A 57,671-nucleotide genomic window follows, 5' to 3' on the forward strand; every position below is an offset into this window, starting at 1 on the left:
TTTATTATTTCATATCATGGGATTCAGAAGCAAATGATTATTTAAGATAGGAAATTTTAAAGTCCTAGAAATTTTTCTAGGACTTTTACTAAAATCTATGCTTTTTTAAGTTTTCTATTTATAAGTTTCTTTAAGGCATAATATAATTTTGTAAAGGATGAAACTAAAACAAGACCTGTTGCTATAGAACCAGCTAACATTAAGGTGTTACAGCCTAAGGCTAAAGCCTTATTTATATTTCCTTTTAAGGTTTCTAGCATTGTATAAAACATTCCACCACCAGGAACTAGAGGAATAATTCCACAAACTAAAAATACAAGGACAGGAGTTTTTAGTTTTCTAGCTGAAATTTCAGAAAACAATCCTATACAAAGGGCTGCCAAGAAATAGTTAAAACTTTCATTTGCAATTATAAATTCGTTTGAAAAAAGGTAAACAAACCAACCTAATCCCCCACATAAGGAAGCAAAAAAAAGATTTCTTCCTTTTATGTTAAAAATCAAAGCAAAACCTAAAGAACTAAAAAAGGCATATATAGTGTTTAAGATTATTGTATTCATATACTCATACCTCCATAGTGGCTTATTAATATAGATAAAATACTAGCACTTCCAATAGCAATTCCAACAGCTATTAAAAAAGCTTCTATAAATTTTGCACTTCCTGAAACTAAATCACCAGCTATTATATCACGAAGAGAGTTTGTTATAGCAAGTCCAGGAACTAAGGGCATTAGGGCACCTATTATTATTTCATTTAAGTTAGGTGCAATATTAAGTCTTACAGCTACATAAGCTAGTAAAGAGGTTAAGGCACCTGATATTATGTTAATAAAAAAGTTATTGGTTTTTAAAATATTAAAAACATAAGCAAGAAGGCAAAGAACAACTCCTATAAATCCAGATACTATAGAATCTTTTAAATTCCCACCAAAAAAAAGAGTAAAAGCTGAAGCTGAAAGTAAATATCCAAGAATTTTTATTTTTAAGGGATATTCTTTTTCAGAGGAAATTTTATTAAGTTCTTCCTCGGCTTCGTCAATAGAAACTTCATTAAAGGCTACTTCTCTTGAAAGGTTATTTAATTTAGCTATTTTATCTAAATTAATACTTCTACTTTTTATTCTAGTAGTTCTAGAAATAGCATTTTTACAAGTTTTTATAGTTATTATAATGGTTGTAGGAATAACAAAAACATCTACTTTTTCTACACCATAAGCTAAGCATATTCTGCTCATTGTTTCTTCAACTCTATAGGTTTCAGCACCATTTTCTAACATTAAAGTGCCAACTTCTGTTGAGAAATTAATAATTCTATTAAAGTCCATATTTACCTCCAAATTTTATTTAGTTTATGATGAAAAATTTTATAAATAAAATATTTCTTTTCTATTATACTTTGAAGAATACTTTTTTATAAAGAGTTAATTTTAAAAAAAATATAAAATATTTAATTAACAAATAAAGTAAGAGAATTTTATTTTAAAAGTTACTTTAATTATATTTTTGCATAAATTAATATAAGGTATATTACTTTAGAAGAGGATTTTAAATATGGTAATTTTAGATTCAAAGATAGGACATATAAGAGGAAAGAATTCTAAAGATAAGGTTGATTTAATAAGTTACTATCCTTTAAGTGAGGACGGGTTTCAAGAAGAACTTGAAATAAATCTTTATTTACAGGAAGAAAAGAAATTAATAAGCAAAAGATTGCCTTATGGTGGATATAATATGGAGATTTTTTTAGGGGATTTTTTGGGAGAAGGAAAAGATTTTATTTTGATAAAAGGAAAATTTCAAGGCTCTGGAAATGTAGCTATATTATTATTATATGAATATTATAATGGAGAAATAATTTTATTATTAGACCAATGGGATATTGTTAAAAAAGAAAGACCAAGAATAAGATATATTGAAAATTATAAAGTATCTATAATTTATAATAAGGAGGAGAAGTATATTATAGATATTTCTTCTAAGGATAGGGAATACTTAAATCTTATATATGATGAAGAGGGCAGAGTTAAATTAAATTTAAATCCTGCACTTTCTGATATAAATACTTACTATGAAATACAGGAGTTTAGTAGAAATAAATATATTTTTTTAGTAAGGCAAAGTGTAATTGGAATAGTACTTTTAGATGTTTTAGGAATAATTCAAAGTAAAATAGAATTAAATAAAGAAAAAAATTTTATTGTAAAAGATAGAGAATTAGTTACAAAGAAAATATAGGAAAAAAATGGTACAAGCAATTGTAATTTTAAATGGAAAATAGTATAATAAAATCAAAATATTGTATATTTACACTTTTAAGGAGAGGGTTATTAAGGATGAGAATTTGTGAGGAAGTTACGGAAAATAAAAATGGTAACGTTACCGAAAAGGAGAGCAATTTAAAAAATGAAGATTTTATAAGTCAGTTTAAGTTATTTTTAGAAGGAAAAGAATTTTCAGCATATAATTTTATGGGAGCACATTTTGTAAAAGAAAATGGAAAAAGAGGGGTTAGGTTTACAACTTGGGCACCTAAAGCTAGTAAAGTATATATTGTTGGTGACTTTACTAATTGGAAAGTTAAAGAAGAATATTCTATGAAAAAAATAAATGAAAAAGGAATATGGTCTTTATTTATAGAAAAACTAGAAGAAAATTCAAAGTATAAATTTGCTATTTTAAATGAGCTTAGAAATAATATGGTTTATAAAGCTGACCCCTATGCTTTTAAATCAGAATTAAGACCAAATACAGCATCTATATTAATTAAAGAAAAAAAGTTTAAATGGGCTGATAAAAGATGGTTAAATAAAAGAGAAAAAGAAGGTTTAGATAAAAAACCTGTAAATATATATGAGCTACATTTAGGTTCTTGGAGAAGAAAAAATGGAGAGTTTTTAACTTATGAAGAAATAAGTGATTTATTACCAAAATATATAAAGGAAATGGGATACACTCATGTAGAACTTATGCCTATAAATGAACATCCTTTAGATGCCTCATGGGGATATCAAGGAAGTGGATATTATTCTGTAACAAGTAGATATGGAGATTTAAATGGATTTAAAACTCTTGTAAATAAGCTTCACAAAAATAATATAGGAGTATTTTTAGATTGGGTTCCTAGTCACTTTTGTAAAGATGAACATGGATTATACATGTTTGATGGTTCTCCAACTTATGAGTATGAAGCTTCTTGGAAGGCTAATAATAAGGGCTGGGGAACTTGTAATTTTGATTTAGGAAGATTAGAGGTTAAATCTTTTCTATTATCTAATGCAATGTATTTTATAAAAGAATTTCACATAGATGGTTTAAGAGTAGATGCAGTTTCTAATATGCTTTATTTAGATTATGGAAGAAATTATGGAGAGTGGGAAGCTAATATTTATGGAGATAATGGAAATCTTGAGGCAATAGCTTTTTTAAAAGAATTAAATACCATAATAAAGAAAGAAGGAAAGGGAGCTATTACTATAGCAGAGGAGTCTACAGATTGGGAAGGTGTAACAAAGGAAGTTGAAAAAGGAGGATTAGGTTTTACTTATAAATGGAATATGGGATGGATGAATGATACTTTAAGCTATATTAATTTAGACCCTATATATAGAAAATATCATCATAATAAGATTAATTTTTCAATGATGTATAACTATAATGAAAAATTTATTTTGCCAATTTCCCATGATGAAGTTGTACATGGAAAAAAATCTCTTGTAGATAAAATGTGGGGAGATAACTGGAAAAAATATGCTGGGTTAAGATTATATGCTTCTTTTATGATGGGGCATCCTGGGAAAAAGTTGATTTTCATGGGAAGTGAATTTGCTCAATTTGTTGAATGGAGAGAGTGGGAAGAACTTCAATGGAAGGTTATTGATGAGTTTGAAATTCATAAAAAAACTCATAACTTTTTCAAAAGTTTAAATAAGTTTTATTTAGAAAATAAAGCCCTTTGGGAATTAGATTATGATAAAGAGGGCTTTACATGGATTGATGCAGATAATTTTAATCAAAGTGTATTTTCTTTTATAAGAAAAGGAAAAAATAAAAAGGACTTATTGATATTTATATGCAATTTTACACCAGTAGTTTATTATGACTTTAAGATAGGAGTTCCTTTAGAGGGAGAGTATTTTGAAGTTTTTAATACAGATTCTTTAAAGTATGGTGGAGCAGGAAATGTTATGGGTGAAACATATTTAAAAGCTTATAAGGAGGATTTTAAAGAGTTTAAATTTTCAATAAAGGTTAAGGTTCCTCCTTTAGCTTCTTTAGTTTTAAGAGTTAAGTAATATATAAAGGCTACTAATATATTTTAATGGAGTATATATAGTAGCCTTAAATTACATAAAAAGTAATAGAGGTGTATTTTATGTTTGAATATGTAGAGAAAAGTTTTTCTTATGAAAAAAATGATTACTACATAGAGGTATGTCCTTTAACTAATACCATAAGAGTAAGAGCCTTTTTAAAAGATGTAGCTAAAGCTTATTTAGTTGGAGATTTTAATTCTTGGGAAAAAAAAGAGAACTTTAAATTAAATTTTGCTTTAGATAAAAATAGTGGAAAAGTATATTTAGATAAAGAGATTACATTTTTAGAAGGATTAAAGAAGGGAATTTATAATTATGGATATCTTGTAACTAATTTAGGCGGAGAGGAAATACTTATAAAAAACCAAGAAGAAAAGGGAGAATTATTTAATTTTTTTTGGGAGCCTTTTAAAGAGCATTTAGAAATCATATCTTCAAGAGATAGCTTATCTGTTTTTTATCCTGTTGAATTAGTGGTTATTAAAAAATCACTTTTTGGAAATATAAAAATTGAAGAAAATATATTATCTATAGAAGGGAACTTAGAAGGAGTTACTTTAAAAGATGGAATATTAAAATTAGAAAAGAATTTTAATAAGGAAAGTAAGATTTTAATAAAAGCCTTTGACCCTGTAAGCAATATAAGTGCTTATAAAGAAATAGAAATTATAGATGAAAAGGATAAGGGATGTTTTTTTCAGTTTATTAAAGAAGAAAAAGATTACTTTGGAGAGAACTTTAATTGGAATATATGGAGTTTTGGAAGAAATATTGAGGGAAAAGAAATTAAATTAAATATTAAAACCTCTATGGGAGTTGGGGCATTTTTAAATGATGAAAATTTTATATTAAGAAAAAGTCTTTTAGAAAAAGGAAGTATAAATTTATGGGAAGAGCAGAGTATAACCTTTTCTTTAAATAAGGAAAAGAAAAATCTATTTTCTTTATATAAAAATGAAAAATTATTTTTTTCTTTAAAGGAAGTTATAAAGGAGAGCATACCAAAGATAATATTTGCAGTAATGGATAATAATCATACAATAAAGATTTATTTATCTCATAAACCTTTAATAGGAGTAAAATATTATCTTTATAAAAATGGAATAAAAATAGATGAGTCCTTATTTACTATTAAGGTAGAGGAAAAAGAGATTAGCTTAACAAATCTTAAGTTTTATATAGACCCAAGAGATTTATTAGAAGTTAGAGCCTCTAGTATGTTTTTAGGAGGTAAAGTTTTTTTTAGAGACTTTTTAAATAATTATTACTATGTAGGAAAGGATTTAGGAGTAAGATTTAATGAGAAAAATATATCTTTAAAGTTATGGGCGCCTACAGCAAAAAAAGTTGAACTTTTAATCTATAAGGAATATAAAGATTTAAAGGAAAATCCTTTAAGAATTTATGAAATGCATAGAGAATTAGAAAGTGGTACTTATGTAGTTAATATAAAAAGGGAAGAAAATGAAGATAAGTATTATCTTTATAGATTAAGTTTTAATGATTTAGATAAAAACTTTAAGTATATAAATAAGACTACTTATGCAATAGACCCTTATGCAATAGCAGTAGGAATAAATGGAGAAAAGGGATTTTTATTAGATATGTTTAATAAAGATTGTATCCCTTATAATTGGAATAATTATAAAAAATTTGATTTTAAAAATAAAGAGGATGCTATAATTTATGAAATGCATATAAGAGATTTTACAATAGATAAAAGTTCTGGAGTATCAGAAAGATTAAGAGGAAAATTTTTAGGTGCTGTTGAGGAAGGAACTTTTTATCATAGTAAAAAAAGCAATGTAATAGTTAAAACAGGAATAGACCATTTAAAAGAATTAGGAATTACTCATGTTCACCTTTTGCCAGTTTTTGATTTTGCCTCTGTAGATGAAGAAAATTGTGAAAAAGAAGAAAATAGAAATTGGGGATATGACCCTAAAAATTTTAATTGCATAGAAGGAAGTTATAGCATAGATCCGTATAATCCTAAAAAAAGAATAGTAGAGTTTAGGAATATGGTAAAAAAGTTTCATGAAAATAATATAGGGGTAATTTTAGATGTTGTTTATAATCATATGTATAGTACAGAAAATATGGATAATATAGTTCCTATGTATTATTTTAGAAGTGATGAAAAAGGAAAATATACAAATGGTTCTGGTTGTGGCAATGAAATTGCTTCTGAAAGACCTATGGTTAGAAAATATATTTTAGATTCTATAATTCATTGGATTAAAAATTATCATATAGATGGCTTAAGATTTGATTTAATGGAACTTATTGATTTAGAAACTATGAAAGAAATTGTAAAAAAAATTAGGGGATTTAATGAGAATTTATTAATATATGGCGAACCGTGGAAGGGAGGAGAGTCACCTTTAAAAAATGGAACTTTTAAGGGGAGTCAAAAAGGATTAGAGTTTTCTATTTTTAATGATGATTTTAGAAATGCCTTAAGGGGAGATAATAGTCCTTCTAGGGGATATATAAATGGAGAACAGCATAACAAGGAAAAGGCATGGCAAGTAATTGAAGGGATTAAAGGTTCTATAAATACTTTAACCTTTAGTCCTTTAGAGAGTATAAATTATTTAGATTCCCATGATAATTATACATTGTGGGATCAAATATTAAAAAGTCAGTTAGAAAATTTAAAGGGGCAGGATTTTAAAAATCTTAAAGAAAAAACCATACTAGAGAATGAATTTATAAGAGAAGATTTATTAGGAGTTTCTATACTTCTAACTTCAAGAGGGATACCCTTTATTCAAGGAGGAAGTGAATTTTTAAGAAGTAAAGAAGGAGACCATAATAGTTACAAAAGTAGTGATTATATAAATAGCATAAAGTGGAGTGACAAGGAAAAGTATATAGAGGTTTTTAACTATTATAAGAATTTAATAAATTTAAGAAAAAAAATTAGTATTTTAAGAGAAAAAAATCAAGAGGAAATAAGAAAAAATTTAAATGTTTATTTTTATAATGAAGATGATAAAAGTGGAGTTATAATAGCTCATTATAAAAATGATTTGTTAAAGGAAGATTTTAAGGAAATGCTAATAATATATAATGGAACAACAATTGAAGATTATGAGATAAATTTACCTTTAATGAAAGAGAATTTATGGAGTGTTATCCTTAAAGATTATGAGTTTATTAATAAAGAAAAGGCAGATTTAAGCCTAGGAGTAAAATTAAAAGCATACTCTGTAATGATTGCTGTTTCTTAGAATAGGAGTAGGGGAGATTTTAAATTTTCTCCTACTTTTATTTTTATTTAAATAAAGTTTTTGTGAAAATAAGCAATAAATTTATATAGGAAATAAATATTAATAAATAAAATATATTATTTAATATAGTATTTTAATTAAAAGAATATTAATATTAATAATATTTAAGATTATTGACAATTGCTTTAATAAACTTTATAGTTATCTGTGTGAATTTATGCTAATATTTAAAAAATAAATATTATATTTTTAATACATATAGATTTAAAATGGAGATGAAAAATGAAAAAAACTAAATTATCAATTAAGACTATTGTGGCTATAGGAATTGGTTCAGCTGTTTTTATGATATTAGGGCGTTTTGGTTCTTTGCCTACAGGTATTCCTAATACAAATATAGAAACTGCATATGCCTTTTTAGCTTTAATGGCTTTATTATATGGACCTTTAGCTGGATTTTTAATAGGGTTTATAGGACATGCGTTAAAGGATATAGTGTTTTTTGGATCTCCTTGGATAAGCTGGGTTTTTGCTTCAGGAATAGTAGGACTAATAATTGGTTTTGGTTCAAGAATTTTAAAGATAAATCAGGGTGTTTTTAAGTTAAAGCAAATAATTATATTTAATATAATACAAATAATTGCAAATGGAGTGGCATGGTTTTTAGTAGCTCCAACTTTAGATATATTAATTTACTCTGAGCCTGCAAATAAGGTTTATCTACAAGGAGCAATTGGTGGAATTTCTAATATGGTTACTGTTGGCGTTTTAGGAACTATTTTAGTAGCTAACTATGCTAAGACAAGAATAAAAAGAGGTAGCTTAAGAAAAGAATATTAGAAGTTTGAAAGGTTGTGGGAAATATATTTTCAAACAACCTTTTTTTAAAGCTAATTTTAGAAAGCGAAATAGAATTACATTAATAAACTATTTTTAAGGAGATTAATATGGAGAAAAAAGCAATAATAGAGTTTAAGGATTTTACTGCACATTACATAGTTCAGTCAAAACCAACCTTAAATAAAATAAATTTAACTATATATGAAGGAGAGAAGGTTCTTATTGCTGGTCCTTCAGGTTCTGGAAAAAGTACTCTAGCAAATTGTATAAATGGGTTAATACCTTTTTCAACAGATATTGAGATTTCAGGAAGCCTTAAAATAGAAGGAAAAGAAACAAAGAATTTAAGTGTTTTTGAAATTTCTAAAATGGTTGGTACTGTTTTGCAAGACCCAGATAGTCAATTTATTGGATTAACAGTAGCTGAGGATATAGCTTTTAAGTTAGAAAATAGTTGCATCTCTCAAGAAGAAATGAAAAAGAAGGTAGACTATGTTTCAAAAATAGTTGATATAGAAAATAGGTTAGATTTAGCACCTTATAGTCTTTCAGGAGGACAAAAGCAGAGAGTAACCTTATCAGGTACAATAGTAGATGATGTTGATATACTTCTTTTTGATGAGCCTTTAGCAAGTTTAGACCCAGCAGCAGGAAAAGCTTCTATGGAGCTTATAGATAAAATACAAAAGGAAGCTAAGAAAACTATTATAATAATAGAACATAGATTAGAAGAAGTTTTAAGTGGGGGAGTAGATAGAATAATTCTTATGAACGAAGGAGAGATTATTTGTGATACAACTCCAAATAAAATATTAGCTTCTAATAAATTATTAAAGTATGGAATAAGAGAACCTCTATATGTAACTGCCTTAAAGTATAGTGGTTATGACCTTAAGGAAGATATGAATTTAGAGAGCATAGATAAATTAACCCTTAAAGATAAGGGAGAAAAGTTAAGGAAATGGTATAAAAGCTTAAAACATACTGAAAGAGAAAAAAAAGAAGAGGTTTTATTAGAATTTAAGGAGGTAAGTTTTTCTTATAATAAAAGAAAAAATATTTTATCTGATATTAATTTTAAGGTGAATAAAGGTGAAATAGTTAGTATAGTAGGAAAAAATGGTGCAGGTAAATCAACCATATCAAAGCTTATTTGTGGATTTTATAAAGAATCAAAGGGAGATATATTATTTGAAGGAGAAACTTTAAAGGGAAAAACCATTAAAGAAAGAGGAGAAAAGATAGGTATAGTTCTTCAAAATCCTAATCAGATGATATCTAAAACAATGATTTTTGATGAGGTTGCTTTAGGCTTAAGAGTTAGAGGAATAGAAGAAGAGGAAGTTAAAAAGAGAGTTTTAGAAACTTTAAAAATTTGTGGTCTTTACCCATATAGAAACTGGCCTATTTCTGCTTTAAGTTTTGGTCAAAAAAAGAGAGTTACTATAGCAGCAATTTTAGTTTTAAATCCAAAGATGATAATATTAGATGAGCCAACAGCTGGTCAAGATTATAAGCATTATAATGAAATAATGGAGTTTCTTTTAAAGCTTAATAAAAGAGGAGTTACTATAATTTTAATAACTCATGATATGCACCTTATGCTTGAATATACAGATAGAGCTATTGTAATTTCAGAGGGAAAGAAAATAGCAGATAACATATCAGCGGAAATACTTACGGATAAAGAGGTAATAAAAAAAGCAAGTTTAAAAGAAACATCCTTATATGATTTAGCATTAAAGTTTAATATTGAAAATTCTAGGGATTTTGTTTCTAAATTTATTGATTATGATAGGGGGGTAAGAAATTAATGGATGCAATGCTTACTTATATAAGAAAAGATTCTCCTATTGATAAATTAACAGGAGCTACAAAGCTTATATGCTTTATACTTTGGACCTTAACAGCTATGCTTACCTATGACACTAGAGTATTATTAGCTATGCTTATTTTTAGCTTAATAATTTTTAAGGTATCTAAGATAGAATTTAAAGAAGTTTCTTTTATAGTTTATTTTATATTAGTATTTTTACTTTTAAATGATTTAGCAATTTTTATATTTTCACCTTATGAAGGTGTTCATATATACGGAACAAGACATAATATATTTCATATAATAGGACCTTATACTTTAACTTTAGAACAGTTATTTTATGAGTTTAATGTTACTTTAAAATATTTATCTGTAATTCCTATGGCTCTTTTATTTATATTAACAACAAATCCTAGTGAGTTTGCAGCTTCTTTAAATAAAATAGGAATAAGTTATAAAATTTCCTATTCTGTTTCTATAGCTTTAAGATATATACCAGATATTCAAAGAGAATATCATGATATATCCTTTGCACAACAGGCAAGAGGAATTGATATGTCTAGAAAAGAAAAATTATTAAAGAGAATAAAGAATATATCTTCAATCTTAATGCCACTTATTTTTTCAAGTTTAGATAGAATAGAAAATATAAGTACTGCTATGGAACTTAGAGCCTTTGGAAAAAATAAAAAAAGAACTTGGTATAATGAAAGAAAGTTTTCAAAAGGAGATTATCTTGCTATATTTTTAGTTGTTTTAATCTTTATAATATCTTTAAGCTTTACAATTAAAAATGGAAGTAGATTTTATAACCCTTTTATAAAATAAAATATTAAAAATAATTGTGAGAAGTTTTTATACTTCTCACTTTTTTTGAAAAAATTTCTAGCATGGATTTATCTTTAATAAAAATTTATTTTAAAAATTATCTATTTAGAGGGTAAATAGACAATTAAAAAGAAATATTAATAAATTTTAAACAAAGTGTTGAAATTGTTAATAATTATAGGTATATTTGTATGAGAGAAATTTAAACGTAATTTTAAACTTTAAGGAGATTATAAATGTATGAGAGTAGTAAGGAAGAGAAAAAATTAAAGAGAAAATTATTTTTTAAAATTTTTAATTACAATTTTTTAAAAGATAGAAATATAGAATATAGTGAATTTAGATATGGTGATAACAAAAAAGATTATTATAGAGTATATAAAGGCTATGATAAGAGAAAGCCAACAATATTTTTTATATATAGTGGAGGAATATTAGGAGGACCTAAGGGTTGTGCGGCTATAGGCAAGTTTTTTTATAAATATGGTTTTAATGTAGTTATTCCTTCTTATGAATTAGCACCAGAACATAAGTATCCTGTTCAAATAGAAAATATATTCTCTGCTTTAAAGCATTATATAGAAAATAATAATGTAAAAAAAATTGTTGTTATGGGATATTCCTCAGGAGCTCAATTAGCAGCAAATTTAATTTATAATGAAAATATGAGAAGAAAATTTAATATAGATATAAAAATAATAGATTCATTTGTATCTTTAGGAGGGACTTTAGACTTTAGTAAATGTGATTCTAAAGAATATAAAAATTATATAAAAAGATATTTATATAAAAGGGAAGAGATATTTTCTGTTAATCCCATAAATTTAATAAAGGAAAATTCTCCTAAAATTCCAGTTTTATGTGTCCATGGGGAAAAAGATTCCATAGTTAACTTTGAGAATTCTAAGAGATTTATAGAAAAAATAAATAAGTTTAATGGAAAAGGAGAATTTTTAATGTTAAAAGAATATGGACATATTGATTTATTAAATCTTTTTATAGGTTCAGGAAATGAAAAAACAGGAGAAGTAATGAGCTTTATTAATAGATTTTAATTATTAGACCCTAAAATAAGGGTCTTTTTTTTTATAAATTTTTATATTTAAAAGGAATAAAGAAAAATAAAATATTTATGAGAAAGCGCTTTCATATATAAAATATTGAAAAACTTATATATATTAATAAAGTATGTATAATTAATTAAATTTATGTAAATGGAATAAGATTAAAATAATTATAGGATAATTTAGGGTTAAAAAGAATAATTTGTAAAGGGTAAATTTGTACAAAGTATAAATAAAATAGGGTAAATATATAAAAATGAAAATAAAATATTAAAATAAAAAAAACGCATAGAAAGATAACGCTTTCACGGTTTAATATTATCTTGTAAACTCGAATATTAATTTAAATATATTTTGTGAATATTGGTCAATTTCATTTGCTTATTTATTAATTTAATTCTAGTTTATTACATAAATTTAAAGTAAGAATTATTTTTAGGTATTAAGGAGGAATATTAGTATGAAAAAGAAATTTCTTTCTGCTGTTTTAGCAGTACTTACAACGGCTACTTTACTTGCTGGTTGTGGAGGTTCTAGTGAAGGACAAGCATCTGGGGATGCAGGTTCTAAAGGAGACAAATTAAAGGTTGGAATGGTTACTGATGCTGGTACAATAGACGATAAGTCATTTAACCAAGGAACTTGGGAAGGAATACAAAAAGCTGAAAAAGATTTAGGTATAGAAGCTAAGTACTTAAAACCAAGTGGAACAACAGAAGCTGACTATTTAAAAGAAATAGGAAACCTTTATGATGCTGGATATAAGTTTATAGTAACTCCAGGATTTAAATTTGAAACTGCTATATATAAAGGACAAGAAAAATATAAAGATGCTAAATTTGTATTATTAGATGGTGCTCCACATTCAGGTGCTAAGGATGCAAAACCTGAAGTAGGTCCGAATACGGTTTCAATTTTCTTCGCTGAAGAACAAGCAGGATTTATGGCAGGGGTTGCTACTGCATTACAACTTAAAGAAGGACAATTAGGATTTATAGGTGGTATGGAAATTCCTCCAGTACAAAAGTTTAACTGGGGATTCCAACAAGGTGTAGACTTTGCTAATGAAAAATTAGGAACTCATATGACTCTTGAAGCTAAGAATATAATATACCAAGGATCTTTTGATGATTCAGCAGCTGGTGGACAAATAGCAGCTCAAATGTATGATAATGGAGTAAAAGCTATATTCTGTGCTGCAGGTGGCGTTGGTGTAGGTGCTATACAAGAAGCTAAAAACAGAGCTGCTTCAGGAAAAGAAGCTTGGATAATAGGTGTTGACGTTGACCAATATGAAGATGGTATATACGAAGGAGATAAATCTGTAATACTTACTTCAGCTGTTAAGAGAATAGACCATGCATCTTATGACATGATAAAGAGAGAATTAGATGGAACTTTCCCAGGTGGAGAAACTTTATTATATGATGCAAAAAATGATGGTGTAGGCTTACCAGATAAGAATCCAAACTTAAGTGAAGAAACTATGACTGAAGTAAACAAAGTATTTGAACAGTTAAAAAATGGTGAAATAACAGTTTCTAGCGAGCAAGGAGACTTAATAAATTAGTTCAAAATTCAAGGAAGTTTTTATTAAGGAGATGGGCTTCCATCTCCTTTTATTATGCTAATTAATTTTTATATATGTATGGTTTTAAATAAAAAAGAGTTTAAGTATTAAGGAGGATAACTTATGGAATATGTAGTAGAGATGCTTAATATCCGTAAAGAATTTCCTGGTATAGTAGCAAATGATAATATAACATTGCAACTTAGAAAGGGAGAGATACATGCTCTACTAGGTGAAAATGGAGCGGGTAAATCTACTTTAATGGGAATTCTTTTTGGAATGAACCAACCGGATAAGGGTGTTATAAAGGTTAGAGGAAAAGAAGTAAAAATCACTAACCCAAATGTTGCAAATGACCTTGGTATAGGAATGGTTCACCAGCATTTTAAATTAGTTGAAAACTTTACAGTTACACAAAATATAGTTTTAGGTTGTGAGCCTAAAATACTTCTAGGTCTTGGAATGGATTTAAAAAAGGCTGCTAAAAGGATTGAAGACCTTTCAAAGCAATATGGTTTAAATGTAGACCCTTATGCAAAGATTGAAAATATATCTGTAGGTATGCAACAAAGGGTTGAGATTTTAAAAATGCTTTACAGAGATGCAGATGTTCTTATACTAGATGAGCCTACAGCTGTTTTAACACCTCAAGAAATTGATGAGCTTATAAAAATTATGAAAAACCTTATAAATGAAGGAAAATCAATAATTATTATAACTCATAAACTTAAAGAAATAAAAGCAGCTGCTGATAGATGTACAGTTATAAGAAGAGGAAGATATATTGGTACTGTAGATGTAAAAACAACTAGTGAAGCTGAAATGGCTAAGATGATGGTAGGTAGAGAAGTATCTTTTAAAGTAGATAAAAAGCCAGCTAAGCCTGGTGAAGTTGTATTAGATATTAAAAATCTATCTGTTAAAAATAATAAAAAGGTTTTAGGACTAAAAGATTTCTCATTAGATGTTAGAGCAGGAGAAATAGTTGGAATAGCTGGAGTTGAAGGTAATGGACAAAGTGAACTTATAGAAGCTATTACAGGTCTTAGAAAGTGTGAAAATGGAGTTATAAACTTTAGAAATAAAGATATAACGAAAGAAAGCATAAAAAATAGAATTAATTCAGGTATTGCTCACATTCCTGAGGACAGACATAAAAGAGGATTAGTTCTAGATTATACAATAGAAGAAAATATGGTTTTAGAAGTTTATGATAGAAAACCATTCTCTAGTAAAGGATTATTAAATAAAAAAGAAATAAAGAAATATGCAGAAAAAATAATCCAAGAATTTGATGTAAGATCTGGAGAAGGAGGAGCATCTATAGCAAGATCTCTTTCTGGAGGAAACCAACAAAAGGCTATTATAGGGCGTGAGATTGAATTAAATCCAGAACTTTTAATAGCAGCACAGCCTACTAGAGGACTTGATGTAGGTTCTATAGAGTATATTCATAAAAGATTAGTAGAACAAAGAGATAGAGGGAAAGCTGTTCTTTTAGTATCTCTTGAACTAGATGAAATATTAAATGTTTCAGATAGAATTGCAATAATAAATAATGGAGAACTTATAGGAATTGTAAATGCAGATGAAACAAATGAAAACGAGGTAGGTCTTATGATGGCTGGTATAAAAGGAGGAGATAGACATGAAGTTTAAACAGTTTATTATATCTTTAATGGCTATTATATTAGGACTTATTGCAGGTGCTATTTTAATGGCTGTTATGGGTCATAATCCTATAGAGGGATATTCTTTCTTATTAAAAGGTGGACTTATGAATATAGAAAGAATAGGAAATACTCTAGCTACGGCAACTCCTTTAATTTTAACTGGTCTTTCATTAGCTTTTGCTTTTAAAACTGGTTTATTCAATATAGGAGCACCAGGACAAATGCTTATGGGAGGTCTTTTTGCAACAGCAGTAGGTTTAACTGTTAAATTACCATCTCCAATATTAATACCTTTAATGATTATAGCTGGTATTTTAGGTGGTGCTTTATGGGCTCTTATTCCTGGAGTATTAAAGGCAAAATTTAATGTTCATGAAGTTGTTTCAACTATAATGATGAACTGGATAGCTTATTGGATAGTTTATTATGTTGTACCTATGTACTTTAAAGGAGAGTTTTTAGAAACGGAATCTGCACAGCTTCCGGCAGGAGCAACTTTAAGAATACAAGCACTTACAGACCTTTTCCAAGGTTCTTTTATAAATATAGGAATAATAATTGCACTTGTTTCTGTATTTGGAGTTTGGTTTGTATTAAACAAAACAGTTTTAGGATATGAATTAAAAGCAGTTGGATTTAATAGAGATGCTGCAGAATATGCAGGAATTTCAGTAAATAGAAATATATTATTAGCTATGATGATAGCTGGTGGACTTGCAGGACTTGCAGGGGTTGTTCAATACACAGGAAATGCTGTAAGTATGCAAATAGGTGTTATGCCTTCACAAGGATTTGATGGTATAGCAGTAGCTTTACTTGGTGCAAATACGCCAATTGGAGTTTTATTCTCAGCTTTATTCTTTGGACTTTTATACACAGGAAAAGGATTTATGAATGCTATGACAAGCATACCTCCAGAAATAGCAGATACAATAATGGCTACAATAATTTACTTCTCTGCTACAAGTGTAATAATGGAGAGATTATTTAATAAATTTCATAAAAAGAAAAAAGAGAAATTAAATAAAAATCAAGAAACAACTAAAGAAAGGGTGGTGAGCAAATAATGTGGGAAACAATTCAACAAATATTTCCTTATGCAATAGCATTTACTATACCGCTTTTAATAACCGCATTAGGTGCTTTATTTTCTGAACGAAGTGGTGTAGTAAATATAGGACTTGATGGTCTTATGATTGTTGGATCTTTTAGTGGAGCTTTTACAGTTTCAAAGCTTCAAGAAGCTATGCCAGGTAGCTCACTTCCGTTATGGATTGGTTTAGGCGTTGCTGTTGTAGTTGGTATGCTATTTTCTTTATTACATGCTTTTGCAAGTATAAACTTAAATGCAGACCAGGTAATAAGTGGTACAGCTATAAACATGATAGCTGGAGCTTTAACTGTATTCTTAGCTAGAAATATGACAGGTAGTGGTAACATAAGAATTATGCAAGGTTTCGTACCTAAGGATGTTCCTGTATTATCTTCAATACCGATAATTGGTGAATTATTCTTTTCAAAGACCTATGCAACTACATGGTTAGTTATTTTAATACTTGTTGTAAGTACATTCTTATTATATAAAACAAGCTTTGGTTTAAGACTTAGAGCATGTGGTGAGCATCCTCAAGCTGCTGATGCTGCAGGTATAAATGTTTATAAAATGAGATATATTGGTGTTATGATATCAGGAGCATTTTCATCTCTTGGTGGTGCTATAATTCTTGTAACTTATGGTGGAGAATTTACAGGAAGTGTTGCAGGACTTGGATTCTTAGCTTTAGCAGCTTTAATCTTTGGTCAATGGAAGCCATGGGGAGTTTTAGGAGCTACATTCTTCTTCGGATTTGCAACAACTATAGCGAATGTATCTCAAATAGTTCCATCACTTTCAAGCATACCTCCAGTACTACTTAAGATATTCCCATATGTAGTTACTTTAATTGCTTTAATTGTATTCTCTAAGACATCACAAGCACCTAAAGCAGCTGGAGAACCATATCAAAAAGATAAAAGATAATAAATTAAGCCTATTTCTAGATAAAATAAAAAAATCTAGAAATAGGTTTTTTTATTTTAAGTTTAATATTTATTTTAATAATAATTAGAGATAATAAATTTAAAGGAATTTAAAGAAGGTATTAGAAAGATTTATTAGTTTTAATAAATAGAAATTATTAAAGGTTCGCAAAGTTTTAAAAAATATATTTATTTAATATTTTAAAATTAAAAAAATATGTTTTTATTCGTATTATATAATATATTAAAGAGTTTAATATACGTATTTTATATTTTAATCCTACAAAAAAACTTATTAATTTTACTTTTTCGACAAAAATATTCGTAAAACTATTGATAAATATAAAAAATCTGTTAATATATTAAAGGTATTTATAAAAACAAAAGAAGGAAAGAGTGAGATGATGGAAAAGTTCTTTAAACTTAAGGAAAATAATACTGATGTGAAAACAGAGTTTATTGCTGGATTAACTACCTTTATGACAATGGCTTACATACTTATAGTAAATCCATCAATATTATCAGCAGCAGGAATGGATCAAGGAGCTGTTTTTACAGCAACTGCTTTATCAGCAGTAATTGCAACTTTAATAATGGGACTTTATGCTAAGTTACCTTTTGCACAGGCTCCAGGAATGGGATTAAATGCTTTTTTTGCTTATACAATAGTTATACAAATGGGATATTCTTTTGAATTTGCTTTAACTGCAGTTTTATTAGAAGGAATTATATTTATACTTTTAACTATATTTAATGTCCGTGAAGCAATTGTAGATTCAATACCAAAGGGAATAAAGAATGCTATATCAGTTGGTATAGGATTACTTATAGCTTTAATAGGGTTAGAAGGCGCAGGAATAGTAGTACATACAGAGGGAGGAACAATAGTTTCTTTAGGAAATATAGTATCAGGTACAGGACTTTTAGCAATAATAGGACTTTTAATAACAAGTGTTTTAATAGCTAAAAATGTTAAGGGAGCATTATTTATAGGTATGATTATTACTGCTTTAATAGGTATACCTATGGGAATAACTCCTCTACCAACTAAAATAATAAGTATGCCACCTTCAATAGCACCTACTTTCTTTAAATTTGATTTCCATAATATATTTTCTTTAGATATGGTAATTGCTTTATTTACTTTATTATTTATGGATATGTTTGATACTATAGGGACTTTAGTTGGTGTTGCAACAAAGGCTAAAATGTTAGATAAAGATGGTAAAGTTCCTAATATAAAGAAAGCTTTATTTTCTGATGCAGTAGGAACAACACTTGGGGCTTGTTTAGGAACAAGTACAGTAAGTACTTTTGTAGAGAGTGCATCAGGAGTGGCTGAAGGGGGAAGAACAGGATTAACAGCAGTATCTACTGCATTTATGTTTTTCTTAGCTTTATTCTTTGCACCTTTATTTGCTGTTATAACTCCAGCTGTTACAGCATCTGCCTTAGTTTTAGTTGGATTATTTATGATTGAGCCTATAAAGGAAATCAACTTACATGATTTTACAGAGGCAATACCAGCCTTTTTAACAATAATAATGATGCCTTTTGCATATTCAATATCAGATGGTATAGTTTTTGGTGTTATATCATATATAATACTTAAATTATTTACAGGAAAAAGAAAAGAAATAAGTTTAACTACTGTAATTTTAGGATTAGTATTTTTACTTAAATTTTTAATATAATATAAAAAAATAACCTATGAAATTTATTCATAGGTTATTTTTTATAATTAATTATGAAATTTTTTTATATTTGTAGTAAAATGATATAATATAAGATTTTTTATAAGTATATTCATTTTATAAATAAATGGAGGAGACATTATGAAGGTTGGATTAGTTTTATCTGGAGGAGGAGGAAAAGGCGCTTATGAATTAGGTGTTTGGAAAGCTTTAGTACAGTTGAAACTGGACAAGTACATAGAGGTTATTTCTGGTACATCTATAGGTGCCTTTAATGCTGCTTTATTTGCTCAAGGGGATATGGATAATGCTCAAGCACTATGGGACGAAGTTACAATGGAAAAATTACTTCCTATGACAAAAATGGACCTTTTAAAAAAAGGTGTTGTTTTAGCTTTAGGGGTAAAAAGTATTAATTTTGTAAAAAAACATATGTCAGATAGGTTAGAAAATGGAGATTTCCCTAAGGATGGTGCTTATGAAGTAGTAAATAAATTTATAGACATAAACAAGGTTAAAGAATCAGGGAAAATATGTTATGCTGCCTGTACGGAATTACCAGATTGTAAGGTTAAGTATTTTAAGATAAATGATTATGATGAGGATGTAGGAAAAGAAATAATAATGGCTTCTGCTTCTTTGCCATTAATATACGATAGTTCAGAAGTTGAAGGAAAAAAATATTTAGATGGAGGAATGGTTGATAATACACCAATACAACCTGTTTATGGTGAAGGGTGTGATGTTATAATTGTAGTTCATTTATCTAAAGAGGAATTTGTAGATAGAAGTCTTTATCCTAATGCTGAAATTATAGAAATAATTCCTAGAAATTTAGATGATAGCATAATAAATGGAACTTTAAATTTAAATATGGATGCTAAGCGTTTAAGAACAAAACAAGGTTATGAAGATACTATGGACCTTTTAAATCCTATAATTAATTTATCAAGAATTAGGTTTCAAGACGATATGGAGGAAGAAAATCCTATATTATATAAAACCTTTAAGTTTTTTAAAAATTTAAAAAAGAAATTTACTAAAAAACACTATAGTTAAAAACTATAGTGTTTTTTTATTTTATTAATAATAAATATTCTTTAATAAAGATTTTTTAACTTTAAAGAAAGTAAGAGAATTTATGAGTATTTTAAAAAAATAGGAATAAAATAAATAAATAATACCTTTGACTATAGGGTGATTTTCTTATATATTTATAATAAAGCCTAGAATTCCTATAAGAATTAAGGTGATTAATCAATATGGAAATATTTACTTAAAAGTTTTTTGTAAGTAGAATATAAAGAGAGTTTATTATATAGAGTTTTTAAAAATATTTTAAATAGGTCTTTTACAGGAGGAGAGAAGTAATGAGTTTAGATAAAAATTTATTAAATATTATAAAGGATGAAAGCTTAGAGGATTACTTTTTTAAGGCTAATTTTGGATTAGAAAAAGAAAATGTTAGAGTTACAAGAGATGGAAAACTGGCTCTTACAAATCATCCAGAAGCTTTTGGTGATAGAGAAAATAATCCTTATATAAAAACAGATTTTGCTGAAAGTCAGTTAGAGTTAGTAACTCCAATTTGTGAAACCTTAGAGGAGGTTTATAGTTTTATATGTAATTTAAATAAGGTTGTTTCTTTAGAACTTATAAAAAGAGATGAATTTTTATGGCCTCAAAGTAATCCTCCTATATTACCAAAGGAAGAAGGCAATATACCTATTGCTAAATTAAAAAATAGGGAAGAGGAAATTTATAGAGAAAATCTTAGTGAAAAATATGGAAGGAAGAAACAGGTTATAAGTGGAATACATTATAATTTTTCTTTCAAAGAGGAGTTTATAAAAATTTTATTTGAAAAACTTAATAAAGGTGAAAGCTATAGAGAATTTAAAGATGCTTTATATTTAAAGATGGCTAGGAATTTTCAAAAATATCATTGGTTATTAATATACTTAACTGGTGCAAGTCCTGTTTTTCATGAAAGCTACATAGATAATATAAAAAAAGAAGGAGAAAAATTAGGGGAAGATTCTTACTTTATAAAAGGTGATATATCCTTAAGAAATAGTATATATGGATATAAAAATAAAAGGGATTATTATGTGTCTTATAACAGTATAAAAGAATATGCAGAAGATATAGAAAGATTAGTTAGAGATAAGGAAATACAAAATGTAAAAGAATATTATAATCCTATAAGATTAAAATCCTTAGGAGAAGAAGATATGTTAAGTAGTTTACTTAACAAGGGAATAGATTATTTAGAAGTTAGACTTTTAGATTTAGACCCTTTAAGTTTAGAGGGAGTAAATAAAAACACACTTTATATGGTTCATTTGTTTATGATTTACACTTTATTTAAAGAGAATAAAGAAATAACTTATAAGGAGCAAAAAGAGTTTTTTGAAAACCATGATATAGCTGCTTTAAAAGGAAGAAAAGAAAATGTTTGTATTTATGAAAATGAATCTCCTGTTTTATTAAGAGATAAAGGAAAAGAAATTTTAAATGAAATAAATGAAATTTTACTTAATTTATTTCCAAATAATCATGCTTTTAAAGAGGCTTTAGAAAGAGCAATTGAAGAAATTAATAATCCTAATAATACAGTTTCTGAAAAAGTTATAACTTCTATAAAAGAAGAAGGCTATGTTAATTTTCATATGAGATTAGCAAAGGATTATTTAAAGTCTTTTAAAGATAAGGAATTTAATTTAATAGGATATGAAGATTTAGAGTTATCAACACAAATTTTAATTTTAGATGCTCTTAAAAGAGGGATAAAGGTTAAGATTTTAGATAGATTAGAGAATTTTATTTCTCTTTGTAATGGAGAAAAGGTTGAGTATGTAAAGCAAGCAACAAAAACATCAAAGGATTCTTATATAACTGCTTTAATAATGGAAAATAAACTTGTTACAAAAGAAATTTTAAAAGAAAATAATGTAAGGGTTCCAAAGGGAAAGGATTACTATAATATAGAAGAGGCTAAAAAAGATTTTAGGCTTTTTAAGGGAGAGAAGATAGTTATAAAACCTAAGTCAACTAATTTTGGTTTGGGAATTAGTATATTTCCTTTAGAATTTTCGAGAGAAGATTATAATAGGGCAATTGAAATAGCCTTTAAAGAGGATAATTCAATACTTATAGAAGAATTTATGACAGGAAAAGAGTATAGATTTCTTGTAATAGGTAATGAGGTGGTTGGAATTCTTCATAGAGAACCTGCTAATGTAATTGGAGATGGAGAAAGCACTATAGAAGAACTTGTTATTGAAAAAAATAAAGACCCTTTAAGAGGAATAGGATATAAAACTCCTTTAGAAAAGATAAAATTAGGTGAAATAGAGGAAATGTTTTTAAAAAATCAAGGACTTACCTTTAAGTCAATTCCTAAAAAGGGAGAAAAGGTTTATTTAAGAGAAAACTCTAATATAAGTACAGGTGGAGATAGCATAGACTTTACGGATAAAATACATAAAAGCTATAAAGATGTAGCATTAAAGTCAGCTAAGGCTGCTAAGGCACTTATATGTGGAGTTGATATGGTAATAGATAATATTAAAGAAGAAGCAAATTTTAATAATCATGGAATAATAGAACTTAATTTTAATCCTGCAATTCATATTCATTGTTTTCCTTACAAAGGAGAAAATAGGAGAGCAGGGGAAAAAATATTAGATTTATTATTTGATTAATTTTAATATTTAAAATATATTAAAAAATACTAGGCACTAGAGTTTTAATATTAAGTGCCTAGTATTTTTATTTATATTTTATTGCTTTCATAAACTTCTATTATTTCATTAAATAAATCCACATCATCAATAGAATTATATAAATCGCCATCTTTTATATCATATATATATTCTAAAACTAGTTTTTTTCCTGTTAAAACTTCTTTTAAAATTCTAAAGCGTTTATCTATATCTAAAATTTCAACTTCACAAAGAATTTCTATAGGTTCATTTTCTCTAGTTTCATTATTATATTGTTGCTTTATAAAATTATCAAAGACTATAAGATTTATATTTTCCTTATCACAGTAGTTAACTTTCCCAGTTTTATTGCAGCTTAAGCAAGGGTTAAATTCACATTCTCTTATGCATTTTACACACATACATTTAGAGCATAAGAAAATTTTATCTAGAGATTCTTTATATTTTTTCTTAAAGTTTTCACATTCTGTTATAATTTCATTATCCTTAGATTTGTTTAGGAAGGATAAAAAAGATTTTTTCTCTGGAAGACTTTTATAAAGTTTGTCTAATAAATTATTATATTCTTTTAAAATCTTAATATTTTTATAGTAAGCTCTTTCCTTTAAAGTAGAATCTTCACTTAAATCTTCAATATCATCTAAAACAAAAACAAGATCACTATAAAGATTACCATAGGTGTTTTTCTCTTTATCTAAAAATTCCTTTGCATTCATTTAATATACTCCTTTACCATATAATAATTATATATTTATGATATCACAGATTATCAAATAATTATGAATTTAAAATATTAAAATATACAAAATTTAATAATTAATTTATAATGATGATATAAACATATTTAAGGAGGGTAAGAGGGTGAAAAAACATAAGAGGTTTAGGAAACTTTTACTGTTTTTTGTAGCTTTTTTCTTTATAGTTGGATGTTTAAATCTTTCTCCTTTAAAGGAAGTTAAGGCAGATACTTTTGGAATAGAAAATAGCATAGCTAAAAGAGGTTCATCTTCTTCTAGTGGAGGGTCAAGTAGAAGTAGTAGCTCAAGCTCTAAAAGCTCAAGCAAAAGCAGTTCCTATGGTTCAAGCAAAAAATATTCTAAGCCAAGTAATTCTTCAAGTGGGAAAAAGAAGGATTATGGAAATAGTAATTACTCAACCACAGATAAGTATAATAATTCTTCCTCAGGAGGTAATAAAAGTCCTGGAAAAGTAGATGATGAAAGTAGTCAAAATAAAGGAAGTTCAGAAAGTAAAAAGGGAAACAATAATTATTCAACAAGTGATAAGTTTAATAGTAAACCTCCTAAGGACTCAGGGGGAAGTTCAAAAGAGAATAATTCTAATAAAAATAATGAAAGTAGTAGCAGTTCACAAAGTGGAAATAATTCAAAAAAGAACTCTAGTGGAGGATTTAGCTTTTTTGATATGCTTATGTTAAACAACATATTTAATATGCTTGGTAATATGTTTAGTTTTATGTTTATAAGAAGACCATTTATAGGAATTGGAATAATATTATTAATACTATTAGTATTTATTTTAATTAGAAAAAGAAGATAGTTAAAATTAATAATTATGACATGAAATTGTAAAAAAGAGAATGTATAATAAATTTAAATAAATAGTAGTTAAAGGTGGTAATGAAATGGGAATATTCAATAGAATATCAAATATGATAAAATCTAAGGCAAATTCAGCTTTAGATAATATGGAAAATCCAGTTGAATTATTAGATCAAAAGATAAGAGAGATGGAAAAATCTTTTAACGAAGCTAAAAGAGCTTCAGCTCAAATCTTTGGTAATTTAAAAGATACAGAAAAGAAAATGAACCAAGCTAAAGAAGATTCAGCTCAATATGATGCAAAAGTAAAGTTAGCTATGGATAAAGGTAATGAAGAATTAGCTAAGAAGGCTTTAAAGCTTAAATTAGAAAGTGATAAAAAGTATGAATCTTTAAAATCAAGTTATGAAGGACAAAGAGCTAAAGCGGATGTTTTAAAGGCTAAATTAGCTGATTTAGAAAAAGAATTAGATAAGACAAGAAGTTACAGAGATGAAGCTGTAGCTAGAGTTAATAATGCAGAAGCTTCAAAACAAATAAATGAAGTTATTGCAAATGTTCAAAGTAAAAGTAACTCAATAAATATTGATGACATAGAAAGAAGTATTTCAAGAAAAGAAAACTATGCAGCTGGCTTAGAAGAGTTAAAAGGTGAAAGCTTAGATGATGAATTTGCTAAGTTAGAAGAGTTAAGTTTAGATGAAGAACTAAATAAGTATAGAACATCAGATAAAAAAGAAGAAGTTTCAAAAAGTGAACCTTCAAAGGATGAGCTAGACTTAGAATTAGAAAAGTATAAAAATAAAGAATAATTAAAAACTATATTTTAATATGGTAAAATAAAACTTATAAATATTTAGAAAAAAATCCTTTTATGTTTTTATTAGCATAAAAGGATTTTCAAAGGATATTTATAGGTTTTTTTTAATTACATAAATTAAAAGGTTAGAGGTGAATTTAAAATGGACTATAAATTAATTTGTATAGATATGGATGGAACTCTCTTAAAAAAAGACCATACAGTTAGCAAAAGAGATAAAGAAGCTTTAAAAAAAGCTATAGATAAAGGAGTAAATATTGCAATTTCAACAGGACGAGTTTTTCCTTCAGCAAAAATATATGGAAACATAATAGGAATAAATGCACCACTTATTTGTTCAAATGGTTCATATATAAAAGATAAAGATACTGAAGAAGTAATATTTAAGTCTACATTAGATGAAGATACCTATATGAAAATATGTGATATTATAGAAAAGTACGATTTTTTAGCTTATGTAGACTCTACAGAAGGTTTAATATCTGAAACTGAAATACCAAAAGAGGATAGTCATAGGCTTATGAATACTTGGGTAGAAGAAAAAGAGAAGATAAAGTTTTTTAAATATAATACCTTAAAAGAGGCTTATAAGGAACAGGGAGATAAAATATTAAAATTTATAATTATAAAAAAAGAAGATGGGTGTAGTATTGAAGAAGCTAAAGAGGAGTTTGAAAATATAGAAGGAGTTGATTTAGTTTATGCCTCTTGGGGAGGATGTATAGAAATAATGAAAAAGGGAACTTCTAAGGGGAATGCTGTTAAGGTATTAGCTAAAAGATTACAAATTCCTTTAGAGGAGGTAATTTGTATAGGTGATAGTGGAAATGATATATCAATGTTAGAGGTTGCTGGGTTACCTATAGTAATGGGAAATGCACCAGATTTTATAAAAGAATATGGAAAATATATTACAGATAGTAACGAAAATCATGGGGTTGCAAAGGCTATAGAAAAATTTGTTTTAAAATAATTTATGTTTGACATATCTATTTTAAAGTTATTAAATAGGTTTAAGAGATGATTTTTATAAAAAATTATAGAAAGGAAGAATTGAATGTTTAAATTTACTTTTGATGGAAAAGAATATAATTTAACTCATGAAAATTTAATTTATTTTTTTAATGAAGAGGTTAAGAATTTTAATTTAGATAAACTTTTTGAAATATTAGGAGAAAGTGATAAGGTTTTATTTAGTAAAGCATATTATGATGGTCCTTGTGAAGAGTGTAAATTTGGTTTAGAAGAAAAGAGAAAAAGTTTTCCTTTTTTAGAGTTTAATATGTTTATCTATGGTAAAAATGGAGAATATGTTATTAGTAATATAGAAAAGAATTATGAAGGACTTACCTATAATAAGCTTTTAAAGGAGAAGAAGGTAGACAAAAGCTATTTAGTAAATATAAATGTTTGCAAAAATTGTGGAGATTTTGCTGTAGAAGTTGAAGAATTTGAAATTTAGAAAAAGGTATGTATTCTTAAAATGAATACATACCTTTTTATTTTTAGGAAAATTTAATTATATAGAAACAAATTAATTTTATATAGTACATAAATTAAAATCAGTAAAATGTTATAATTTAAACCATATTAGTAATAAATTTCAAAATAAGGAGAGGTTTTATGAAAAATTTAAAGAAAATAAGTTTAGTAGGTATTATGATTTTATCTTTATTTTTAATAGGTTGTGGAAAAATGGAGAAGGAATCGAAAAATGAAATTCCAAAGGAAAAACTTCCAATTGCAACGATTAAAATAGAAAATTATGGAGATATACAAGCAGAATTATATCCCAATAAAGCAGAGAATACTGTAAATAATTTTATAAGTTTAGTAAATAGTGGGTTTTATGATGGGTTAGATATTCATAGAATAGTAAAAGGCTTTGTACTTCAAGGTGGAGATCCTATGGGAAATGGAATGGGAGGTCCTGGTTATAGCATAAAGGGAGAGTTTTCTTCAAATGGAGTTGAAAATGATATAAAACATGAAGAAGGGGTACTTTCTATGGCAAGGTCTAGTGAAAAAGATAGTGCTGGTAGTCAGTTCTTTATTGTTACAAAGGATTCTCCTCATTTAGATGGAGAATACGCAGCCTTTGGAAAGGTTATAAATGGACTAGATGTAGTTCATGAAATAGAAAAATCCTCTGTAGGAGAAAATGATAAGCCTCTTAAAGAAATTAAGATTAAAGAAATAAGAGTAGATACAAAGGGAGTAAATTATAAAGAGCCAAAAAAAATTAAAAATTAAATATTATTTTTTATTAATAAAAAGATAGGTTTTAGTTATTATTTTAACCTATCTTTTTTCTTGGAATAAAAAAAGTCCTGTTGTAAAATTACATATAAATATATGTTTTTTTGGAGGCTTTATGAAAAGGGAAAGAAAGATAATTCATATAGATATGGATGCCTTTTATGCATCTATTGAACAGAGAGAAAATCCTAAATATAAAGGAGTTCCACTTATAGTTGGAGGAGATCCAAATAGAAGAGGTGTAGTTGCCACTTGTTCATATGAAGCTAGAAAATATGGTATTCATTCAGCTATGCCTTCTTTAACAGCCTATAAGCTTTGTCCTAAGGCAGTTTTCATAAAACCTAGAATAGAGTTTTATAAAAAGGTTTCAAAAGAGGTTATGAACATATTAAAGGATTATTCAGATATTATAGAGCCTTTATCTTTAGATGAAGCTTATATAGATGTTACAGAAAGTAAAAAACTTAAGGGTTCAGCAACTTTAATTGCCTTAGAAATTAAGGAGAGAATTTATAAGGAGTTAAATCTTACAGCTTCAGCAGGAGTATCTTACAATAAATTTTTAGCAAAGGTAGCTTCAGACTATAAAAAGCCAAAGGGAATAACTGTAATAACTAAAGAAAATTCTAAGGAGTTTTTAAAAGCTTTGCCTATTGGGAAGTTCTTTGGGGTTGGAAAGGTTACGAAAAATAAATTAAATAATATGGGTGTTTTTAAAGGAGAAGATTTATTAAGGTTTTCAAAGGAAGAACTTATAGAAATCTTTAGTGAGAGAGGAAAACTTTTATATGATTTTGCTAGGGGAATAGATAATAGAGAAGTTAATCCTAATAGAATTAGAAAGTCTATAGGAAAAGAAGTTACCTTAAGGGAGGATATAGAAAATGAAGAAGAAATTTTAGAGGTTTTAGAAGCAGTATCCTTAGAGATAGAAAAAGCCCTTTACTTTACAAATAAAAAAGGAAAAACATTAACTTTAAAGGTAAAATTCAATGATTTTAAAACAATAACTAGAAGTATAACTTTAGAAAAATTTTTTAAAGAAAAGAAGGAAATTTTAAAGTATGCAAAGGAACTTTTAAATTTTGTAGATTTTAGTTCAAGAAAAATTAGGTTACTTGGCATAACAATATCTTATTTAGAAGAGGATATTTTAAAAGAAGAAGAACAGTTAAGTTTTGATGTTTAGACAAAGTATTAACTAGATGAAAACAAATTTCGATATTATAGAAATTCTTTAAATAAATAGTATAATAATATTTATGATTTATAAAAGATATATTAAAATTTCTAGGAAATGGAGAGGAATTAATGAACTACATACTTTTAATAATAGGTTTTATTTTACTTATTAAAGGTGCAGATCTTTTTGTAGATGGGGCTTCAGGAATAGCTAAAAAGTTAGGTGTTCCCTCTGTTATAATTGGATTAACAATTGTATCTTTAGGTACTAGTGCACCAGAGCTTGCAGTTAGTATATCTGCATCTTTAAGTGGCAGTAATGATATTACTATGGGAAATGTTTTAGGGTCTAATTTATTTAATTTATTAGCAGCTTTAGGATGTACAGCTATGGTTGCACCATTAGTAATAAAAAAAGAAACTATTAAAAAAGATTTCTTAGTAAATTTAGTAGCTACACTTATTTTATATGTATTTGCCTTTACTTCTTTTATAGGGACTAAAAACTCTTTATCTAGATTAGAAGGTGGAATACTATTTTTAATGTGTATAGTATATGTATGTTATTTAATATATACTGTTAAGAAAAATAATAAAAAAGAGGAAGAGGTTGCTTTAACAACAGAGGTTGAAAATTTTGAAAAGGAAGAGGAAAAAGCACCTAAAAGTACTCTTAAAAATATAATCTTATCAGTAATTGGAGTAATAGGCATTATACTTGGAGGAAAAATAGTAGTTGATTCAGCATCTAGTATAGCTTTAGGTTTAGGATTAAGTGAAAAGTTAGTAGGACTTACTATTGTTGCAGTAGGCACATCTCTTCCTGAACTTGTAACTTCTTTAGTTGCAGCAAAGAAAGGAGAAAATGACATTGCCCTTGGAAATATTTTAGGTTCTAACACTTTTAATATACTTTTAATCTTAGGCTTATCTTCCTTAATAAGTCCTATAAAAATTGCAGGAAGTTTATCTATAGATTTAATATTCCTTATAATTGTAACTTTAATAATAGGAGCGTTAATATTCTTAAATAAGAAAAAAGAAAAGGTACTAACAAGGTATGAAGGAGCTTTTCTTGTAATTCTTTATATAGGATATATGATATACGTAATAATGAGAAATTAAAAAATAGCTGTCTTTTTAAAAAGACAGCTATTTTTAGTTTAATATTAAAATTTTTAGAATATAAATTTATTAGATGGTTTATTTTAACTAAGTGATAAAAGAGATTGGAATTTTAACATTTAAAAATATATACTTAAATTAATAAAAATTAAAGGAGGAGAAAAATATAGATAATTTAATAAATATATTTAATCAGTATGAAGAAATAGCTATTTTTATAAGTTTATTTATAAGTATAATTATAGCTCTTTTAGGAGTAGTTCCTTCTGTTTTTGTAACAGGAGCTAATATTATATTCTTTGGTCCTGTAAATGGATTTTTAATTTCATTATTAGGAGAAGTTATAGGAGGATTTATAAGTTTTAAAGTTTATAGAAAGGGCTTTAAAAAATTTTTAGGAAGCATTAAGGGAAAGTATGAATTAGTAGATAGAATAATAGATAGTGAAAATCAACATATAGGTCTTTTAATTTTAGAAGGAAGATTAATTCCTTTTATTCCTTCTGGAGTTGTTACCTTTGCAGCTTCAATGAGTAATGTAAATAGTTTTACCTTTATAATAGCTACGTTTTTAGGGAAAATACCTTCTATATTACTAGAAGCTTTAGCAAGCTATGGAGTAATAGTTGCTTCTAAAAAGAATTTCACTTTAGTTATAGGAGTAATAAGTATTATTTTCTTTTATTTAACTATTAAGAATTTAAAAAAGAAAAAAAGTTAAATAGGTAAATTTAATAAATAAAAGCGAAAAAAATGATTTTTTTTTGTAAATAATGGTTTTTTATTATTGATTTAATATGAATTATATGATTTAATTTAAATGAATAAAGTATTAATAAACTGTTAAAGCTTTAAGCTTAATTTAAGGAGTAACATATGATAGAAGCGGTTATTATAGGCTTAATAATAGCAAAATTAAAGGGTTATAGCTTAAAGGAATTTTTTAAAAGTTGGACAATCTATCCTATATTAATTTTTGAAGTTTTATATATAATATTTCAAATAAATATATTTATGGGAAACTATGGTGTTGTAAAGTTAGCACCATATTTTAAATGTATTTATATGTATTTATTTTTAATACCTATCTTCTGGTATAAAGAGTATATAAGTGCTTTTATAGGTGCCTTATTTATATTTTTAGGAACCTTTTTAAATAATACTGTTATTAAAGCAAATGGAGGAAAGATGCCTGCTTTTCCATCTTTAACTTATTTTACAGGATATCTTAAAGGAGATACCTTTTCTAAAATACAAGATATTCATATTTTAGGAGATAGTAATGTTAAGTTAAAATATCTAAGTGATTTTATAGATATAGGTTATAGCATTTTAAGTATAGGAGACATATTCATAAGGGTATTTGTGGTAATTATAATATATGTTACTGTTAAGAAAACAAATGATGAGGTTAAATTTAATAATAGCTTAGCTTAAAGGCTATGCAATTGGAGGAACAAATGTTAAAGGTAACTTTATTAGAGTTATTTATAAGAGGGATACCAGAGGCTTTTTTAATGGTTTTAGCAGCATATTGTTTTGCAAATAAAAAGATAGATAAAAATTCGTATGTATTATCTAGTTTAATAATTTCTTTAGTAGTTTATTTAGTTAGGTTTTTACCAATAAGTTACGGAGTTCATACTATATTAAATGTATTTGTTTTAATATTTTTAATATTTAATATAAATAAGATAGATTTAATAGCTAGTATAAGAAGTTCAATTTTAATTTTAATGATACTATTTCTTTGTGAGGGATTAAATATTGCAATTGTTAAGTTTGTCTTAAATAAAAATTTAGGAGAAGTATTTAAAAATTCAGTAGATAAGGTGATTTTTGGAATACCTTCTACAATAATATTTGCATTTATAGTTTTTTCTTATTATATAGTAGCATTAAAAAAAGGAAAGTTGAGATAAGATGATTGAGAATATATCAAAATTAATAGCTAAAAAAGTTTCCTTAGAATTAAATTATAACTTAGAAAAAGAAGAAATTATTCAGTATGGAACATATGCTTTAATTCAAACTTTAGTATCAATAATTTCAGTTTTTTTATTTGGAATATTATTAAAGGTTTCTCTAGAAGCTTTAGTATTTTTATTTACAGCAAGCATACTTAGAAAGTATTCAGGCGGTGCCCATTCAGAGTCTTCAAATATTTGTACTTTTTTAGGTATAGTAGTTTCTTTAGCTATGGGACTTTTAATAAAAGGAAGATTATTTAAAGATATGCCCTTTGAAATTGTTTTAATAATAGGATTTATTGTTTTTATTTTAGCGTATTACATAATTTATAAGGTGGCTCCTGTAGATACAGAAAATAAACCTATAAAAACTGAGAAAAAAAGAAAACGTATGAAAAAAGGATCTTTAAAGATTTTAAATATATATTTATTTATTGAATTATTAAGTGCAATTTTATATTATTATTTTAATTTTTATGATGTTAAGTTTTTAATGCTTAGTATAATTTTAGGTGTGGCTTGGCAGTGCATGACTTTAACTTACATAGGTGATATATTTTTAAAATCTATAGATTCTTTTATAAATAAAATATTAAGCCTAAGGGGATGAGTTAAATGAAAAAATTAAACAAAAATTTATTAACAGCCTTTGCAGCAGTAACAACAGTTATTGCAACAGTAGCAGCTACTTCAGCTTGCATTTGGTTTACACACCAACCAAAGGAACCAAAATCTTTAAGAGATGAATAAAAAATAATTTTTGTAAATAAGGTCGGTTTTAAGCCGACCTTATTTCGTGATTTTAGTGAGGATAGTATGATTAAATATGTAAGTCAGAATAAGAAGAAAAAAGTTGATGAAATATTATCAATAGTAAAAGTATCTGCTTTATTATTTTCTGCCATAGCTTTTCTTCAATATATTTTTAATATAATAAGTTTCTATGGAAAAATGCCTATATATTATGGGATAGTTCCAGCTGCCTTAATTTCTATTGTTTTACTATCTATAATATATATATTGTGGAGCTTGGCTAATTTGAAAAAGTATAAAAACCACATTAAAAAAATTCAATTTGTTGAAACTTTTTTATTTATTATTATTTTTTTCTTTGCAATATTAGTTTCTGGAGGAAATACAAGTAATAATAAATTTTTGTTTTTATTTATAATAATAACCTCAACTATACAGGGTGGAATGCATAGAGGGTGTACTGTAGCTATAGTATCTTCAGCTATTATTTTAACTATAGACTTAATTTTTGATAAAAGTAGTGATGTAAATATATTTTTTCAAAATGACTTGATTTTAGCAGGAGTTTTTGTTTTAACTGCTTGGACTTTAGGATTTTATGTAAAAACAGAGAAAGACCATATAGAAGAATTACAAACTTTAGTTAATGAGGACGGTTTAACAAAGGTTTTTAATCATAGATATTTTTATGATAAGTTAAGAGAATATATGAATTATAGTCTTTTAAATGAGGAAAAGCTTTCCTTAATATTTTTAGATATAGATTATTTTAAGCATTATAATGATTTATATGGACATCAACAAGGAGATGAAGCTTTAAAGATTATAGGGAAAATACTTAAGGAAAAATGTAGAGAGTCTGATTTAGTAGCTAGATATGGAGGAGAAGAGTTTGCAATGCTTCTTCCAAAGACTTCAGAGGAAGAAGCTACACTTATAGCAGAAGAAATAAGAGAAAGGGTTGAAAAAACTTATTTTAAGGGACAAGAAAATCAGCCCAATGAAAATTTTACTGTATCTGTTGGAATTGGAGTTTTTCCAGATAAAGCAAAGGATGAATTAGATTTAGTAAAATGTGCAGATGATGCTTTATATAGAGCTAAGTTTTTTCATAAGAACAGAGTTGAAACCTATGTATCTGTTTTAGATGAGTTAAAAAGAGATTTAAATGAGGAAGAAAATACCCTTGTAACATCTATAAAAACCTTAATAAGTATAATAAATGCAAAGGATAAATACACCTATAGTCATGTAGAGAGAGTTGTTATTTATAGTAGGCTTATGGCTGAAAAATTAAATTTGTCTGAGAGAGATAAAAAAAATTTAATTTATGGAGCATATATGCATGATATAGGGAAAATTAATATATCTAATGATATATTAATAAAAAAGATGAAGTTAACTTTAGAAGAATGGGAGATATTAAAAGAACATCCTAAAGATGGGGTTGAAATAATAAAGTCTGTAAATTCTTTAAAGGAAGTTGTACCTCTTATTTTATATCATCATGAAAGATATGATGGTTTAGGATATCCTATGGGAATAAAAGGAGAGGAAATACCTTACTTAGCAAGAGTTTTAACAGTTATTGATAGTTTTGATGCTATGACCTCTAATAGACCTTATAATAAGAGAAAGTCTTATGAAGAAGGATTAAAAGAATTAAAAAGGTGTAGTGGTAGTCAGTTTGATGAAGAAATTGTTGATATTTTCATAGAATTAATAAGAGATAACATAAAAGATATTCAAGACTTTTAAAGAGATGTAATTTATTACATCTCTTTTTTATAAAAATAAATAAATTTGATTATTTTATTATTTGATTATATTATAAGCATATAAGCAAAATTAATTATTAATATATGGAGTTTAGAATGAAATTTATAGGAATTAGAACTTTAAAAACAGCTATAGGAACTGTTATAGCTATGTTAATTGCAAAGGAAATTGGCCTTAGCTACTGGGTTTCAGCTGGAATAATAACAATATTGAGTGTACAAAGTACAAAAAGAGAATCTTTTAAAATAGCTATGAAAAGAATAGAATCTTTTATTGTAGCTTTAATAGTATCCTCTATTTTGTTTTTAACTTTAGGTTTTAATCCAATTGTTTTTGGATTATATCTTTTGATATTTATACCACTTACAGTTAAATTAAAAATTACAGATGGAATTGTTGTAAGTTCTGTTTTAGTTACTCATCTTTTAATTGAAAAGTTGGTTAATCTTTATTGGATTACAAATGAATTAGGACTTATGCTAGTTGGAGTTTTAGTTGCTTTAGTTTTAAATAGTTATATGCCAAAAAATGAAGAAAAAATAAAAGAAGATATAGATTATATTTCAGAGAAAATAAAGGAAATATTTATGGATATGGCCTATTCATTAAGAACTCATAGTGTTTCTATAAAGGAACAAAAGCTCTTTGATGAACTTGAGGAGAGAATAAATATTGCTAAAAAAAGAGCAAATGATAATTATAATAATTATTTATTTTCAGATTTTAAATATTATATACATTATATAGATATGAGAGAAGTTCAACTTCAAATTTTAAAGTATATGAGAGAGCATTTTTCAAGAATTTCTAAAACTGTAGAACAGACAGAATTAGTTGCAAACTTTACAGAGGAATTAGCTTCAGTTATAGGAAAAGAGGTTAATATAAATATTTTACTAAACAGATTAGAAAGATTAAAAAGAGAACTTAGTAAACAAGAATTACCAGTTACTAGGGAAGAATTTGAAAATAGAGCAATGCTTTTTCAGTTTCTTAATGATTTAGAACTATTTATAAAAACAAAAAATAAATGTTATATTAGCAAGTAAATATTAATTTTTAAAAAAAGCTTAGATATTCTTTAAACGAATATTAACAAAATTAAAATAGCATAAAATACTTAAATAAGTTAGAATAATCAATATAGATTTATAAATTTAATTGTTAATGGTTAGATTTTGGTTCTTACACTCATTTTAAGGGAGGCATAAAATGAACAAGAAGTACTTTAAAGAGATCTTTATTAACAAAAAAACTTTAATTAATTTAGGGATTAATATCTTTTTATGGATTTCTCTATCTTTTATTTTAGTTTTTTTAGGGGAGTCTTTTCACAGAGGTTCTATTGAAAATGGTAAAAAATTTTTAATAGGGGAAACCAACATATTTATTTTTAACTATTTAATATTTTTAATGTTTACTTCAATAGCTTTCTTCTTTAAGAAAACTAGACTAGTATATGCAATAATAAGCATAGTGTTATTAGGTTTTTATGCAGTAAGTGGTTTAATGGTAAGTTTTAGAGGTACCCCACTTATATGGGCAGATATGTTTTCTTTTAAAGAGGGTTTAGCCATTGCAGGTAACTATTTAAATTTAAGTCTTTTAAAATATGTGATTATAGGGTTTTTTGTTATAATTGTTATATTAGGGGTTTTATGGTTTACAGAAAGATATAAGAGCAGAAATAAGATTTTAAATCCTTATGGATTTATAGTTTTTCCATTGAGCGTTTTATTAGTTAGTTCATTTTTTGTAGTAGCAAAAAATCATATAGATGTTTTAAGGTGGGATATACCAACTTCTTATGCTAAAAATGGATTTATATATTCATTTTTAGATACTGCAGCGGGATTTAAGGTTGAAGAACCTGAAAATTACAATAAAGATGCTATTGATGATATAAAAAATAATATATCTGAAGAAAAAAAATTAGCAAGTAATAGTGAACAAATGGTAACTGCTAAGCCAGCAAGACTTCCAAATATAATAATTGTTCAGTTAGAATCTTTTATGGATTTAGAAAGGATAAATGGATTAACCTTTGAGGAAGATCCAATTCCTACCTTTAGAGAGGTGGCTTCTGAATCAACTCATGGATTTTTAAAGGTTCCAACTTATGGTGGAGGAACAGTTAGAAGTGAATTTGAGGTTTTAACAGGACTTAGTACAGATTATTTACCAGTTGGAGAAATACCTAATAATAATATTTTAAAGAAACAACCAGTTGAAAGTTTAGCTTATATACTTCATGATTATGGATATGATACAAGTGTTATTCATAACTATGAGGGTAACTTCTATAATAGAGATACAGTTTACCCTAACTTAGGTTTTGATAGATATATTTCTATGGAATATATGGACAAGCCAACTAATGAAGAAGGTGAATTTCCAGAGGATGTATTAAATATAAAACCTATAGAAAGTATTTTATCTAGTAGCGATAAGCCACAATTTATTTATAATGTAACAGTTGAAAGTCATGGAGGATATTCTTCTTCAGATTTTGAAGAATATACAGTAGATGGAGATTTAGATAATGAAGAAAGAAATGAGCTACAATTTTACATTAAAAAGTTACAAGGTGTAGATGAATATATAAAGGAGCTTATAGATTACGTTGAAGAATCAGGTGAGCCTACAGTTATTGCAATGTTTGGAGACCACCTTCCATCTTTAAAGGTTATAAATGATGATGAAAGTGTTTTAAAAGAAGGAGATAAATATTTATCAGACTTTTTCATCTGGGATAACATAGGACTTGAAAAGGAAAATGTAAATATGGAAGCTGAGGAGTTTACTACTTATATATTAGACAAGCTTAATATGGTATCTGGAGTAATGCCAAATTTCCATAATTCTTTTAAAAATAGTGAAGACTATAATGAAAAGTTTGAACTTCTTCAATACGATATGTTATTTGGAGATAAGTATATTTTAAGTGATAATAAAGAAAAGTATAAAAAGACTAATATGGATATGGGCTTAGAGAAAGTAACTTTAGATAATTATTATATAGATGGTGATACTTTAGAGGTTAGAGGCAAAAACTTTAACTATAAAAGCAAGATTCTTATAAATGGTAAAATAAAGGAAACTGAGTTTATTGATGAAAATACTTTATCAACAAAGGATATACCATCTAACATGAAGGAAATATCTGTTGGTCAAATTGGAAAGTATGATAAAATTTTAAGTAGTAGTAATTCTATAACTATAAAATAAATAAAATGGGAAGGCTATTTTTGAAATAGCCTTTTTATTTTTTTATATTTTATCTTTTAAGAATAAAATGTAAATGATATACTTAATTTAAGAATTACTAAATTATACTATAATTGTAAGAGGTGGATATTATGAATATAATAAAAAAAGATGGAAGAATTGAGGAATTTAAATTAGAAAAACTATCAATTAGTTTATGTAATGCTGCTAATGATATAGACTTAACTTTAAATAAATCAGATATAGATATAATTGCTAAGGATGTAGAAAATACTTTACTTTTTTTAAGAGGAGAAAATAAAGAAACTTCAAGTTATGAAGTAATAGGAATTTTAATTGAAGCATTAAAAAATGAAAAATTTAGTGAAGTTTTAAAAGCTTATATTACATATAAAAAATAAAATTTTTTTAGTTAATTTATTAAGGGGAAATGGGAGAGAAGAATATTATGATTAAAAAAATAGTTGTAGCATCATGTTTAATATTTACTTTAGGTTTTGTAGGCTGTGGAAATAATACTTTAATAGATCAAGGAAAAGAAGCTATAAAGGAAGGAAATTATGAGGAGGCTACAGCAATTTTTAAAACTGCTAGCGAAGAAGACTCAAAGGATAAGGAAGAGGCTACAAGTCTTTATAATTTAACTTACGATTATGTAGTAGCAACTAAAGCCTATAAGGATTTTAAATTAGATGTTGCTTTAGATAGTTTAAAAAAGGTTGAAGAAAATAAAAACGAAGCTTTAATAAGTGGAGAAGTTAAAAATTTAAAAGATGAAATAAATAAGGATAAAAAGGCTATTGATGATTTTTATTCAGATATGGAAAAGGTTAATGATTTAGAAAATGAAGGTAAGTTTTCAGAAGCTAGAGATATTTTAACTAAATCCATAAAAAATATTTCTTATTTAGGAAATAACGTTAAAGATTTACTAGAAAGTGGTAATTCTAAATTAAAGAGTTTAGATGAAAAAATAGATTTAGAAGAAAATAAAAAAAATGAAGAAAAGCCTAAAGAAAAGCAAGAAGAAAACTTAAGTAGTAAAGCCTTAAATACTGTAGAGAATTTAGGGGTTGTTAAAAAGGACCAATTTTTAAAATTAAAATCTGATGAAGTTTATGACCTTGGTGATGGAAAAGTTGGTTTTATAATAAATAAATATTATCAACCACAGGGAAAACCAGAACCTGCCTTCATATGTCAATACTTAGTAGATAAAGAGAACTGGAAGGTAGTAGAAGTAAAAGATGGTATAAAAAAAGAATTAAATTAAAAATAACCTAGAGAGTTTTCTCTAGGTTATTTTTAATTTAAACTTATGTTCCTTTATGCAGTATTTAAATAAAACCTTTCCTTCTATGTGAGAACCCTTTATTAAGCCAAGGTCTCTTGAATCTAAACTAACATTTCTATTATCACCCATAATAAAAAATTTATCTTCTGGTATTTTAAGTTTAAGAGGATAAGCGTTGGTCATTTTTTCTTTTATATAGGGTTCAAAAAGTTTTTTATTATTTATATAGATAGAAGAGTCCTTAATTTCTATAAGGTCTCCAGGCATACCTACAATTCTTTTTACTAAATAGCTATCATATTTTAAAGGAGAATAGATATTTACTATGTCCTGTCTTTTAGGACTTTGAGAATTATAGGATTTTTTATTTACAATTAATATATCACCATCATGAATGGTGTTTTCCATAGAGGAACCAATAACAATTGCTATGTTAATGTTATTTAAGAAAAATATTAAAATTAAGGATAGCATAATGAAAAAGCCAATTAAGAGATTGAGAATTTTATTTGATATTTTTAATTTGTTATTTAAAAATTTCATAGATAAGAATCCTTTATTAAAATTAATATAGTATAGAATATTTTATTTTAATAGAAATAAGAACTATAATTTACTTTAAGTTGAATTTTTGTAATTCCTTTAATATAATTAATCTAAGTTATATTTATATATGATTTTGGTATCGTTACCGAAATTTAAGGGAGAGATTTTATGAGTAAAAATTTTAATTCTAAAGAGTTTAATGAAAAATTTTATTATGAGGGAGAACTTGGGGTTATATATAGCAAGGAGAAAACAATATTTAGAGTTTGGTCTCCTGAAGCTTTAAGTTTAGAGCTTTTACTTTATAAGGATGGAAATACAGATACCTTAATAGAAACTTTAAAACTTCATAAAAAAGATAAAGGACTTTGGGAAGTTGAAAAGATGGGAGATTTAAATGGTGTTTATTATAAATATCGTATTATAGTAGAAGGCTTTTGTAGAGAATTTGTTGACCCATATGCTAAGGCTTTAGGAGTTAATGGGTATAGAGGAATGGTTATTGACTTAGATAAAACTAATCCTAAAGGGTGGAAAGAGGATAAAAAACCTTATCTTAAAGATTATTTAAGCTCAATTTTATATGAAATGCATATAAGAGATTTTTCAATAGATGAAAGTTCAGGGGTTTCCTTAAAAAATAGAGGAAAATTTTTAGGGGTTGTAGAGAAGGGTACAAGGATTCCTAAGACAGAGGTTAAAACTACTTTAGATCATTTAAAAGAATTAGGTATAACACATGTTCATTTATTACCAGCTTTTGATTTTGCAACTATTGATGAGGAAAATTTAGATAAAGAGCAGTATAATTGGGGATATGACCCTTTAAATTACAATGTGCCTGAAGGGTCATATTCTAGAAATCCATATAAAGGAGAAGTTAGAATTAAGGAATTTAAGGAAATGGTATTTAAGCTTCATAAAGCAGGAATAAGAGTTGTTATGGATGTTGTTTATAATCATACTTACTCTTTAGAAAATTCTAATTTAAATCTATCCTATCCTAAATATTATTATAGGCAAGATGAATTTGGAAATTTTACTAATGGTTCTGGTTGTGGAAATGAATTAGCTTCAGAAAGACTTATGGTAAGAAAGTACATTATAGATTCTATAATGTACTGGGCTAAAGAATATCATATAGATGGTTTTAGATTTGATTTAATGGCTTTACATGATATTGAAACCTTAAAAGAAATAAGAAAAGAGTTAAATAAAATAGACCCTTCAATATTAATATACGGAGAAGGATGGAATGGAGGAGAATCACCTCTTCCTAAAGATAAAGCTTCTTTTAAATGTAATATAAAAGATTTTGATAAAATGCAAATAGGTGCTTTTAGTGATGATATGAGAGATGGAATAAAGGGTCATGTATCAAATTTAAAGGAAGGTGGATTTGTAAACTATGGAGAGAATTTTGAGGAAAGTATTAAGTTTGGTATAGTTGCATCTATTTATCATAAGGATATAGATTATAATAAGGTAAATTATTCAAAAGCTCCTTGGGCTAAGGAACCTTATCAAACAGTAAATTATTGTTCATCTCATGATAATAATACCTTATATGACAAGCTTAAAATTGTTTGTGAAAATGCAACAAGAGAAGAAATTTTAGCTATGAATAAATTAAGTGCAGCTATTTATTTAACTTCTCAAGGAATTCCTTTTATACATTGTGGAGAGGAGTTTTTAAGGAGTAAATTTAATGAAAAGGGAGAAATTATAGAAAATAGTTATAATTCTAATGATTTTGTAAATAAAATTAATTGGAATGATAAAGTAACTAATATTGATTTATTTAAATATTATAAGGGCTTAATAAGTTTAAGAAAAAAATATTCCTTATTTAGATTAAATAGTAGTGAAGAAATAAGGGGGAAAATATTATTTATAGAAGAAGAAATTTGTGAAAATAAAAAAGGAATAGTTGCCTATAGTCTAAAAGATACTATAGATGAATTTATAGTAATTTTTAATAGTGGAGAGAAAAGAGAAGTAAAATTACCTAAGGGAGTTTGGGGAGTTTTAGTAAATAAATTTTTTGCAGGTACTAATATTATTTGTAAGGAAGAAAATGTTTTAAATTTATCAGAAAAGTCTGCATGGATTCTTAAAAAGCTTAATAATTAAAGTTTCTTAATTAAAAATAACTTTTAAATCTTAATTTGTTAATATAAGTTTAATTTAAAGAATTTGTAACAAAAAAACTTTTTTTAAGCTTTATTATAGATAAGAGAGATTAAGAAATTATATAGACATGGAGATGAATTTTGTGAGTAACAGAGTAAAAAAAGGAAGACAGAGTAAGTATTTTAAAAGAAGAGTTGCAGTTCTTTTAATAGGGCTTGTTGTTTTAATTGTTTTAGGTTTTGGAATAAAATCAATATTCTTTAACAAGGACAATAAAGATACTGTAGCTTTAGCTAAGGAGGAAACAAAGAAAGAGGAGCCAAAGGAAACAGATATAATGCCAAATGGAAATATAATTTATGGTGCAGATTCTTATGCAGTTAGTGCCGATGAAGTTGAAAAAATGCTTCAAGGAAAAGCTTCAGATGATAATAAAGAGATATTTTTAACCTTTGATGATGGCCCAAGTGAAAATACAAGAGAAATTTTAAAGATTTTAAAAGAAGAAGGTGTACATGCTACTTTCTTTGATATAGGTTCTGCTTTAAAGGATAATAAAGAAAATCAAGAGCTTTTAAAGCAAGAAATAGAAGAAGGGAATGCTATAGCAAGTCATAGTTTTTCTCATGATTACAAAGTTATATATCCTGGAAATTCCGTTGATGTAAATAAGTTTATGAGTGAATTAAATGAAACTAATGAAATAATGAGAAGTGTTTTAGGAGATAATTTTAATGCTAGAGTTATTAGAATGCCTGGTGGATATATGTCTAGAAGATATTATAAAGACCCTAACTTAAAGGCTTTAGATGAAGCACTTGCAAAAAATAATATAGTCAGTATAGATTGGGATGCTGAAACAGGAGACGCAACAGGTAGACATTATACTATAGATGAGTATGTTCAAAATTCAGCTAAGAATATAGATACCTTAAATCATGTTATTTTATTAATGCATGATGCAGCTGCGAAAAAAGAAACTGTACAAGCTTTACCAGCTATAATTAAATTCTATAAAGACCATGGTTATGCCTTTAAGGTAATAAAAAATACCCCTGTAGATAGTAGTAATTCTCAAAGTGGAGATAATGCTTCTAAAGAACAAAATAATGGTTAAAATAAAGAAAACATATTATTTATTATAATAAAAGGTTTTAATAAATTTTTGTTTAATATAAATAAGAGAGCTAATTTTATGAATTTAGCTCTCTTATTTATTGTAACTTATTTTAAAAGTAAAAAATATAATAATTTAAGAAATGGATTTTGTTAAGGAGAAGAAATGGAAAATATAATTTATTATTATGGATGCGGAAATACATCAAAGGGCTTTAGGCCTCTTTATAATTCTATATTAAAGAAAGTAGAAAATATTTATCTGTTAAATGGAGGAAGCAATATCTTTAAAAATAATTTTTTAAAAGAGTTTATTGAAAAAAATAAATCTTTTTCAAAAATTGAGGTTATTTTAAGTACTATAGATCTTAATGAAATAGAGGGAGTTATCTTAAGAGATAAAGATATAGCTGTCTTTAATGGAAGTCCTATGCACTCTTTTTTCAATTTAGATAAGGATTTTCATGAAGTTAATATAATAGATTTAGATAGATTTTTATTAAAAGATAAAATAGAAGAAAATAGAGGATATTTAGAAAATTTAAATGATAAATTTAAAGGTTATATGGAAAAAGCTAATAGAGAATTTGAAATAGCTTTAAATATTCATGATGTTTGGGAGAGTATTTATTTTCCTTATTTAAATATAGAAAAGGCAAATAAACTAGCAGATGATATTATTTTATTATTGTCTAAAAATGCTATAAAAAAAGAAGGAAAAGGAGATGTAACTGAAAGATATTTAGGTGGTGCTACTCCTTATGGAGCTAAAGATAAAGTACCTAGTATAACTTATGGATTAAAAAGATATTTTTTAAAGGGAAGGGCTGGAACTGGAAAATCCACTTTATTAAAAAAAATAGCTAAGGCTTTTTGTAATTTAGGATATGATATAGAGATTTATAATTGTGGGTTTGACCCAGATAGCAAGGATATGGTTATTTGTAGAGAATTAAACTTTGCAATTTTTGATAGTACAGCACCTCATGAATATTTTCCAAATTCTGAAGAGGATTATGTAATAGATGTTTATGATATATACATTGATGGAGATGTAGATGAAATTCATAAAGAGGAAATAAATAAAGTTTCTTTTGAATATAAAAAGCAAATATCTCTTGGAACTGAATTTTTGAAAAAAGGAGAAGAAGTTAAAAAGAAAATAGATAATATCTATTACAAATATTTTAATTCTAAGGAGGCTTTAAAATATTTAGATAGTTTATTTAAATAAATAAAAAGATGCTCTTCTTAAAATAAGAGAGCATCTTTTTATCATTTTATGCTTTATAATTTTATTATTTTTCCTCTAATAATCTTTGAATTATATGAGTTGCATCCATGTATGAAGCTACAGATTTATCGTAATTTAATCTGTTTATAATTTTAGCAATAAAATCAGATAAATCAACTGCTTTAAACCAAGGTGCAGGTTTTAATTCTTCAGGGATATAAGTTAAATTAGTTGAATAAACACTTTTTATTATTCCTTCTTCAAAGAATTTATTAAATTTTTCTAATCCTTCAGTAAAGAATGCAAAAGTAGTTGCTATGTAGACATTTCTAGCATTTCTTCCTTTAAGTTCTTTAGCAATATCAAGTACAGATTCACCAGAAGCTATCATGTCATCAACTATTAATACATCTTTTCCTGATACTTCTCTTCCCATGTATTCATGTTTTACTATAGGATTTTTACCATTAACTATACGAGAATGGTCTCTTCTTTTATAAAATAAACCAACATCAACTCCTAAAACGCTTGAGTAGTATATAGCTCTATCCATAGCACCAGTATCAGGGCTTATTACAAGTAGTTTTTCTTTATCAAGTTCTAAATCTTTTTCATTATTAATTAAAGCTTTAACTATATCATAAGTTGGGTAGAAGTTTTCAAAGGACATTAGTGGAATAGCATTTTGAACATTAGGGTCGTGAACATCAAAGGTTAAAATTTCATCAACACCTAATCTTTCAAGCTCTTGAAGTGCTAAAGCACAGTCTAAAGATTCTCTTCCTTTACGTCTATGTTGTCTTGATTCGTATAAAAGAGGCATTATTACTGTAATTCTTCTAGCCTTTCCTCTTATTGCAGAAACTGTTCTTTTTATGTCTTGGAAATGCTCATCAGGTCCTTTATGGTTTTCAAAGCCAAACATTTTATATGTACAACTATAGTTACCTATATCACAAAGAATGTATATATCTCTTCCTCTTACAGACTCTGGAATTTTAACTTTACCTTCACCATTTGAGAATCTTATTTCGTCAGTTTTAATTAAGAAAGATTCTTCACAATTTCTTTTCTCCTGTATAAGCTTGTCTATAGCGCTACCAAGTTCTGTGCAACTTTCTAGTGCTATAATACCTAATCCATGATTTTGTTCATTCATTCCTCTATCTCCTTTTTGATGATTATTTAAAATATTTATAATTGTAAATACTAAGATATATTCATTTATATTATATACGAATATTTTACTTTTAAAAATAGCAATTTATCATAAATTTGTACTAAATTTTATAAAAAATATTAAAATTTCTTTATCAGACTATTTAAATTTTTTAGAAATATGAATATTAAGTTAAATTCATTTAAAAATTAAATCATAAGTAATTACTTTTAAAAGTTATTATGTATTAATAATTAAAGTTAAATAGTTGTTAATATTTAAGCCTTAAGATAAAATTAGAATAAATATATAAAAATATAAAAGGAGGAAGCTTCATAAATAAGTTTTGAAGCGTAAGTTATGAGAGATAAAGATTTTGTAGAAAAGGAATTTTCTAAAATAGAAAAAAAACTAAATGAAGAATTTATTGGTCAAAAAACCTTTAATAATGAGTTATGTGATTATTTTAAAGAAAAAATAGAGGAAGATAGTAAAGGTATTTTACTTATAATAGAAGAAAGAGATATATTTAAAAATAGTGTGTTAAAGTATTTTTTTAATGAACTTAATTTTTATAAACTTATTAAAAATAATAAAATTGATGAAATAGATTTAGCAGCATATAAATTTAATTTAGGCTATAATGCCTTTTTAACAGATTTATATGAAAAGTTAAATAATGATTCTCAAGGTGTAGTATTTAAAAACACAGATAAGGCAAGTGAAGAAATTTTAAAGGTTCTTTCAGAAATAAAACCTAATTCTTGTTTAATGTTAAAGGATAATTATGTTATAAAAAATAAATTTTTGGTTGAAGCTAAAAATTTTGATAAAGAGGTTAATAAAAATGTTGTAAATAAAATTATCTGTAATAATAAGTTTTTTATTTTTCTTTATAATAAGGATAAAGATGAGGATGTTCAATACATAAGTAATAAGTTTTTAATAAATAAGGATAAAACTTTATATAGAAGGACTTTAAGTGAAAAGGATAAAAATAAGGTAATAAAGAAGAAACTATTAAAAGAAATAGATAAGGTAAAGGAACAATTTGATATAGATATAATAATAGGTCTTGATGAAAATCAAGAAATTGATGAGAGAGCAGGACTTTGTAATTATATAGAAGATAATTTTAGGGAGAAGGGAAGTTTAAGCTTAGAAGAATACATATCTTATAAAATATGTAAGCCTATAATAAATGTAATTAGAAAAGAGTCTATTGAGGCAAACAGTAGATTACTTATATATGTAGAGGATGATAGTATTTATTGTAAATCTAATGATAAGATTTATAACTTAGGAAATTATACAAATCCAACTTTAGAGGAAGTTAGATATAAGTTAGAGTCAATAATTGGAATGAGGGAACTTAAAGAGTTTATAGATAAGATAGAAAATAACTTTAAGGTGCAAAAAATAAGAGAGAAACTTGGATTAAAAACAACTAAAATCTCTTTGAATATGATATTTGCAGGAAATGCTGGAACAGGAAAAACAAATGCAGCAAGAATAACCTTTGAATATTTATATGCTTTAGGAATGATAAAAGAAAATATATTTAAAGAGGTTAGTAAAGCAGATTTTATAGGGGATGGAATTAATGATACTGCAAGAAGAACAAATGAAATAATAGAATCTGCCTTAGGAGGAGTTTTATTTATAGATGAGGCATATTCTTTATGTAAGGATGAAAATGATAAAACAGGACATGAAATAGTAGATGCACTTTTAAAGGGAATAGAAGATAATAGAGATAATATAACAGTTATTTTAGCAGGATATGAAAAGGATATGGAAAAGTTTTTAAGTTTTAATCAAGGCTTAAAATCAAGATTTCCAAATGTAATAAAATTTGAAGATTATACCCCTTCAGAAATGTATGAAATAGCAGTTAACATTGCAAAATCTAAGGGATATAGAATTGCAAAAAATGCAAAGGCAGGGCTTATTGAATTATTTTCTAAAAATCAAATGGTAGGCAAAAGTGATTTAGGGAATGCAAGATTTGTTAGAAATATTGTAGAAAATGCTATAATGGATGCCTCTAAAAAGTATTTAGTAAATAAGGAAAGAGCTATTGACCTTTTAGAGAAAGATAATTTTAACTTTAAGGTAAGTGCAAAATTTAATTTAGAAGAAAAATTAAAAGAAATAATAGGCCTTGATGAAGTTAAGGACTTTTTAAGAAGTCAGTATAAACTTATTATAGCTCAAGAAAAAAGAAAATCTGTTGGAGTAAACACAAAGATAGAACAAAATTTAAATATGGTTTTTGCAGGGAATCCTGGAACAGGAAAAACTAGTATAGCTAGATTAGTAGCTGAAATGTTAAATAGTATGGGTCTTTTAAAAATTGGACAGTTAATTGAAACTGATAGGTCAAGTTTTGTCTCAGAGATTCAAGGAGAAACTTCAAAGAAAACAGAGGAAAAATTTAAAGAAGCTATAGGTGGTGTTTTATTTATAGATGAAGCTTATACTTTAGCTAATGATTCTATAGGAAGGGAAGCTATAGAAACACTTTTAAAATTAATAGAGGATTATGCAGGAGAGGTAATAGTTATCTTAGCAGGATATGAGGAGGAAATGGAAAACTTTTTTGATGTTAATATAGGTTTAAGGTCAAGATTTCCTCTTTGGACTAAATTTGAAGACTATAATCCTAATGAACTTTTAGAGATGGCAATAAAATTAATAGAATCTAAAGGTTTTAAGCTTTCTAAAAATGCCTATTCAGAGCTTAAGAAAAATTTTGTTGATATATATGAAAATTCAGATGCTCAATCTGGAAATGGAAGAATGGTAAGAAATTATGTAGAACAACTTATAAGAAATCAAAGTATTAGAATTGCAGAAAGTGATATAAGTGTTTATGAAATGAATCTTATAAATACAAAAGATATAAAAGCTATGAATGCAATAAAATATGATAATCACTTTGACTTAGAAAAGAGATTAAATGATTTAATAGGTAATGAGGAACTTAAGGATTTTCTAAGAGGACAATATAAACTAATGAAAATAAGAGAAAAAAGAAAGAAGCTTGGTTTTAAAGTTGATTTAAATAAGTATATGAATATGGTATTTACAGGTGAGAGTGGAACAGGGAAAAAGACTGTTTTAAATATATATTCAGAAATGTTATATAGCATGGGAATAATTAAGGCTAAAAATATAGTTCAAATAGATAAGTATGAATTTATGGCTATGATTAACTCAGGTATGAAAGTAGAAGATATATTAAATAGGCATACTGGGAAAGTGCTTTATATAGATAAGTGGAATACTTTCTATGGAGAAGAAAGATATAATGAGATTGTATCAGACCTTATAAAATTTATAGATAGCAATAGTAATAGAATAATAATTGTCTTAGGTGGAATAAGAGGAAAAATGAAGGAGCTTATTTTAAGTAATGAGGGGTTAAATTATAGATTTCCTCTTTGGATTGACTTTGGCAATTATAATGAAAAAGAATTATATGATATTGCTTTAAGTACTTTAGTTAAAAAGGGCTTTACTTTAGAAGAGGAAGTTAAAAAAACTTTAGAAAACTCTATTGGGGATATGCAAAAGAAATTTGGAGAATTAGCTCTTAAAAATGGACTTATGATAAAGCAGTTTTTAGATAATTTAATAAGGGGGCAAAGTGTTAGACTTTGTGATGAAGGTTTTGATTCAAGTACAATAAATAAAATTACAGTAGAGGATATACAAAAAGGGGTAGAGTTGTTTTTAAAGAAGAACATAACACAGAATTAGGACTATTTTAAGTATAAAAGATAAATATAAAGTAATATAGATAAATAAAACCTAGTATAATATAAAGTTATACTAGGTTTTGTTTATTAGAGTTTTTATGAAATATTAAAGTAATTAAATTTTAATTTTTAATATTTTATAAAGTGATATAATTTTAAAACATAGAGTTAAATTTAATAAAATTTAATTTAAAAAATTAAAATAAAATTAAAAATAGGGAGGAGTTTGAAAAGAGATTTTAATCTATTTTCAATAAATTTATATGGCTAAAAGAAAAAGATTTATAAAATTTATATGCGGTGCTTTGATTAGTACATTAACTATTGGCTTTAGCACTGAAATTTTTGCAAAGGAGCAAAAAAGCGAAGCAGTAGTTACTTTAGGAGCTAATTTAACAGAGGCAGAAAGAGCAGAGATGTTAAAAGCTTTTGGAGTAAAAGAAAATGAAGTTAAAATAATAAATGTAACAAATCAAGATATAAGAGAACAGTTAGGTTTAGATACTAGCAAACCAATACCTAAAAGTAGTCAATCAATCTCTAGTTCTTATGTAGTTGTTAAGGATAAAGGTGGAATAAATGTAATTACAAATAACTTAACAGAAGTAACAGGGAGTATGCTTGCAAATGCACTTCTTACTTCAGGCGTAAATAATGCTGATGTAAAGGCTGATGCACCTTTTAAAGTTACAGGAACAGCAGCTTTAGCAGGAATCTTAAAGGGTTTTGAAGATGCCTCTGGAGAGGAATTAGCTTTGCCAAAAAAGGAAGCTGCAAGAGAAGAAATATCATTAACTAACAATTTAAGTGATGCTAAAACTAAAGATGGAGAAACCTTAGGAAAAGATGAGGCCGCTGTAGTTGTAAATGATATTAAGACAGATGTAATAAAAGATAAACCTAAAAACGATGAGGAAATAGGGAAAATAGTAAATAATGTTACTAATAATTACAATATAATATTAACTCAAGGACAACAGGAGCAGACAATAAAATTTATGTCAAAAATAAATGATTTAGATTATAATTACGCTTCTATGAAAGAGTCTTTAAAGGACATGAATGAAAAGTTAAATAAGGTTTTAGAAGAAACAGGTAGACATTTAGAAGAAAGTGGTCTTATAGAAAAGGCTTTAAATGGTATAAAAAATATTTTAGGAGATATAAAAGACTTTATAGTAAATATGTTTAGTTCAGCTAGTGAGAAGGTTAAAGATGGAATAACTTATGATGAAAATGGAAATATAATTATAAAGACTGGTAAAAATCAAGATGATTTAGAAAATCAAGAAAATATACAAGATAAACCTGAGGATAACTCTGAAAATACTACTAATACTAACAATAATAACAATAATAATAACAATAATAATAACAATTAAAGAATTATCTTAAGAGCCTATGTGATTAAAAATTTTCATATAGGTTCTTTTAATATCCTTATTGTAAACCTTAAATAATTAATTGGTTGACAATAAAGGTTTCATACTATATTATAATATTTGTAAATTTAAAAAATATTTACTTAATATTTATAAAAGGAGAAGAACTAATTTATGCGTATTAAAACAAGAGATTTAACTCTTATACCTATTTTTGCAGCACTTACAGCTATAGGAGCTTTTATAAAAATACCAATTCCTATAGTACCATTTACTTTGCAATATTTTTTCTGTGCCTTAGGTGCAATATTACTTGGAGCTAAAAGAGGAGCACTAGCACAAATAGTATATGTTTTAGTTGGGCTTTTAGGAATCCCTATTTTTACGCAGGGAGGTGGACCTTCTTATATACTTAAACCTACCTTTGGATATTTAATTGGTTTCATATTTGCAGCTTATGTTATAGGAAGGATAAGAGAAAAATTAAAGGTTGTAAATACTAAGAATCTATTTTTTGCAGGAGTTTTAGGGCTTTTAGTAGTTTATTTATTTGGAGTATCTTATATGTATTTAATATATAATTTTTATTTAGGAAGTACTATGAGTGTTATGTCAGCTATAAGCATTGGTGCAATTTCATTTTTACCTAGCGATTTGTTATTAACATTTATAGTTGCTTTAGTTGGCTCTAATTTATATGTAAGACTTAAGGCTTTAGGATATATTTAAAGATTGGGAGAGGATTTTATGAGTTTTATTTTAAAAATGAAGAATAAAGCTATAAATAATATAAAATTAACTAAGGAGGAGGCAATAAAACTTTTTTATAGTGATTTAGATTTACTGCTTAAAGAGGCTAATAATATTAGAAAAGAATTATGTGGAGATACTGTTGAGTTGTGTTCTATAATAAATGGTAAAAGTGGAAGTTGTAATGAAGATTGTGCTTTTTGTGCTCAATCTAATAATAACAATAGCAAAATAGAAGTTTATCCTCTTTTATCCTATGAAAAAATAAAAAGTATAGCTAAGGAAAACTGTAATGAAGGAGTTTATAGATTTTCTATAGTTACTTCTGGAAGAGGGCTTTATGGAAAAGATTTTGAAAAAGTTTTAGATTATTATTTAAGGTTAAATAATGATGTTAATATAAAGCTTTGTGCATCTCATGGAATAATAAATAGAGGAGCCTTAAAAAGATTAAAGGAAGCTAAAGTTAAAAGATATCATCATAATTTAGAGACTTCTAAAGAGTATTTTGAGAATATATGTAAAAGTCATACATATGAAGAAAGAATAAAGACTATAAAAAATGCTAAAGAAGTTGGCTTAGAGGTTTGTTCTGGTGGAATAATAGGTCTTGGTGAAAGTATAGAAGATAGAATTAATTTAGCCCTTACTCTTCGCGAACTTGAAATAAAATCAATTCCAATAAATATTTTAAATCCTATTAAGGGAACAAAGCTTCAGTATGTAGAACCCTTAAGAGAAGAAGAAATTTTAAGAACTATTGCTATTTTTAGATTTATAAATCCTAAAGCTAGAATAAGATTAGCAGGAGGAAGGAATTTTCTTGAAAATTTTGGAGAAAATGCTTTTAAAGCAGGAGCTAATGCTACTATAACAGGAAATTTATTAACTACCTGTGGAAATAAAATAAAAGATGATAAAAAATTAATAGAAGATTCTAATATGAGGGTTCTTTAATTATGAAAAAAGGTGTTTATATATTAGGAACAGATACTAATGTAGGAAAGACTTTTATAAGTGGGTTGCTCTTAAAAGTTTTAATAGAGGAAGGGATAAAGGCAGTTTATTATAAAGCTGTTTTAAGTGGAGCTAAAAAAGAAAAGGAAAAGCTTCTTCCTTTAGATTGCATAGAAGTTATTAAACTTTCAAATATTAAAGAATCTTATGAAAAAATGGTTTCTTATGTGTTAGAAAATCCATATTCACCTCATTTAGCTAGTAAACTTGAAGGGGTTTCTATTAATATGGAAAAGATAAAAGAAGATTATGAAATTTTAAAAAGTAAGTATGATTTTATTCTCTGTGAAGGTAGTGGAGGAGTAGTATGTCCAATAAGTTTATCTGAAAAAAATAGAATAATGCTAGAAGATATAGTAAAGGAATTTAAACTTCCAATTATTTTAGTTTCTAATAGTGGATTAGGTGCTATAAATCAAAGTTTTCTTACAATAAATTATTTAAAAAGCTTAAACTTGAAGGTGTCTTGTATAATACTTAATAATTTTAATGAGAATAATATTATACATAGGGATAATAAGAAAACCATAAAAAAATTAACAGGAATAAACAACATATTTACAGTAGAAAGCATAGAAAATATTGAGAGTTATAGTTTTAAAAATTTAAAGAAATTTATTTTCAAAAATTTAATTTATGAGTAAAAAAGCAGGTAATATATTAAAAAAAATAAGATAGGCTTAATATCTTATTTTCTTTTTTAATATTTTTTTGCAAAAACTGAAATTTATTAATATAAATTTTAAAATGTTTAAAAAATATATATATTTTTAAAAAAATAATATTATTGGAATGAATTTTTAAAATTAATGATAGTAATATAATTATTTTATTATATATATTATAAAAAATATGAATTTAACTTATTTAAAAAAATAAGGTATTATAAATGTGTAAGGAGTTTGTTAAAAAATAAACTAACGATTATATGGTTTAAATTTTGGAGGTGTTTGAATGGGATACAAATTAAATTTAGAAGAAGTAAATAAGCTATTTGATGAGCTTAAGAAAGAGTATATAATTTATGCTCCAAAGAGATTTGAAAAACAAGGGAGATATTCCGATACAGATATTATAAAATATGATGTTATAGATAGAGTTGAGGATATAGTTTATGATGAAAAATCAACTTATCCAGTTAAAGAAGTAATTACTCCTATTTCTCAAACTTTATACTATTTTATAGAAGATGAATTTAGAGAAAGTAGAATGGATAGCCAAAAGAAAATTCTTATTTTTGCTAGACCATGTGATATAAATGCTCAAAGAAGACAAGATACTATATATCTTAAAAATGGTAACTTTGAAGATGTATTCTATAAAAGAATGAGAGATAGAGTTAAGTTTGTTTGTATAGAATGTACAGAAGGATGGGATACATGTTTTTGTACAACAATGAACAGTAACAAAACTGATGATTATAGCTTAGCTGTAAGATTTAATGAGGATAACTTACTTTTCAATGTTAAGGAAGAAGAATTAAATAAATATTTTGAAGGAAAGCAAGAAGCAGACTTTGAACTTCAATTTATTGAAGAAAATGAAGCTAAGGTTGAATTACCTGAAATAGAAAGTGTTGAAGTTTTAAATAAACTTAAAGAGCACAAAATGTGGGAAGAATATAATAAAAGATGTATTCAATGTGGAAGTTGTACAGTTGCTTGTAGTACATGTACATGCTTTACAACAAGAGATGTAGTTCATGATTCAAACCACAATATAGGAGAAAGAAAGAGAGTACAAGCATCTTGTCATGTAGATGGATTTGATGAAATGGCAGGAGGTCATTCATTTAGAAAAACTGCTGGAGACAAAATGAGATATAAAGTTATGCACAAAATTCATGACTATAAAGCTCAATTTGGAGAAGAAAATATGTGTGTAGGTTGTGGTAGATGTACAGACAGATGTCCTGAAAATATATCAATGACAGCATCTATAAACAAGGTTGCAAAGGCAGTAAAAGAAATCAAGGAGGAGATGTAAATGGAAAATGTTTTAACACCTAAAGCATGCGAAATAATAGATATAGTTAAGGAAACTGATAAGGAGTGGACTTTTAGAATTGCTTCTGACATAGTTCCTGAACATGGTCAATTTTTACAATTATCTCTTCCTAAAATAGGAGAAGCACCTATTTCTGTAAGTGGTTTTGGACCAGGATACTTAGACTTTACAATAAGAGCTGTAGGTAAGGTTACAGATGAAATATTTAAGTTAAAAGTAGGAGATAAGATTTCTTTAAGAGGAGCTTATGGAAAAGGATGGCCTGTAGAACAATTTAAGAACAAAAATGTAGTAATTGTTGCTGGAGGAACAGGGGTTGCACCTGTTAGAAGTTTAATAAACAAATTCTATGATGAGCCAGATTATGTTGAAAGCTTAAGCTTAGTATTTGGATTTAAAAATTCAGAGGGAATACTTTTCAAAAATGATTTAGATAGATGGAGTGAAAGATTTAATACTATCTACACTTTAGATAATGATACAAAAGAAGGTTGGGAAACTGGACTTGTAACTGTTCATTTAAATAAGTTACCTTTAGAAGATTTTGGAGACAACTATGAAGTTATTATTGTAGGACCTCCTATAATGATGCATTTTACAGCTTTAGAGTTCTTAAAACTTGGAGTTCCTGAAGATAAAATATGGGTTTCTTTTGAAAGAAAAATGTCTTGTGCAGTTGGTAAATGTGGACATTGTAGAATAAATGAAACATATGTATGCCTTGAAGGTCCTGTTTTTAACTATTCAAAAGCAAAGGATTTACTAGATTAGGAGGAATTATTTATGAATCATGATATAGATATAAAAAAGGTTAGATTAAATTGTTTTCGTCAATCAAAGGTTCCAGGAGAATTCATGTTACAAATGCGTGTTCCTGGAGGAATTGTAGATGCTAAGTACTTATCTCAAGTTCAAGAAATAGCTGAAACTTGGGGAAATGGAACTTTCCACATGGGAATGAGACAAACATTTAGTATTCCAGGAATAAAATATGAAAATATTCCAGAAGTAAATAAATTCATAGAAGGTTACTTACAAGAAGTTGAAGTTGATAGATGTAACTGTGATATGACAGTTGATGAAAATGGATATCCTACAATAGGTGCTAGAAACGTTATGGCATGTATAGGAAATTCACACTGTATAAAAGCTAATGCAGATACTAAGGATATGGCTAATAAAATAGAAAAATTAGTATTCCCTTCACACTACCATATAAAAGTATCAGTAGCTGGTTGTCCTAATGACTGTGCTAAAGCACACTTCCAAGATTTTGGTGTTATAGGACAAGCTAGAATGGAATATCATCCTGAAAGATGTATAGGTTGTGGAGCTTGTGTAAGAGCTTGTGAACACCATGCTACAAGAGTTTTAAGCTTAAATCATAAAGGATTAATAGATAAAGATCCATGTTGTTGTGTAGGTTGTGGAGAATGTGTATTAGCATGTCCTGCAAGTGCTTGGACTAGAAAACCAGAAAAGTTCTATAGATTAGTTATAGGTGGTAGAACAGGTAAGCAAACACCAAGAATGGGTAAAACATTTGTAAACTTTGCAACTGAAGAAGTTGTTCTTGGAATATTTGCAAACTGGCAAAAATTCTCTGCTTGGGCATTAAACTACAAGCCAGAATACTTACATGGTGGTCATTTAATAGACAGAGCTGGATACCACAAGTTTAAAGAAATAATTTTAGACGGAGTAGAATTAAATCCAGAAGCTTTAGTTGCTGATAACATATTCTGGGCAGAAACAGAATATAGATCAAACTTCAACGTTAAGCCTATAAAAATGCATAAGAGCATAGAGTCTACTAGACCAATAAGATAATTTTTAGAGAAGATTTATTATAAATTTTAAAAGAGACAATAGGGTAGGGGTACCTCTATAGATTGCTTTTAAAATTACTTAAATAAAATAAATAAGTTAAATAAAATTACATAGATTATTATATTTAATCTATGTAATTTTTTTCTTACATATTTAAAATTTCAAATATATCACAAGGATAATATTTAATAAAGAGAGAAAATATTAACAAATTGTTAATAAAGCTATATATAATTTAAGGCTTTGTTTTTAGTGAATTTTGATTGAATTAAGATTTAAATTTATAATATTACTTGAAGATAATTACAACAAAATTTATTATAAATTTAAGATAATTTGTCCTAAGAAGTGAAGCATTTTCTCTCTTTCATATCACTTTTTAGGACAGATTTTTGAAAACTTTAAAATTTATAGGAGGTTTTTAAAATGAATAATAAAGTAATAAAATCTTATTGGGGAGTTGAATTAAGCCCAAGATTTATTGATGTTAAAAGTAATAAACTTTGCATAATATTACCTGGTATAGGATACTGTTTAGATAGATCATATTTAGATTACTCTAAGCAATTAGCTAAGGAATTAGGATATGATGTTTTAGAGATTGAATATGGATATCAAATAAATAGAAGTGAATTTAATATAGAAAAAGAATTTAGTATAATGGTTTCTGAATCTTTAGAAGTTATAGACAATGCTATAGATAAAGAATATGAAGAAATTTTAATAATAGGAAAGAGTATAGGAACAAGCGTTCAATATTTCCTAAATAAAGATTTAAGAGAAAGATTTAAAAATATTAAAAACATTTATATAAGTCCTATAGATAAGACTTTAAATGAATTTAATATAGAAGAAAATTCATTAGTTATAACAGGAGATAAAGATCCTTTACTTAGCTTAGAACATAGATTATCAATAGAAAAAAGAGAAGATTTAGAAAGCTTTGTAATAGAAAATGCAAATCATGCTCTTGATATAGAGGGTGAAGTTATGGCTACTGTAGATGCTTTAAAAGAAGCTTTAGAGATAGAAAAAGATTTTATAATAAATAAATAGATTTTATAAATAAGAATAAGGTTATTTCTTAGAAAGATAGCTTTATTCTTTTTTTTTTTATAAAATATTACATGAATTTTATCACTTAAATTAAAGGCTCTAGTAAATTTTATTACTAGAGCTTTATTATGTATATTATTTATTTTTTGATACTTCTTCTATAGAAATAAGGCTAACATTTCTTTTTTCAAATTCATCAACTACTTTTTGTATAATAGAAGGTTTCTTATAAATATCTTCAGGATAGCCATCTTGTCCATCTTTAAATTCTATAAGCTTAGTTTCTAAAAATGGGTGATAAAACATTCCAGCAAAAGTTTTATTAGACATTTTGGATATTTTATTTAACATAGCATTTTCTTTCCCACCTTCAATATAATATAAAGGAGTAGGAATGTAGTATGAGCCACTTCCTGTTGGAGATTTAATAGGTTTTGATTGTGCTTTGCTATCATCATAATCATTAAAAATGTATTTAAAGTCTTTTTCTAAGGCTTCATTTTGTGCTTTGCTTATAGTATAATGTGGTGCTTCAAAAAAGCTTATATTTATATTTAAGTCTTTTGCTATATCTATAGCTTTAGATACTCTTAATTTTAAATCATCTACAGAAGGATTATATTTACCAAATTCAAAGCCGTGTCCACTAATTGAATTATCTATTTGATGAGTATATCCATGTAAACCAATTTCTCCTTTATTATAGCTTGCAAAATCTAAGGTGTATAATAATTCAGCATTAGCAAAATTATTCTCTTTAGAAGGGTCATTATCTATATTTTTTTCAGGATTTATATATCTAGGTATCCAGGATATATGATAAGGAACATTTTTCTTTCCTAGATATCTTGCCATAACTCTTATAGATTCAAGATAATTTGAATCCTCTAAAGTGCCTGTACCACTAGAAGCTACATCT

50 protein-coding genes (2 of these 50 running past the window's edge) are annotated in these 57,671 nt (G+C 26.5%); 44 read left to right on the forward strand and 6 right to left on the reverse strand.

Translation table 11 applies throughout. The features are described 5' to 3' along the window. A protein-coding gene (locus AC4FQV_RS03055) for a hypothetical protein (RefSeq protein WP_491164343.1) crosses the window boundary here: on the forward strand, positions 1-50 show its end. Its footprint begins 718 nt before the window's first position; the window shows 50 of its 768 coding nt (coding positions 719-768); its start codon lies beyond the left edge, outside the window; its stop codon occupies positions 48-50. A 45-nt stretch (positions 51-95) separates the two neighbouring features. Here the strand turns inward: AC4FQV_RS03055 and AC4FQV_RS03060 are convergent, their stop codons facing one another. Beyond that, positions 96-560, reverse strand: a complete 465-nt coding sequence (locus AC4FQV_RS03060; protein WP_491138942.1) for a threonine/serine exporter family protein — start codon at positions 558-560, stop codon at positions 96-98. Then, positions 557-1,327: a threonine/serine exporter family protein gene (locus AC4FQV_RS03065; protein ID WP_491138941.1), complete on the reverse strand. Its 771-nt coding sequence runs from the start codon at positions 1,325-1,327 to the stop codon at positions 557-559. Before AC4FQV_RS03065 ends, AC4FQV_RS03060 begins: the two co-directional genes overlap by 4 nt. A gap of 226 nt (positions 1,328-1,553) precedes the next feature. On the opposite strand from AC4FQV_RS03065, the gene AC4FQV_RS03070 reads away from it, so the two are divergent. The 14 genes from AC4FQV_RS03070 (at position 1,554) to gshAB (ending at position 22,762) form a co-directional block, all read left to right on the forward strand. Beyond that, entirely contained in the window at positions 1,554-2,237 is a 684-nt protein-coding gene (locus AC4FQV_RS03070; RefSeq protein WP_491164346.1) for a YybI family spore inner coat protein, read from the forward strand. A 98-nt stretch (positions 2,238-2,335) separates the two neighbouring features. After that, positions 2,336-4,294 carry a 1,4-alpha-glucan branching protein GlgB gene (gene glgB / locus AC4FQV_RS03075; RefSeq protein ID WP_491164351.1) on the forward strand — a complete coding sequence of 653 codons (1,959 nt, stop codon included), beginning with the start codon at positions 2,336-2,338 and terminating at the stop codon, positions 4,292-4,294. 80 nt (positions 4,295-4,374) lie between these two features. Beyond that, on the forward strand, positions 4,375-7,551 hold the full coding sequence (pulA, locus tag AC4FQV_RS03080) for a type I pullulanase (RefSeq protein WP_491164354.1): 3,177 nt from the start codon (positions 4,375-4,377) through the stop codon (positions 7,549-7,551). A 282-nt stretch (positions 7,552-7,833) separates the two neighbouring features. Next, a complete protein-coding gene (locus AC4FQV_RS03085) occupies positions 7,834-8,391 on the forward strand; it encodes an ECF-type riboflavin transporter substrate-binding protein (RefSeq protein ID WP_491138937.1) in 558 nt (185 codons plus the stop codon). Between the two features lie 107 nt (positions 8,392-8,498). Next, the gene (locus tag AC4FQV_RS03090) at positions 8,499-10,205 is read left to right on the forward strand and encodes an ABC transporter ATP-binding protein (protein WP_491164358.1); all 1,707 of its coding nucleotides are present in this window, start codon (positions 8,499-8,501) and stop codon (positions 10,203-10,205) included. Further along, complete coding sequence (locus AC4FQV_RS03095) at positions 10,205-11,035, forward strand: energy-coupling factor transporter transmembrane component T family protein (protein ID WP_491138935.1); 831 nt, start codon at positions 10,205-10,207, stop codon at positions 11,033-11,035. The genes AC4FQV_RS03090 and AC4FQV_RS03095 overlap by 1 nt, the downstream gene beginning before the upstream one ends. Before the next feature lie 236 nt (positions 11,036-11,271). Further along, on the forward strand, positions 11,272-12,090 hold the full coding sequence (locus AC4FQV_RS03100; protein WP_491138934.1) for an alpha/beta hydrolase fold domain-containing protein: 819 nt from the start codon (positions 11,272-11,274) through the stop codon (positions 12,088-12,090). A 469-nt stretch (positions 12,091-12,559) separates the two neighbouring features. Next, positions 12,560-13,669, forward strand: coding sequence for a BMP family lipoprotein (locus tag AC4FQV_RS03105; RefSeq protein WP_491138933.1), 1,110 nt, complete (start codon positions 12,560-12,562; stop codon positions 13,667-13,669). A 123-nt stretch (positions 13,670-13,792) separates the two neighbouring features. Next, positions 13,793-15,328, forward strand: coding sequence for an ABC transporter ATP-binding protein (locus AC4FQV_RS03110; protein WP_491138932.1), 1,536 nt, complete (start codon positions 13,793-13,795; stop codon positions 15,326-15,328). Beyond that, a complete protein-coding gene (locus tag AC4FQV_RS03115) occupies positions 15,318-16,409 on the forward strand; it encodes an ABC transporter permease (RefSeq protein WP_491138931.1) in 1,092 nt (363 codons plus the stop codon). The genes AC4FQV_RS03110 and AC4FQV_RS03115 overlap by 11 nt, the downstream gene beginning before the upstream one ends. Next, positions 16,409-17,362 carry an ABC transporter permease gene (locus AC4FQV_RS03120; protein ID WP_491138930.1) on the forward strand — a complete coding sequence of 318 codons (954 nt, stop codon included), beginning with the start codon at positions 16,409-16,411 and terminating at the stop codon, positions 17,360-17,362. The genes AC4FQV_RS03115 and AC4FQV_RS03120 overlap by 1 nt, the downstream gene beginning before the upstream one ends. A gap of 403 nt (positions 17,363-17,765) precedes the next feature. Continuing rightward, a complete protein-coding gene (locus AC4FQV_RS03125) occupies positions 17,766-19,055 on the forward strand; it encodes an NCS2 family permease (protein ID WP_491139520.1) in 1,290 nt (429 codons plus the stop codon). A 141-nt stretch (positions 19,056-19,196) separates the two neighbouring features. Further along, a complete protein-coding gene (locus AC4FQV_RS03130; RefSeq protein ID WP_491138929.1) occupies positions 19,197-20,114 on the forward strand; it encodes a patatin-like phospholipase family protein in 918 nt (305 codons plus the stop codon). A 311-nt stretch (positions 20,115-20,425) separates the two neighbouring features. Beyond that, positions 20,426-22,762, forward strand: coding sequence for a bifunctional glutamate--cysteine ligase GshA/glutathione synthetase GshB (gene gshAB / locus AC4FQV_RS03135; protein WP_491164361.1), 2,337 nt, complete (start codon positions 20,426-20,428; stop codon positions 22,760-22,762). Between the two features lie 71 nt (positions 22,763-22,833). On the opposite strand, the gene AC4FQV_RS03140 is transcribed toward gshAB, so the two are convergent. Then, positions 22,834-23,499, reverse strand: a complete 666-nt coding sequence (locus tag AC4FQV_RS03140; RefSeq protein ID WP_491164363.1) for a hypothetical protein — start codon at positions 23,497-23,499, stop codon at positions 22,834-22,836. Positions 23,500-23,644: 145 nt separating this feature from the next. On the opposite strand from AC4FQV_RS03140, the gene AC4FQV_RS03145 reads away from it, so the two are divergent. The 17 genes from AC4FQV_RS03145 to AC4FQV_RS03225 all read left to right on the forward strand — a co-directional run bounded on the left by AC4FQV_RS03145 (position 23,645) and on the right by AC4FQV_RS03225 (position 38,737). After that, complete coding sequence (locus AC4FQV_RS03145; protein ID WP_491138926.1) at positions 23,645-24,343, forward strand: hypothetical protein; 699 nt, start codon at positions 23,645-23,647, stop codon at positions 24,341-24,343. Between the two features lie 85 nt (positions 24,344-24,428). Then, a complete protein-coding gene (locus AC4FQV_RS03150; RefSeq protein WP_491138925.1) occupies positions 24,429-25,157 on the forward strand; it encodes a PspA/IM30 family protein in 729 nt (242 codons plus the stop codon). Positions 25,158-25,307: 150 nt separating this feature from the next. Further along, positions 25,308-26,138 (forward strand): Cof-type HAD-IIB family hydrolase, encoded by an 831-nt coding sequence (locus AC4FQV_RS03155; RefSeq protein ID WP_491138924.1) that lies wholly within the window; start codon positions 25,308-25,310, stop codon positions 26,136-26,138. Positions 26,139-26,222: 84 nt separating this feature from the next. Continuing rightward, positions 26,223-26,627 (forward strand): DUF3785 family protein, encoded by a 405-nt coding sequence (locus tag AC4FQV_RS03160; protein ID WP_491138922.1) that lies wholly within the window; start codon positions 26,223-26,225, stop codon positions 26,625-26,627. 161 nt (positions 26,628-26,788) lie between these two features. Next, positions 26,789-27,418 carry a peptidylprolyl isomerase gene (locus AC4FQV_RS03165; protein WP_491164367.1) on the forward strand — a complete coding sequence of 210 codons (630 nt, stop codon included), beginning with the start codon at positions 26,789-26,791 and terminating at the stop codon, positions 27,416-27,418. Between the two features lie 121 nt (positions 27,419-27,539). Beyond that, positions 27,540-28,616, forward strand: a complete 1,077-nt coding sequence (gene dinB, locus AC4FQV_RS03170) for a DNA polymerase IV (RefSeq protein WP_491164371.1) — start codon at positions 27,540-27,542, stop codon at positions 28,614-28,616. Between the two features lie 122 nt (positions 28,617-28,738). Further along, complete coding sequence (locus AC4FQV_RS03175; RefSeq protein ID WP_491138916.1) at positions 28,739-29,734, forward strand: calcium/sodium antiporter; 996 nt, start codon at positions 28,739-28,741, stop codon at positions 29,732-29,734. Between the two features lie 166 nt (positions 29,735-29,900). Beyond that, a complete protein-coding gene (locus AC4FQV_RS03180; RefSeq protein ID WP_491164984.1) occupies positions 29,901-30,455 on the forward strand; it encodes a TVP38/TMEM64 family protein in 555 nt (184 codons plus the stop codon). A 155-nt stretch (positions 30,456-30,610) separates the two neighbouring features. Next, positions 30,611-31,171 carry a DUF5317 family protein gene (locus tag AC4FQV_RS03185; protein ID WP_491164375.1) on the forward strand — a complete coding sequence of 187 codons (561 nt, stop codon included), beginning with the start codon at positions 30,611-30,613 and terminating at the stop codon, positions 31,169-31,171. A gap of 23 nt (positions 31,172-31,194) precedes the next feature. Then, the gene (locus AC4FQV_RS03190) at positions 31,195-31,656 is read left to right on the forward strand and encodes a hypothetical protein (RefSeq protein WP_491164377.1); all 462 of its coding nucleotides are present in this window, start codon (positions 31,195-31,197) and stop codon (positions 31,654-31,656) included. Position 31,657: 1 nt separating this feature from the next. Continuing rightward, positions 31,658-32,314: an accessory gene regulator ArgB-like protein gene (locus tag AC4FQV_RS03195; protein WP_491138911.1), complete on the forward strand. Its 657-nt coding sequence runs from the start codon at positions 31,658-31,660 to the stop codon at positions 32,312-32,314. A gap of 5 nt (positions 32,315-32,319) precedes the next feature. Next, positions 32,320-32,454 (forward strand): cyclic lactone autoinducer peptide, encoded by a 135-nt coding sequence (locus AC4FQV_RS03200; RefSeq protein ID WP_491138910.1) that lies wholly within the window; start codon positions 32,320-32,322, stop codon positions 32,452-32,454. Positions 32,455-32,520: 66 nt separating this feature from the next. Then, the gene (locus AC4FQV_RS03205; protein ID WP_491164379.1) at positions 32,521-34,215 is read left to right on the forward strand and encodes a bifunctional diguanylate cyclase/phosphohydrolase; all 1,695 of its coding nucleotides are present in this window, start codon (positions 32,521-32,523) and stop codon (positions 34,213-34,215) included. A gap of 116 nt (positions 34,216-34,331) precedes the next feature. After that, the gene (locus AC4FQV_RS03210; RefSeq protein ID WP_491164381.1) at positions 34,332-35,285 is read left to right on the forward strand and encodes an aromatic acid exporter family protein; all 954 of its coding nucleotides are present in this window, start codon (positions 34,332-34,334) and stop codon (positions 35,283-35,285) included. Between the two features lie 163 nt (positions 35,286-35,448). Next, positions 35,449-37,464, forward strand: coding sequence for an LTA synthase family protein (locus tag AC4FQV_RS03215; RefSeq protein WP_491164383.1), 2,016 nt, complete (start codon positions 35,449-35,451; stop codon positions 37,462-37,464). Between the two features lie 131 nt (positions 37,465-37,595). Beyond that, positions 37,596-37,865: an ATP cone domain-containing protein gene (locus AC4FQV_RS03220; RefSeq protein ID WP_491164386.1), complete on the forward strand. Its 270-nt coding sequence runs from the start codon at positions 37,596-37,598 to the stop codon at positions 37,863-37,865. A gap of 47 nt (positions 37,866-37,912) precedes the next feature. Next, positions 37,913-38,737 carry an outer membrane protein assembly factor BamD gene (locus AC4FQV_RS03225; RefSeq protein WP_491164389.1) on the forward strand — a complete coding sequence of 275 codons (825 nt, stop codon included), beginning with the start codon at positions 37,913-37,915 and terminating at the stop codon, positions 38,735-38,737. A gap of 21 nt (positions 38,738-38,758) precedes the next feature. On the opposite strand, the gene lepB is transcribed toward AC4FQV_RS03225, so the two are convergent. Then, complete coding sequence (gene lepB, locus AC4FQV_RS03230) at positions 38,759-39,301, reverse strand: signal peptidase I (protein WP_491164391.1); 543 nt, start codon at positions 39,299-39,301, stop codon at positions 38,759-38,761. A 171-nt stretch (positions 39,302-39,472) separates the two neighbouring features. On the opposite strand from lepB, the gene pulA (AC4FQV_RS03235) reads away from it, so the two are divergent. The 3 genes from pulA (AC4FQV_RS03235) (at position 39,473) to AC4FQV_RS03245 (ending at position 43,787) form a co-directional block, all read left to right on the forward strand. After that, a complete protein-coding gene (gene pulA / locus AC4FQV_RS03235; RefSeq protein WP_491164393.1) occupies positions 39,473-41,437 on the forward strand; it encodes a type I pullulanase in 1,965 nt (654 codons plus the stop codon). Positions 41,438-41,579: 142 nt separating this feature from the next. After that, positions 41,580-42,554, forward strand: a complete 975-nt coding sequence (locus AC4FQV_RS03240) for a polysaccharide deacetylase family protein (RefSeq protein ID WP_491138896.1) — start codon at positions 41,580-41,582, stop codon at positions 42,552-42,554. A gap of 165 nt (positions 42,555-42,719) precedes the next feature. Continuing rightward, positions 42,720-43,787 carry a PRK06851 family protein gene (locus AC4FQV_RS03245; RefSeq protein ID WP_491164395.1) on the forward strand — a complete coding sequence of 356 codons (1,068 nt, stop codon included), beginning with the start codon at positions 42,720-42,722 and terminating at the stop codon, positions 43,785-43,787. Positions 43,788-43,851: 64 nt separating this feature from the next. Here the strand turns inward: AC4FQV_RS03245 and AC4FQV_RS03250 are convergent, their stop codons facing one another. Next, complete coding sequence (locus AC4FQV_RS03250; RefSeq protein ID WP_491138893.1) at positions 43,852-44,946, reverse strand: ribose-phosphate pyrophosphokinase; 1,095 nt, start codon at positions 44,944-44,946, stop codon at positions 43,852-43,854. 360 nt (positions 44,947-45,306) lie between these two features. On the opposite strand from AC4FQV_RS03250, the gene AC4FQV_RS03255 reads away from it, so the two are divergent. The 9 genes from AC4FQV_RS03255 (at position 45,307) to AC4FQV_RS03295 (ending at position 56,752) form a co-directional block, all read left to right on the forward strand. Further along, positions 45,307-48,711, forward strand: a complete 3,405-nt coding sequence (locus AC4FQV_RS03255) for an AAA family ATPase (RefSeq protein ID WP_491164397.1) — start codon at positions 45,307-45,309, stop codon at positions 48,709-48,711. Positions 48,712-48,973: 262 nt separating this feature from the next. Further along, entirely contained in the window at positions 48,974-50,092 is a 1,119-nt protein-coding gene (locus tag AC4FQV_RS03260) for a DUF1002 domain-containing protein (RefSeq protein ID WP_491164399.1), read from the forward strand. A gap of 174 nt (positions 50,093-50,266) precedes the next feature. Further along, positions 50,267-50,821 (forward strand): biotin transporter BioY, encoded by a 555-nt coding sequence (locus tag AC4FQV_RS03265; protein ID WP_491164400.1) that lies wholly within the window; start codon positions 50,267-50,269, stop codon positions 50,819-50,821. An 18-nt stretch (positions 50,822-50,839) separates the two neighbouring features. Then, positions 50,840-51,799 carry a biotin synthase BioB gene (gene bioB, locus AC4FQV_RS03270; protein ID WP_491164403.1) on the forward strand — a complete coding sequence of 320 codons (960 nt, stop codon included), beginning with the start codon at positions 50,840-50,842 and terminating at the stop codon, positions 51,797-51,799. A gap of 2 nt (positions 51,800-51,801) precedes the next feature. Then, positions 51,802-52,503, forward strand: coding sequence for a dethiobiotin synthase (gene bioD / locus AC4FQV_RS03275; RefSeq protein WP_491164405.1), 702 nt, complete (start codon positions 51,802-51,804; stop codon positions 52,501-52,503). A 310-nt stretch (positions 52,504-52,813) separates the two neighbouring features. Beyond that, positions 52,814-53,845 carry an anaerobic sulfite reductase subunit AsrA gene (asrA, locus tag AC4FQV_RS03280; RefSeq protein WP_491138883.1) on the forward strand — a complete coding sequence of 344 codons (1,032 nt, stop codon included), beginning with the start codon at positions 52,814-52,816 and terminating at the stop codon, positions 53,843-53,845. Continuing rightward, on the forward strand, positions 53,846-54,637 hold the full coding sequence (gene asrB, locus AC4FQV_RS03285; RefSeq protein WP_491164408.1) for an anaerobic sulfite reductase subunit AsrB: 792 nt from the start codon (positions 53,846-53,848) through the stop codon (positions 54,635-54,637). A gap of 12 nt (positions 54,638-54,649) precedes the next feature. Beyond that, positions 54,650-55,696, forward strand: a complete 1,047-nt coding sequence (asrC, locus tag AC4FQV_RS03290) for a sulfite reductase subunit C (RefSeq protein WP_491164411.1) — start codon at positions 54,650-54,652, stop codon at positions 55,694-55,696. 426 nt (positions 55,697-56,122) lie between these two features. Further along, positions 56,123-56,752, forward strand: a complete 630-nt coding sequence (locus AC4FQV_RS03295; RefSeq protein WP_491138879.1) for an alpha/beta hydrolase — start codon at positions 56,123-56,125, stop codon at positions 56,750-56,752. A gap of 135 nt (positions 56,753-56,887) precedes the next feature. Here AC4FQV_RS03295 and AC4FQV_RS03300 read toward each other — a convergent pair whose 3' ends face one another. Beyond that, positions 56,888-57,671, reverse strand: the 3' portion of a protein-coding gene (locus tag AC4FQV_RS03300; RefSeq protein WP_491138878.1) for a polysaccharide deacetylase family protein. 548 nt of this gene lie beyond the right edge of the window; 784 of the gene's 1,332 nt are visible here — the last part of the coding sequence; its start codon lies off the right edge, out of view — the gene reads right to left on this strand; the stop codon is at positions 56,888-56,890.

The organism is Clostridium sp. TJA038 (genome assembly GCF_058310255.1).

Coding starts and splice junctions, on each gene's coding strand:
- pulA (WP_491164354.1), top strand. CDS start 4,375: ATGTTTGAATATGTAGAGAAAAGTTTTTCTTATGAAAAAAATGATTAC.
- AC4FQV_RS03190 (WP_491164377.1), top strand. CDS start 31,195: ATGTTAAAGGTAACTTTATTAGAGTTATTTATAAGAGGGATACCAGAG.
- AC4FQV_RS03115 (WP_491138931.1), top strand. CDS start 15,318: ATGAAGTTTAAACAGTTTATTATATCTTTAATGGCTATTATATTAGGA.
- AC4FQV_RS03265 (WP_491164400.1), top strand. CDS start 50,267: ATGCGTATTAAAACAAGAGATTTAACTCTTATACCTATTTTTGCAGCA.
- AC4FQV_RS03125 (WP_491139520.1), top strand. CDS start 17,766: ATGGAAAAGTTCTTTAAACTTAAGGAAAATAATACTGATGTGAAAACA.
- AC4FQV_RS03195 (WP_491138911.1), top strand. CDS start 31,658: ATGATTGAGAATATATCAAAATTAATAGCTAAAAAAGTTTCCTTAGAA.
- AC4FQV_RS03085 (WP_491138937.1), top strand. CDS start 7,834: ATGAAAAAAACTAAATTATCAATTAAGACTATTGTGGCTATAGGAATT.
- AC4FQV_RS03165 (WP_491164367.1), top strand. CDS start 26,789: ATGAAAAATTTAAAGAAAATAAGTTTAGTAGGTATTATGATTTTATCT.
- AC4FQV_RS03255 (WP_491164397.1), top strand. CDS start 45,307: ATGAGAGATAAAGATTTTGTAGAAAAGGAATTTTCTAAAATAGAAAAA.
- asrB (WP_491164408.1), top strand. CDS start 53,846: ATGGAAAATGTTTTAACACCTAAAGCATGCGAAATAATAGATATAGTT.
- bioD (WP_491164405.1), top strand. CDS start 51,802: ATGAAAAAAGGTGTTTATATATTAGGAACAGATACTAATGTAGGAAAG.
- AC4FQV_RS03260 (WP_491164399.1), top strand. CDS start 48,974: ATGGCTAAAAGAAAAAGATTTATAAAATTTATATGCGGTGCTTTGATT.
- AC4FQV_RS03100 (WP_491138934.1), top strand. CDS start 11,272: ATGTATGAGAGTAGTAAGGAAGAGAAAAAATTAAAGAGAAAATTATTT.
- AC4FQV_RS03155 (WP_491138924.1), top strand. CDS start 25,308: ATGGACTATAAATTAATTTGTATAGATATGGATGGAACTCTCTTAAAA.
- AC4FQV_RS03215 (WP_491164383.1), top strand. CDS start 35,449: ATGAACAAGAAGTACTTTAAAGAGATCTTTATTAACAAAAAAACTTTA.
- AC4FQV_RS03105 (WP_491138933.1), top strand. CDS start 12,560: ATGAAAAAGAAATTTCTTTCTGCTGTTTTAGCAGTACTTACAACGGCT.
- AC4FQV_RS03210 (WP_491164381.1), top strand. CDS start 34,332: ATGAAATTTATAGGAATTAGAACTTTAAAAACAGCTATAGGAACTGTT.
- glgB (WP_491164351.1), top strand. CDS start 2,336: ATGAGAATTTGTGAGGAAGTTACGGAAAATAAAAATGGTAACGTTACC.
- lepB (WP_491164391.1), bottom strand. CDS start 39,301: ATGAAATTTTTAAATAACAAATTAAAAATATCAAATAAAATTCTCAAT.
- AC4FQV_RS03090 (WP_491164358.1), top strand. CDS start 8,499: ATGGAGAAAAAAGCAATAATAGAGTTTAAGGATTTTACTGCACATTAC.
- AC4FQV_RS03295 (WP_491138879.1), top strand. CDS start 56,123: ATGAATAATAAAGTAATAAAATCTTATTGGGGAGTTGAATTAAGCCCA.
- AC4FQV_RS03185 (WP_491164375.1), top strand. CDS start 30,611: ATGATAGAAGCGGTTATTATAGGCTTAATAATAGCAAAATTAAAGGGT.
- asrA (WP_491138883.1), top strand. CDS start 52,814: ATGGGATACAAATTAAATTTAGAAGAAGTAAATAAGCTATTTGATGAG.
- asrC (WP_491164411.1), top strand. CDS start 54,650: ATGAATCATGATATAGATATAAAAAAGGTTAGATTAAATTGTTTTCGT.
- AC4FQV_RS03200 (WP_491138910.1), top strand. CDS start 32,320: ATGAAAAAATTAAACAAAAATTTATTAACAGCCTTTGCAGCAGTAACA.
- AC4FQV_RS03065 (WP_491138941.1), bottom strand. CDS start 1,327: ATGGACTTTAATAGAATTATTAATTTCTCAACAGAAGTTGGCACTTTA.
- AC4FQV_RS03150 (WP_491138925.1), top strand. CDS start 24,429: ATGGGAATATTCAATAGAATATCAAATATGATAAAATCTAAGGCAAAT.
- AC4FQV_RS03160 (WP_491138922.1), top strand. CDS start 26,223: ATGTTTAAATTTACTTTTGATGGAAAAGAATATAATTTAACTCATGAA.
- AC4FQV_RS03205 (WP_491164379.1), top strand. CDS start 32,521: ATGATTAAATATGTAAGTCAGAATAAGAAGAAAAAAGTTGATGAAATA.
- gshAB (WP_491164361.1), top strand. CDS start 20,426: ATGAGTTTAGATAAAAATTTATTAAATATTATAAAGGATGAAAGCTTA.
- AC4FQV_RS03070 (WP_491164346.1), top strand. CDS start 1,554: ATGGTAATTTTAGATTCAAAGATAGGACATATAAGAGGAAAGAATTCT.
- AC4FQV_RS03220 (WP_491164386.1), top strand. CDS start 37,596: ATGAATATAATAAAAAAAGATGGAAGAATTGAGGAATTTAAATTAGAA.
- AC4FQV_RS03095 (WP_491138935.1), top strand. CDS start 10,205: ATGGATGCAATGCTTACTTATATAAGAAAAGATTCTCCTATTGATAAA.
- AC4FQV_RS03250 (WP_491138893.1), bottom strand. CDS start 44,946: ATGAATGAACAAAATCATGGATTAGGTATTATAGCACTAGAAAGTTGC.
- AC4FQV_RS03175 (WP_491138916.1), top strand. CDS start 28,739: ATGAACTACATACTTTTAATAATAGGTTTTATTTTACTTATTAAAGGT.
- bioB (WP_491164403.1), top strand. CDS start 50,840: ATGAGTTTTATTTTAAAAATGAAGAATAAAGCTATAAATAATATAAAA.
- dinB (WP_491164371.1), top strand. CDS start 27,540: ATGAAAAGGGAAAGAAAGATAATTCATATAGATATGGATGCCTTTTAT.
- AC4FQV_RS03060 (WP_491138942.1), bottom strand. CDS start 560: ATGAATACAATAATCTTAAACACTATATATGCCTTTTTTAGTTCTTTA.
- AC4FQV_RS03120 (WP_491138930.1), top strand. CDS start 16,409: ATGTGGGAAACAATTCAACAAATATTTCCTTATGCAATAGCATTTACT.
- AC4FQV_RS03245 (WP_491164395.1), top strand. CDS start 42,720: ATGGAAAATATAATTTATTATTATGGATGCGGAAATACATCAAAGGGC.
- AC4FQV_RS03225 (WP_491164389.1), top strand. CDS start 37,913: ATGATTAAAAAAATAGTTGTAGCATCATGTTTAATATTTACTTTAGGT.
- AC4FQV_RS03110 (WP_491138932.1), top strand. CDS start 13,793: ATGGAATATGTAGTAGAGATGCTTAATATCCGTAAAGAATTTCCTGGT.
- pulA (WP_491164393.1), top strand. CDS start 39,473: ATGAGTAAAAATTTTAATTCTAAAGAGTTTAATGAAAAATTTTATTAT.
- AC4FQV_RS03140 (WP_491164363.1), bottom strand. CDS start 23,499: ATGAATGCAAAGGAATTTTTAGATAAAGAGAAAAACACCTATGGTAAT.
- AC4FQV_RS03130 (WP_491138929.1), top strand. CDS start 19,197: ATGAAGGTTGGATTAGTTTTATCTGGAGGAGGAGGAAAAGGCGCTTAT.